Genomic DNA, 57,671 nt, shown 5'->3' on the forward strand with positions numbered 1-57,671 from the left:
AAAATCCTCAATGAACCTTATAAAGCTTACATTGTATTGACCCAAACCTTACATTAAAGGATTCATCAATGTTATTTTACTTGTACTATTAATCAGCTTGGTACCTTACGACATGAAGTTAAAAACCATAACCCTATGCACTTTGTTATCAGCCTCCTTTGCAATTGCGGTTCACGCACAGGAAACGCTTCAGGAACCAAGCGCAACAGAGACTCAATACCAAGCTGATGATCTCCAATCTCAGAAAGAATCTTTTAAGCAATCAGCTGACCTCATTCGCACTACATACGAAACTCAACTTTACACCCTACCCGCCTTCAAAGAAGGTCACTACGGGCTGCGCATGTATCGCCAAACATTAGACGATAAATATTCGGCTGCGGTGTGGAGTGATATGGCACGTGTAGCGAGTAAACTCAGCACCCTATCGAACGACGTTCATACCATGGAGCAAATCGTACTCTACTCAGAGAAGCGCGTTGCTTCTTATGTTGGCGATAACGATGAGCGCAGTGTTCGACGCTACAACATCACCAAACACATGCCAGAATACCTTTATCTTGGCGTTGACCTTCTAGGCTCTATGGCGCGAGCCAATGAATACGGTTTAGAACACAACAATGATGCCGAGCTGCGTGAAATCATTCGTCGTTATGACTTCTCACGATACGTGACCAATGAAGACATGATTAAAGCGTGGGCTGCCCAATTAGCTAATCAGGTCTATTGGCTACGCCAACTAGGAGAGCAAGATGTTGTCGAGCAGTTCATCGATACCTTCAAAAAGGCCTACCCAGATGAGCAAGATAAGAAGCTTTCGACCCAGCAGTACGGCAATAAACTCTATGGCATGACACACGTGATCTTTGGTGACTCAGAGTACTATCAACACCAAGTGAGTGAACAAGAACATCAATGGATCTACGATTACTTCAGAGAGAACATTGATACGATTTTGCTACGTGCTAAAGAAGATGTGATTGCTGAGGTTGGGTTAACTTTCTTATTGGCAGGCTTAGAAAATGATCCCGTTGTTGAGAAAACACGTCTCGCAATACAATCCGCTATCGACAAGCAACGCGGTATGATCCCTTCGATCACTGGTGATTTTGATCTTGAATACGGTGAACACCGCAACGTGCTGGCGATCATGTTACTCGACTGGCAGCAAGTAAACGAAGCGCCAACCCTAAAAGGCAACCCTAAGGTGTTTAGTAATATCCCTTATGGGCTCGTAGAAAACAAACCACTGAGTCAATAACGACTGTTGATGAATTTACGTTTGCTAAATAACATTCGTTAAATTAACGGTAACAGATAAGTTGGTCTAAATAGCCCAAAAAGCCGCACCCTTCTTTAGGTTTGCGGCTTTTGTCTATTTCAGGTGGTTGCTTTGGCTCATATTAAGGTCATCATACGCTTTTGTTCATCACTATCGTGAAATCCCCTTCTGCGTATCCCTCTATTAACGAGACATCATCACAAAGCGTTTTACAGAAACGATATACGCCATCAGGGTGGTAACTCATCAAGGTATTGCGAGATGGATATTGACTTGAATTGAGAAGGTTAAAAATCACAGTCTGATTCGCTAATCCAAACATACGAGTGATCATATTGGTTAGGTAATCTGTATCACGAGAGATGTAGTTCAATGAGCCACTGGCGATAACCATATCGTGTGGCTCGAGGTTCATCTTGCTCATGTCACCCGATAAAAACTCGCAGCGTTGTTCTGTGTAATTTTGCTTGGCCTTATTTAAAAAATCGGTATGTTGATCAACGCCTGTGTATGAGCGAATTCGATAGATGCTATCAAGCAGTTCAAACAACTCTCCATAGCCACAACCTAAATCTAAAACACTCTTTTTCTCAAAGTCTGCCGAACGCGCAATAACTTCAAAGCGACACAGTTGGCTCTCTTCGCTGGTCCATCCCAAAGACTTTGCCTTGTTACCTTTCCAACGATGGGTCTGTTTTCGGTGATAACGAAACACTTTAAAACGATCAAGCCAATGCATTATGAGAAATCCACCCACACTTCACGTCCACCAGCCTGTTCTTGGTTGTGGTATTGCCATTGATATTGTGCCAGAAGCTTTTCAGTTAACTCCAGACCTAGGCCAAAGCCCAAATGATTATCTTCGATTGTGCCATCGGTATTGTGGTTAACGATGGTGACTTTTGAGCCTGATTGAACAATACGCACAGTACCGCTGCCAGTGTGTTGGAATGCATTTCGGATTAAGTTAGTCAGCACAATGCGAGTAAGCCCAACAGGTAACTGGCAGTGCGTGTCGTCGCTTTCAAGGTTTACAACCACAGCTTTTCCATTTAATAGATAGGTTAAGTCGTAGTTTATCTGTCGCAGCAATTCGCCAAGATGTATGTGCTCAACTGGTAGGTCTTTATTTTGCTGTCGGGTTAGCCACAACAAGGTTTCAGTTAAATCTGTCATGGTAAAGCCTGCACGCTTGATTCGGTCTATCACTTCAAGCTGCTTTTCTTGGCTCTTGCCCTTTTTAATCAACTTCTCTAGCAGTTCGCTATTGGTTCTTGTGACTGCAATCGGCGTGCGCAGCTCGTGGCTGGCATAGCCTAAAAACTTCTGCTCTCGTTCTAAACCACTCTGAACTGAACTTAAGCTGTCGCGAATGATATTTGCCAAAGTATTCAACTCACTAAAATGAAAATCTGGTGTAGGTTCGCAGAGGTTATCTTTATCTAACAATTTAGCCCAATTTTTTAGTTGTTCAACGGGCGATGCTACCTTTCGTAGTATCAAAACTAAAATGGCAAAAAACAGAATAATCGCGGCTAACGCCGTCAGAAAAATCGTCACAAAATGAGGCAATGCTTTGTCTTCTAAAAAGTGGTCTTGTCTTTGGTCAAACACAGCCGAAACGTAACGCACTTCGTCTCCCTTCATCACCTTCATGACAAAGTAACCTTCTTTTGGCGGTGCAAATATCGACTTGCCAAGAATCTTTTTCGAGATGACGTTTAACTCAACGTTACTCTGCTCAATATGAGTTCGAATACCTTGCGGTAAATCGCTCCAGCGCGTAGCAACCGTAAACTCTTGATTGGTCATTGGCTCACCTGGCTTAACAGCCTCTTGCTGAGCTTGAGCAATCATAGAGCCACGCATAGCCACATCCATCCCAGAGATAAAGTAATTGATGCTCAACGCCGATAGCACCAGAATGGTCGTCACTCCAGTAACCAAAATCGCCAGCAGGACGTAGATTCTTAAACTTGGCCTAATCTTCATCTTTCAGGTAACTCCTTAATCGCAAACCCTTTGCCAGCAATAGTATGCAGTAATTTATTCTCTTGCTCGCTATCCACTTGTTTGCGCAGATTAAAGATATGTACTTTTAAGCTGTTGCTGTCCGGTTGTTCGTCCCCCCACACCCCTTGCATTATCGTCTCTCGTGAAACTGGGGTAGGACTAGAGCGCATCAAGATCTCTAATATTTTCAATGCGGTCGGTGAAAGCTTTAAAGGAGAATTGGCACGATAAGCTTGATGTTGTTTAAGGTCGATTTCTAAGTCGCAAACGGATAAACGACTTACCTGCCCACTGCGTCGTTTGGCCAAGACTTGCGCTCGAACAATCAGCTCTTCCATCGCAAATGGCTTCACTAAATAATCATCGGCCCCTTTGGAAAAGCCGATCAGCTTGTCGTCTAGGGTATCCCGCGCTGTGAGCATCAATACAGGCGTATCAATACCTTGCGTTCTCAGGTTTTCACAGACTTGCAATCCGTTCATTTTAGGCAGGTTAAGATCGAGGATCACCGCATCATAGCGGTTTGTTTCGATGAGATTGAGCCCAGCTAATCCATTCGCCGCGTGGTCGCATTGAATATCTTCCAAATCTAAGTAATCAATAACCGCAGTAGCCAAATCGAGGTCATCTTCAACCAAAAGCAATTGGAGCTTATCTGTGAGTTTATTGGTGACGGATTCTGCCATCGTGACGACCTCTATTATTGTTTGTAATGTGGCTTGTTATGCGGCGATTTAATATTTTGATCTGTAACGAATCTAGACCGATATTTCTGAGACTAACTCGGCAGCCATCAGCCTAGATATCATCATTAGCTTAGCCTTTATTAAGCCGTTTGCTCGACGCCTTTAACTCGGTGAGTTGCTTTAAGTATCAGCGATTTAATTTCGCATTGAATCAGTAATAGCGCTGGCGTCAAAATCAGCGTAATGAACGTAGCAAACAAAATACCGTAACCTAGCGCAGCGGCCGCAGGAATAAGGAACTGAGCCTGTAAAGACGTTTCACTTAATAGTGGAGTCAAACCTGCGAACGTGGTGACAGATGTAAGTAACACCGCTCTTAGACGACTAGAACACGCTTCCACAATCGCATCGTGAACTGACTTGCCTTTTTCTTTGATTAACTCGTTAAAACGAGACACCAATAGCAGGCTATCATTCACCACCACACCGCTTAACGCTAAAATACCATTTAACGATAGGATACTGATTGTTAAGTCATTCCACCAGTGTCCTAAGATTGCACCGACAATACCAAATGGAATCGCGGTCATGATGATCATTGGCTGTATGTATGAACGCAACGGGATAGCAAGTAAGGTATAAATAGCGATCATCGCGAGCACAAACATACTCATCATGGAACTGGCCGTCTCTTCTTGCTCTTCGGTTTCGCCAGCAAAGTCCACCGTTAGCCCCGGGTATTGCGCTTCTAAATTGGGTACCAAAGTATCTTGCAACTGATGAACCAATTCTGCAGGTGCAACTACATCTTTATCCAATACAGCACTAATATAAACCGCTCGCTGGCTATCAATACGTGTAATCTCTGAAACTTGGTAATCTGAATGCACGTCAGCAACCGAACTTAAAGGCACCACAGTACCATCGTTGGTTCTGACACTAGACTGCTTAATATCAGCAATGGTTTGACGATCGGATTCTGGGTAACGAACTCGAACTTTCACCTCATCTTTACCACGTTGGAACTGCTGAACGATGTCGCCACCAAACGCTTGTAACACTTGTTGTGAAAGACTTGCAGTATCAAACCCTAATGCTCGGCCTTGTTGTGTTAATTCAAAGCGATACTGAGGTTCACCAAGGTCCAAGTTGTGGTCAATGCCACTCACACCGTCGATGGTTTGCAGTTTGGCTAAGAACTCATTGCCCGCAGCCGTTACTGATTCTTCATTCCACGCTTTCAGTTCAACTTTAAAGTTGTCGACCATCTCCATTTTAGACAAGACTTTCAGCTTCTTAACGCCTTCCATTTGGCCAACTGTTTCTTCCCACAAATCTGCAAATTCATTGGATGTGTAAACACTGTCGCTGTCGAGCTCAATTCTTACCTGACCCGAATCATCAGCATCGGCGATAACCTGAAGGCTAAGCAATTCAGATGGTTCACCTTGAGCACCGTATTGAGATCTCAGTGTTTCATCGATTTGTTTTGCTGCCGCTTCAAGCACCAACAAGTTCTGCTGTGTTTGACCAAAGCTGGCATCGTTTTGCATCGACATATCGGCTGTCACTGTGTCACCTGGCATATCTGGGAAGAACGCCACACGAACCGCGCCCGTCATAGGCAACCCGGACACCAAGATAAGCAGTGACAAGAAAACCATCACCACTGCATAACGCAGCTTTAGCGCCCATTCAATCACAGGGCAATAGATGCGCTTGTTAAACCAACCTAGCCCAGTATCGGCAGTATGTTGAACACGAGCCCACATCCCCTTCTTTTCACTTCGCTTAGTATTAATGTGTGCAAGGTGCGAAGGCAGAATGAACTTAGACTCAACCAAAGACAGCAGTAAACAGATCGTCACGACAGTGCCAAATTGAGCATAAATCTGCCCCATTTTGCCTTCAACGCTAGCAAGCGCGAGAAAAGCAACGACTGTCGTCAAAACACCAAATATGGTTGGAGATGCCACCTTCATCGTACCGCGAATAGTACTGTCTATTGAGTCCCCGTCTTCTTTACGTGTCGAGTAAATACTTTCTCCGACCACCACGGCATCATCAACCACAATTCCGAGCGCCATAATAAAGCCAAAGGTGGTCATCTCATTAATGGTTAACCCCATGAAACTATCTGTCATGAAGAACATGGTGCCAAAAAAGACAAACGGTAAGCCCGCAGCTACCCAGAAAGCGACACGCACGTTTAAGAATACCGCTAGTACGATGAATACCAGAGCAATACCCGTTAACGCATTCTTTACCAATAGACTCAAGCGATCTTTGATCATGGTACTTTTGTCGTACCAAGTTTCGATTTCAACATCACTAGGCAGCATGTTGCTGTTTTCCCAGCGCTCTACCACTTGTTGAGCCTGTTCAACAATGCTGACTACGTCTCCGTATTCATCCATCACAATCTCAATAGCCATCGCATTCTGTTGGTTATAACGAGAAAGCACAAAAGTATCATCAGCAAACATGTCTTCAACATGGGCGATGTCACCCAAGGTAATTTGAGTGCCATCGGTAGTCGTCAGTACAGGAATCGCATCAAAATCTTGTAATTCATACGCTTGTTCAGACACCTTCAAACGAACGGTTTTTTCACCATTGCGAAGGCTGGTCGAGATAGCTGCAGAAGATTCCGCATTGATTGCTTCTGACACGTCGGTCAGTGTTAACCCATAAGCTTGAAGCTTGTTTTCATCAACCTCAACCGAGATCATAGGGTCAGCCTTAGCCTTGATTTCCAAATCACTGATTGCAGACTGGCTCAATAAGTCTGACTTCAACTGTTCAGCTAAACTCTGCAGCGTTGCTCTGTCTGCATCACCATAAATCTGTACCCACAAGGCGTGATCTTGCATTCGAGCTTTATCAATCACTGGGTTATCAGCGTCGGCAGGCAGGTTGTTAATCGCATCAACCTTAGTCTTCACGTCAGTCAACAAAGTATCAAGATCATAAGTGCTGTTTTTTTCAATAGAAACATAGCTACCGTTCGCGTCAGAAGTTGACGTTATACGTTTAATGCCCGGCACGGTTTCTAGCGCGTCTTCAATCTTAATCGCAAGGCCTTCTTCCGCTTGAATAGGGTCGCCACTGTCATAGGTGACCGATACCGACACGACATCAGGCTCAAGACTTGGGAACGCTTCTTTACGCAACGTGTTAAGCGATAGCAGACCAGTAATGATCACACCCATTAACAGTAAATTCGCCGCCACAGAATTATTGGCAAACCAGGCAATCGCACCCGCATGTGGCTTGCTCGACGTCTGGTTAGCGCGTGCTTGGTTATCGTTCGACATGATTTAACCCTCCGCCTTAGCCAGAACGATCATACCTACTTTGAAGCTACTTAATGGACGTTTTACCACTTGTACACTGTCACTATTTGATACGTTTGGGTTATTCAACTTAGTTGGATCGACATAAATCAAACCACTTTTTTCAAACTCCACATTCGCGTTTGATTTCGAAAGCTGGCCATTTGCATCGACAAACCACAAGTCGCCCTGCTGAGAAATTGCGGAAGCGGGAAGCTGCCACAATTGAGTGAGTCGTTTACCAGAGATCGTTGCTTTTACAAATGTGCCCGGGTAAAGATCTTTCTGTTGTTCCAAAGGATTATCGACTTTCACGATCAAAGAACGTTGACGTGTGTCTTGCTGTAAATGCTGCTCAACTCGCTCGACATAACCTTGCCATTGGAACTGGCCATCAGAACTTGACAGAGTCACTGGCCATGGTTGCTGTTTCAGTTGCGAATTATCGCTGTTTGGTAAGCTCAACCATTGGCTTTCAGAAAGCGGCACTGATACCTCAACCTCATCAATGCTATAGAGCGTAGCGATCTGAGTACCCGTTTGTGCATAGCTTCCGGGTTGAACATCACGGCTCACGACCAACGAATCAAAAGGGGCAACCAAAGTTGTTTTTTCGAGGTCTTGTTCAGCCTTAGCTAGCTCGAGTTTGGCGTTATCTAGAGCTGCGGTGACTTGTGCTAATTGCGGTTCACGCAATACCAAAGGTGAATCAGGCTCGCCAGATAAACCAGAACGTTTCCATTCAGATTTGGCTTGTTCACCTTCCCTTTGTTCTTCTAATAAATCCAGTTGAGCTTGAGCAACATTCGCTTTTGCTTCTGTCACAGCTTGCTGATAGCTAGTCGAATCAATATTGGCGATCACCTCACCTTTGCCGATTACTTGGCCAGTTTCAAACTGTGAACTGATCGCCTCGACTCGACCACTCACCTCTGTTGAGAACATCAGTTCATAACGTGACTTCGCTTCTCCATAGCCCACAACTTCCGCTAGATAATCGCCTAAAGTTGCAGCTACAACCGACACCTGTTGCTGTTGTGAAACAGGTAAAGTCTTTACTGCAATAGACTTACTTCCAATAGACTTAGTGGTAACAGACTCAGCTTGAGGATCTGAAACTGTCAGTTCATTCGTATTCTGAGGCGAAGGTTGCACTTGAGAACCATTGTAAGCAAGGGCTGCAAAGATGCTTGAACCAGCAACTAGAGTGATTGCAATAGTGACGGTATTTAGTTTCATGAGGATACTCCCAAGCCCAGAGCTAGGCCTAAATCAATTCGGTTTACGAGACGGTTATAAATGGTTTGTGCTAGCTGTGCTTCAAGGTCGTAGGTTTGTTGCTGAACAGAAAGTAGATCAAAAATATCGACCAAACCTTGACGGTATTTCTCTTCATAACTGGCAAAGCTACGTTGTGCGCTTACCAATGCGTTTGCTAGGTGCTGCTGTTGAAGTGTCAGTGAAGATTCTTGCCCCATTGCGTTTTCCACTTCATTCACCGCATTTAACAGTGTTTCTTGGTAAGCCCAGTAGCTTGTTTCTGTAGTCAGGTCTGCAATCTCAGCTTGGGCTTTGAGCTTTCCACCTTGAAACAATGGTGCGGATACTTGGCCAAGCGCACTCCACAAAGGCCCGGTAAGCAACGCTTCACTCGGTGACTCCGCCATATCGGTTAGGCTTGCAGATAAGCTAATAGACGGCAGCATTGCTTTATATGCGGCATCAGCACGCAGAGTTTCCGCTTCGATATTAAAGAAAGCCGCTTGCAGATCGGGACGACCTGCCAGATCTTGCGTCGGCATGTTATCTAATGGATTAATTATGGTTGGAAATGAACCGAGATCAGTGAGAAACGCTTCATCAGACTCCCCACTCCACAGCCCCGTTAACAAAACCAACCCACGTCGACTTTGTGCAAGTTGCTCTTGGTAATCGGCCAAGGTTGCCTGAGTCGATGCGCTGCTCGTTTTCGCGTTATCTAAATCTTCAAGGCTACCCAGCCCTGCGCGGTAACGTTCTAAAACTAGCTCTTCGTTGTTTTCTAGAATCACCAAGCGCTGCGTTTCAATATCGACCAGCTGTTGCTTCAAACTGATATCAAGCCAACCTCTCATCACACTCGCGACCAAAAGATCTTGAGCGCCCTGAAGGTTAGCCTGAGACGTCGCAATGTCTTTTAAAGCTGCATTGTTTGTGTCTGCTAATTTCTGCCATAGGTCCAACTCCCAACCAACGGTGACATCCGTGGTATAAGTTTCAGTGGTGCTTGAACCGTTAGTGCCCTCGTCAGCTTGACCAGAAAAGCTCGCATCGACGGTTGGTAAGCGATCACCTGAAGTTACACCTTGCTGAGCATAGGCTATTTTGAGTGCTGTGATGTTTTGTTGGAGGCTTGGGCTGTTCTTCAGAGCGCGTTCGATATAGAGATCGAGCTCCGGTGCGTTCACTAAATCGGTGAGTTGTAGGTTCTTAGCGTCTAGATCTTGTTGAGTAGACGCTTGATCACTAGAAGCCAGTTGAATCAGCTCTGCGAGTAAGCTTTGTTGTGTCTGATTAGTGCTTTGCTCAGCTAGCGAAACATAGTCAGTCTGACTGGTTGTCGTGCAACCGATCAAACCAATTAGAGCAAGTGAAATAAGGGAATGTTTTAAAGGAAGATTCAATTTCATCTTCTTGTCTCCTGTAAGAATGGAGACAAGATAATGAGTTGGGGGTTAAGAGAGGGTTAAGGCGAGTGTTAACCCCAAAAGAACGTGCAAAGAGTCGTCTGTTTGAACTTATGGTTTAAGCTTCCGGCTTGCTTGAAAAGAACCCACCGATCTTATAACCGATCGCATAGCAAACCACGGCAACTGTGACAAATACCAATGCCGAGAAAAAGTACGCTACCGATGCCGCTACGCCAGTGCCCCATACAACGCTAAACACTAAACCGAGATAAGCCTCTTGCGGCCACTGAGAAATAGGAAACTGAGTACCACCGGCAATAAGATAAACCATCGCAAACAAGCCGATAAAGGCAGTGATAAGACCAATGAGAACGCGCATGTTCATGGGGAGACCTTTGATTTATTGGACTTGGTTGCCATTATTCTTCGTCGAAAACGGATGTGCTTAATCGAAACCGAATGCTATTAATCGAAACAGAATGATATTAATCGCAACCTAATGATATTTAAGTATATAGGATAAGAGAGACTTGCTCTATTACTCTTCCGAGTGAACCTTGTACACTGCAGAGCTATGAAAGTGTTAGTTTGAATCTGAATCAACTTAACGAGCAGGCACAAAAAAACGGACACCCTTCTCACGTTGAATCCGCAAGAAAGATATTCGCTTCAACTGAATCTCGCTTAAAGCAGGATGAAGATACCCGCTAAACACGCACTCATTAGGTTTGCAAGCGTACCAGCAGCTACTGCTTTCAAGCCTAAGTTTGCCACTTCAGCACGACGCTCTGGTGCCATTACACCGATTGAACCCAGCTGAATTGCGATAGAGCCAATGTTAGCAAAGCCACATAGAGCAAACGTCACGATGACTTGGCTGTGTTCAGATAACAGCGCTTTGTTCTCAACGAAATCGATGAAAGCAACAAACTCGTTCATTACAATCTTCTGACCGATGTATGAACCCGCCATCAAAACTTCATCACTCGGGATACCAATGAGCCATGCTAAAGGCGAGAACAGGTAACCGAAGATAGCTTGCAGCGTAATACCCGCAAAACCAAACGTTTCACCCAAGCTTTCTAATCCTGTGTTTACCATCGCAATCACACTCACGAAGGCTATCAACATAGTACCGACAGCGACTGCCACTTTCATACCGTTCATTGCACCACTTGCCAGTGCATCGATCACATTGCTTTGGTCTGCTTTATCTAGCTCAATGTGCTCGTAATCACTTGGCGTACTGCGCTCAGGAACAATGATCTTCGCCATTAAAAGGCTACCAGGAGCCGCCATGAAGCTTGCTGCGATAAGGTATTTAAGCTCAACACCTAATCCGGCATAACCACCTAGCACGCTACCCGCAACCGATGCCATACCACCAGCCATGACGGCAAACAGTTCAGAACGAGTCATAGATTTTAAAAACGGTCGAATAAGAAGAGGAGACTCCCCCTGAGAAAGGAAGATGTTGCCCGTAGCGACCAAAGATTCTGCTTTACTGGTACCAAGCAGTTTCTGCACGGCACCACCAAGAATTTGAATCACTTTTTGCATTACGCCTAAGTAGTAAAGCGCGGAGATCAAAGCACTGAAGAAGATGATAATTGGAAGTACGCGAACTGCGAAAATAAAACCATCAGTGGCTAGATCACCGAAAAGAAAAGCGATACCAGCGTCCGCAAAACCAAGCAGGCTAGAAACACCGTTGCTCATGCTCGTTAGTGCCAATTGTCCCCATGGAAAATACAACACTAGGGCTGCGAAACCGATTTGAAGTAATAGTGCACGAGAGACCGTTTTCCAGTTAATCGCAGAACGACTTTCAGATAACAAGCACGCACAAGCAATCAGTGCAATCACACCGACAAGACCAAATAGAATATTCATAATGTGTCCTAGTAGCCCTTAAAGAGTGAACATGAGCCAAATAAATGACATCAAAGGAATAGGACAAAGAACCGCAAGCAAAACGCTACGCGATGAAGGAGCTAACAAAGTTAGCGAATGTAACAACGAGTTGTTCATGTAAAGATCACCTTATACAAGCAGTGGAACGTAGCTGGTCCGGTCCGTGGGGTCATTCACATATCCATGTGACGGCTTGTATTGGCTAAGCACCGGCTTAAAACCGGAAGAGAAGTATAGACAGTTAAATGAGACTTTCATCACATATTTTGACGCAAACGATCGCGCGGTTAAGGATTGCGCAAAACGGAGTGTTTATCGGTGAGATCGACCGGAGCAGTCAGATATAAGTTAACTAGATCTATTGTTAAAATAAAAAGCCACAGGACGTGGCTTTTCTAGAATATAAAAGAAAATACCAGTAACTAGTTTAGCAAAGCACTTTTTACTTCAACATCTTGAAAGATTTCTTCAAAACGCTGTTTATAGATAAGCTGCATCTCATTGATAATCGCGCCGCCATCCGGAACATCATTCTCACCTTGGAAGTTTTTACTCAGTAACTTCTTACCGGCTTCATCATAAATAATCACATTAACGTTGTACCAAGAGTTATCTGTGAACGCGTGGAAATCATACTTCCATTCATTCAAGACGAACATCATAGATTTATTGTCGAACGCTTTCATCTGCTCAACGACTTTTGTGATGTCTTCGTTTGGTGTCGTCTCGACTGAGTCCACCGTCACTTGCTGCTTCTTTAAGCCTGCAACGAGCCTATCAGTCAAAAACTGAGACATTGGTTGCTGAGTCGCCGTATTATATGAATAAGGTATCCCAAATGAACTGCGAATGATGCCCTCAAACTTTGGTTCTTTATCTTGGTCTAGAACGTATGGACGTTTATCAATGACAGCAATAGTCAGCGCTTTTTCTTGTGGGACCACACTCAATTGCGGAGCACTTTGTTCCGCAGTTAATACAGTTGCACAGCCAGAAAGCCCAAGCGATACTGCAACGAGCAGTAAACTGACGAGTTTTTTCATTATATTTACCTATCTTATTGTTTTGAATAGGATGTTCTAACAAAAACAGACGCAATCAGTAAACATTCATTAAATCAATAATTTACAAAACTACTATCAATGCAGATTTCATCACATATTTACCTGTATTTATTGACCAATTACCTAATAAAAAGCTACCTAACAGTCACTTGTAAACAAGCTTTATGAAATGAGCGCGAGATGTTTATGCCTTGTAGTGAGCAGAGTAATTGTGCAGTTAATTCTGTGTAATTATTACCCCTTTTCTGTGTTGTGCCTCATTTACCGCCACTTCAAGATTCATCTTAAGTTTAGATGCGTATATACTTTGTATTAACTCACCCATTCATTATCTATAAAAATTAGAGCTAATTAGATATAACAGCCATCAAAACGAAGAGAGGACACACGTGAAGAAAATGGAAGCTCCGCACGACATGAACAATGGAGCTAGATTCAAAACAAATAGACACGGCTATGTGACAGTAGTTGAATATTACAATACACATACTGTTATTGTTGCGTTTGAAAATACTGGAAATATTCGCGCTATTAGTGCGGCGAAATTACGTACAGGTCAACTTACCGATCGTTCAGTAGCTCCTGAGTCAATTATGGTTGGTGAACAAGTTGAATCTGTAAAACACGGTATTCTTACTATCACCCAAGTCGAATCTGAAAATATTGTTGTGCTGACGAATGCGAATAATGAAGAAATTCGCATGCTCTTACCCGCAGTACAAAAAATGAAAGACAAGCTTGAAGATATAGATAATGAAAAAATTGAAAATCCAAAACCAACCTCACTTAGCCAATTAACAAAAAGAAGCAAAAAGACCAAAGACGTTAATAGCATGCTCAAGAAAATGCTTACCGATTACGGTCGATACGATTAATTGTCTATTTTCCTCAATAAAGCCGCTCGATGTTCACACCCGCACACCTCAAATAAATAAGCCAATCTCTTTGAATAAAATACATTGCATATTCGAATAAAAAAGTTAAATTTGATCAAAGTCTCACTCTGTATCTTTGCTGAAAATTAACGAGATCTCCATCACAATCTCATTTTGACTTTGTGATGAAGATCTTATTGAATTCGTAATATTTCCATTACTATGCTCTCACACAATAAGAGAACGAAGCTTCTCAACCCTTAAAATCCAATTGAGACAAATATTATGAAAAAGATCCTTGTAGTTTGCGGTAATGGCCTTGGTACTTCACTTATGATGGAAATGGCAGTAAAAGAAGTCGCTAAAAAAATGGGTTTTGAAGCAGAAGTCGATCATGAAGATCTATCATCTGCGGCTTCAAGTAATGCTGATATTTGGGTAGCAGCAACAGATGTTGCAAACCAGTTAAAAGAAGGCGGAAAAGAGAATATCATCAGCCTTAAAAATATTTTTGACAAAGCATCCATCGAAGAACAACTAAAAACTTTCATGTAAGGTCAAATTTATGCAAAACTTTTTCGAGTTCATGCTTGGCTTATTAAAAGAGCCAGCAATCATGGTAGGTTTAATTGCTTTCATTGGCCTTGTTGCACAAAAAGCAGATATTTCCACCATTTTAAAAGGCACAATTAAAACCGTGATGGGTTTCCTAATTTTAGGTTTTGGTGCTGGCGCTCTTGTTGGCGCACTAAATAATTTTTCGGTTGTATTTACTGAAGCTTTCGGCGTAAGTGGTGTTATTCCAAATAACGAAGCAATTGTTGCATTAGCACAAGAAGCATTCGGTTATGAAATGGCTCTAATTATGTTCTTCGCATTCGTTGTGAATATTTTATTGGCTCGTATTACTCCTTTAAAATATATTTTCTTAACGGGTCACCACACAATGTTCATGTCTATGCTAGTAGCCGTAATTTTGTCTACAGCAAACATTGAAGGCACTGCTCTAGTCGCAATCGGCTCGCTCATTGTGGGCACACTGATGGTTGTGATGCCAGCACTAGGCCAAAAGTACACAGAGAAAGTGATGGGTACTGATCAACTGGCTATCGGTCACTTCTCTACCCTTTCTTACATCGTGTCTGGTTTCATTGGTAGCAAGTTTGGTGACACATCGAAAACAACGGAAGATATTCAAGTTCCTAAAAGCCTGATGTTCCTACGTGATACGCCTGTTGCTGTTGCAACAACCATGGCTATATTCTTCATGCTTGCGTCTATTATTGCTGGCGGTGAGTTTGTAGAAACGGTATCAAGTGGTCAGAACTGGGTTGTCTTCACCTTCATGCAATCTCTCATCTTTGCGGGTGGTGTTTACATCGTACTGCAAGGTGTGAAGATGCTAATTGCTGAAATCGTTCCTGCATTTAAAGGTATTTCGGACAAACTAGTACCGGGTGCAAAACCTGCTCTTGATTGCCCTATGGTATTCCCTGTAGCGCCAAACGCGGTACTTATCGGTTTCCTTTGTTCTTTCGCAGCTGGCCTACTAGCAATGGCTGTTCAAGGCGCGCTTGGCTGGACCATCATTGTAGCAGGCGTGGTTCCTCACTTCTTCGTTGGTGGCGCAGCTGGTGTTTACGGTAACGCTACTGGCGGTCTACGTGGTGCAATTCTAGGTTCATTCACGCAAGGTCTATGTATCTCTTTCCTACCGATGCTGCTACTTCCAGTACTGGGTGGCCTTGGTCTTGAAGCAACAACATTTGCTGACTTCGACTTCGGTGTTGTTGGTCTGATTCTAGGATGGATTGTTTCATGAGCCTGTTTGATTTAATTGGTAACCAAGGCGTTATCATCAACTCTGACGAGAACCTAACCGTTGACGCTGCGCTTGATGTGACCTGTTCAAGACTGCTAGCACACAACAAAATCGAGGCAGGCTATGTTGATGCTATTAAACAAAAGCATAAAGACATTGGCGCGTACTATGTGCTAGCACCAAAGATTGCGATGCCTCATGCTCGCCCTGAAGATGGTGTGAACGAAGCATCACTGCAAGTGACCGTGTTCAAGAAAGGGGTTGATTTAGAGTCGGAAGACAACGGTGACGTTTACCTTTCAATTACTCTGGCTGCAATGGATTCAGATAGCCATATCCATATCATTATGGCGCTATCAGAGTTGTTCCAGAATGATGATGACATTGATGCCATCATTGCAGCGGAAACAGAGCAAGAGATCATCGAGATCTTAAAACGATACTAATTTGCTCTATAGATCTTAATCTTTATCTCCTAACAGCCCCCATTAAAAAGCGATAGCCTCGGCCATCGCTTTTCTGTTTTTATTGTCTAGTCATTTATCTTCGAACATGACTTACAAATGCTTTACTGCTTTCAGCATCCACTAACATCAAAACGCATACATTCTTTTATCAGTCGATAATTCAAAGCAATATTGTGCGTGTTTTTCAAGGCACTCAAACACTTCTCGATCCAACTTATAGCTATCAACATAAGCTCTTAAGATAGCGAGAGCCTCTTGTAGTGTCATTCCCTTACGATAAGGTCGAGATTGCGTTAATGCTTGGAAAACATCCACCACAGCAACAATTCGACTCGGTTGGTCCAACTCTTCAGCGGTTTTTCCCATAGGGTAGCCTGATCCATCTAACCTTTCATGATGATTCGATGCCCACTGACAAACCTGAGGTGAGCTAAACAGTTCCTGCAACGCGAATCGAGTGTCCGTGGCGTGCCTCTTAATACAGCAATACTCTTCATCAGTCAGTAAGTCAGGCTTATGGAGAATATCACCTGGCGTTTGCAATTTACCAATGTCGTGAACTAACCCTGCTAAATAGAGTTTGCGTTGAGTGGTGTAGGAGTAACCAAGCTGTTTGGCTAAATATTCTGAAAGTTGCCCAACCTTCAAGGAGTGCTTAAAAGTAAACGAACTTTTGGTATCCACAACATTAGCAATAAATTCAGCAAAGGCAACCGTCTCATCCAATGACATTTGTTGAGAAAAGAAGGGGACTGGCTCAAAATTATCCCTCATATTTTCGATGTAAGGGATCTCCATCGAAAACCAGAAATCATCTAAATCAACTAACTCACACATGTGTTGAACGAGGTTAGTTTCAAACATCTCATCGGCTTGTTCAGTCAAACGTTCAATAATGCTCGCCTTGCCATCTGGTGTCAGGTTTCCGTAACGATCTGAAGAAGTGACACCGTAAAGATAATCTACTCTATCGGCTAGCATCACAATTGCAGCCAACTCTTTTTCCAGCTCGCTGATTGGCATTGTCTTTAACTCAATCCAAGGAGTATGGTGATAAAGTACAGGTTTAGAGAAGATTGAAAGGACGGGGCACTCTTTTAGAATCTGATAGCCCTTTTGACAATGGTGGTAGCTTGAGTCTGGAATAAACACTGAGGTCAAACTGAGTTGTTCGTCAATTTGTGACACACCGCAATCGTGAATTAAGCCTAGAGAAAACGCGAGTTGCGCCTGCTCTTCTTCCCACCCTACACTCAAAGCACACCGATAGGCGATATAGCCCACTCTTTGTCCATGGTTTTTGCTTTCAAAACCGACGTTATCAAGCGCCTTCGCTATACCAAATAGAGCCTTCCTTAGGTCTACGGTTACATTTTGGCAATGTAGATTCATTAATTAAGCCTAGAATTTTTATATTTTTTATATATTTAGGTTGCTAATACTAATGCATAGTTAATGATTATATACACAATTATTGTGAGGATTAATGAGTTTCGTGATTGACCTAACGTATCACGAAAAATTCGTGCCACAATTGGTTGCATATTAAAAATCATCCGACATTATATTCTGCTGGCAAATATTCACTGAGCAAAACAACCAAAAGGAAAGACATGTTTAAGACTATAATAGATAACGAACTATCCATCGCATTGGTTGAAGAGAGTTTCGCCTCTCATTACGCGGAAATCTCACAGAGCCAAAACGAGTACCTAAGCCAATGGCTTGCGTGGCCACCACACTGTAAAACAGCGCAAGACTTTAGAATCTTCATTCAACGCTCGCTACACGATTATGCTGAAGGTAAAAGCATGACATGTGCGATTGTTTATCAAGGCAACGTCGTCGGAAACTGCAGCTTCAATACAATTGACCACAATACCAAGAAGGTAACGGTTGGCTATTGGTTATCAGAGACTAAACAAGGCAAAGGTATTGTCACTCGTGTAGTTCAAAAACTGATTGAGATTGCTTTCGAAGAGTTAGATATGGAAAAGATTGAAATATCAGCCGCGACTGAGAACATGAGCAGCCGTAAAGTTTGTGAGCGCTTACAATTCACGTTAGAAGGTATCATCACTCGTAACGAAAACTTGAATGGCCAAATCATAGACCATGCTATTTATGGCCTACATCGTTCAAAGCGATAAACACATGTCGATTAAAAATAACAAAGCCACAATATTGAACCGTGACTTTGTTATTTTATGAACCAAAGTAGCTCTTAAATCAACCCGTTATGTGCTCTTAGGAATCACAATACTAAATTTAGCGCCACCATAACTACTATCGTTGACTTTGATATCCCAAGTGAGTTTTTTAGCCGCCGACATGGCAATAGCAAGCCCTAACCCCAAGCCACCTGTTGTAGAAGCTCTGCTTGAATCTAGGCGCGCAAACGGAAGAAACACATCATCACGCCTGTCCTCTGGGATTCCTGAACCATTATCTTCAATAACCACCAACCAATTTTCTGAATTCTCATCCAGTGTCATCCACACTTTATCGTGTGTGTAATTACCAGCGTTTTTTAGAATATTATCGAAAACCAAACGTGCCATCGAGCAGTCACACTTAATCTTGCAATCTTGACCTACTTTGGAATCAAAGGTCACGTCATCTAACTGCGAATAACGAGTCCGGTCGAGACAGTACTCATGAAGATCAGAGGTCACTTTAACGAGTTCAAAGAATGAGTTGTCCATGACATTCAATTTTGACAGCATGATGATTTCTGAAGTGAGATCGTTGATATCTTCAATGTAAGTATCAATATCATCGAAAAGCGCTTGATGATGATCAGGCGCGCCTCTTCTCAAAATATCAGTTGCCAATTGAATACGACTCAGCGGAGTTCGCACTTCATGTGGGATAGCTTGAGCAAAGATGTGGCTTTGTTTCACCTTGCTCTCGATCTCTTCCGCCATAAAGTTAAAGCTGCAGGCTAAATCAGACACAGGATGAATGTCGTCGAGGTCAGAGCGAGTACTGAGCTTCCCCTTGCCAAACTGTTTCTGCTTCTCAACCAACAATTCTATTCTTTCTTGAAAACGCCTCACAGGTAAGTAGACACTCGCCCCAATTGAGACAATCACGGCCAACAAAAGCCCAAGCAAAAAATTCCTTTCTGAATCTTCATACCATTCAATTTCAGGAGAGAAGAAATCCCCTACCTCACTAAATGCGAAACTAAATTTAGAATTTGGAAGTTGGAATACCGCCGAATACAGATTGTTATCACTAAGGTATATTGGCACACCGTTTAAAGTAGTAAATAACTCGCATCGTTGGCAAGGAGCCTCTCCCGACCAATTATCTAACAGACGTAAATTGAAAATATAAAATTGTTGGTAGCCTGTTCTGTCGAGTTCTTTATACAGAGAGTTTTCTTGATTATGTTGACGGGTATACTGCTCAACGAAGTAAATACCATCATTCAGGAAGGTTTCGATCTCAGTTCTTCGCATGTGGCCTTCGCCTAGGTTCACAAACAAAAAGATCGTTGCCGACATGCCCACAACAATCCCAAGATACAAGCGGGCAAACATTGAAACAGAGCGAAGTTTCGCCGCTATGAATTTACGCAACTAACATGTATCCCTTATTACGAACCGTACGGATCAACTGCTTATCTTTTGCATGAATACGTAACTTTCGTCGTAAACCAGAGACTCGCATATCAATCGAACGGTCATTGAAGGCGTAATCAATCCCTCTAAACAACTGACAACATTGATCTCGAGTAACGACTTGACTGATGTTATTAACCAGAAGGTTTAAGATTTCAAACTCAGCAGAAGTAAGTTTGAGGTTTTGTCCATACAGAGTAGCACTTTGGGCGGTCGTGTTGATCACGATATCACACTGCTTTTCAGGGGCAGATTCTATAGAAGCAGTAACAGGAGAAGCTCTGCGTAATAACGCTTCAATTCGCGCCAATAACGCATGACCACGAATCGGTTTCGCAACATAATCATCTGCACCAAATTTGAATAAGCTTACTTCGCTCATTTCATCAGCAGAAGCCGTCAAGACCAAGATCATCCCATTGTAAAACTCACGAGCTTGGCGACAAATCTGTGCACCATTCATACCTGGAAGCATTAAATCTAATAAGACCAAATCTGGTTCGATATTTCGGATTGCATCAAGAGCAAAATTACCCTCATGAACAACGCTAACATTGTAGCCTTCAGCTTCAAGATAAAGTGTAGTTAAACGAGCTATCTCTTGGTCATCTTCGACAATGAGCACTTTGGTTTTCAACATTCATATCACCCGTATTAATTAAAAGCAAAGGCAGTATATATACAGATCATATATCATCAATATTGTTATTAGAGTATCGATTTTACCGTACGCAAAACATAATAATCATTTTTGTAAATATACATTTACAAAGCATAGCAATGAGCTATCAGTTCACTCTAATTTACGTAAATTCCGTAGTTTAGAGCGGATACCTCCTCGAGTTTTTAAGTAACTTTACAGCCCTTACATTTGCTTTATTTTCTTACTCACACTTACATTTCAGATCTTTACAACAACCGTTCAAATCAACCATCCATACACCACCTATATACTAGTTAATATCACCATAAAATATGAAATTAAAAGATTATAAATCTTATCAAGAATACCAAAAACGCAATAAAAACGGTTGCGTCATTTCCATTGCAGTATTTTAGATTGTTAGAAAGAAGGCGCCGTCTGTTAAGACATATATTCTTCAAGTAACATCCAATCAAATAACAAATAGAGACAATATTTTGCAATAATGACTTTCCTCACAGGGCCACTTTTCAAATGATTAAATCACTGTCATTACTACTGACTACTGCTACTTTCGTATCAACACCACTCGCTGCTGATACCCATTCGCAAGAAATGGTCAGTAAGATTCAAGATCAAGTTAAGTCTTGGATAGACATTCAAGTCATCTCACAAAGCAGCATTATTCAAAAGATGGTCTTCACCTGTGACTTTTATAATGCAACGCCTTACATCAAATCACCGGACGGCAGTGAAAGTAATTCGGGATCCTACCGCTTTTACTCGTATAACGGTGTGTTGGGGTCTATGACGAACCCTTTACCACTCAGCCTCTACCGGAGTTAACAATGTGCCTAAAAGAAGACTTTACGGCTACCAATAGAGATGAAGCTCAACTGTTGTTCGAAGCCATTGAAACGGTATACCCAAACCATTCTATGTTCGACGATAATTTCACTAAAGAAACCTTAGAGGTCTCTAACGGGTGGCACTTCATCGATGGTGAAATTTTTGATGATAAGAAAGGCTATGCCATCGAAACCAATCCAAACGGTAAAGTCACCAAGATCATCCGATCTCTAAACCTTTAACACGTGTTCTCATTGAAAATATTGCTTTTCCTTTCATAGATTCTTTCATTAACACACGGTTTCGCATTGGCTATTAAACGCCAGAATCCAATTGAATACGCGACCAACTGAATGAATGAGTTCGGTAGGCATCGTGCGACCAAAAAATCAGTATGTAGAGCTCAACATGATGACCAGTTATCAACCTTTCGAACATCTCAAATGTCCAATCTGGATCTATGACATTGATAATAAAAGAATAACTTGGGCAAATACCAGTGCCCTCCCTTTGTGGGAATCGGAGTCTTTATTTGAGCTAACATCTCGCGATTTTAGTGTAGAGATGTCAAAAGCGATAGAGGCAACACTGGAAGAATACCAAAGGCAATTTCTGCGCAATGAAAGCATCAAGACATGGTGGAATTTCACACCTAGATACATTTCTAAACGGGCATTATGTTTGTTTTCTGGGATTCCACTGCCCGATGACCGTACCGGTATGTTAGTTCAAGTCATAGCTGAAGAAGGCAGCCTCAAACATGATCTAGCATGCTCTGACGGTGCGAACCTATCCCTCCTATTTGATAAGTCAGGAAAAGTAGTGAGCGCTAACTCAGCATTTTACCAAAACTATGGTAGCCCATTTACTACCCTCTCTGATTTCGTTTCAAGCGAAGAGATCGCTGCACAATGGTTGTTTTACGCTCGTAAGGGGGGAGAGATTTTAGAAGAAGTCAGTTGTAAAATTGATGAAAAGACTCATCACTTTGATGTTCAAGGCAAATGGCTATTCGATAAAAGTGAATTACTGCTAAACCTGACATGCACAACAAAGCAAAAAGAGCGCCTGATAAAGGCTAAGTACAACGCTGAACACGATTGTCTAACCGAACTGTATAATCGGCGGGGCATTACTAATTTATTGGAAACCAGCATCGCCTACCGTGCGCCATTTGAACTAATGTTCGTCGATCTTGATGGCTTCAAATTAGTCAATGATACGTATGGACACAGTGCCGGTGACCAATTGCTCAAACAAGTTGGTGAGCGTCTTAAACAACTGGTAGATGAAACCTGCATGATCGGCCGATTTGGAGGCGATGAATTCATTGTAATCGCTCATAACTGCCGTAATCATAATATCCCACTACTCTGTTCTCGCATTATTGATGCATTAAACCGGAGCTTTCATATCAGTGGTATTGGAACGCTGTCAGTAGGATGCAGTATTGGTACCGCACATTTTCCAGATAACGCCGTTGATCAAGAATCACTGTTGAAGCAAGCGGGAATGGCGATGCACATAGCCAAAGCGAATGGTCGAAATCGCTTTCAGACATTCACTCCCGACTTAGCACAAACTCTTCACCGCAAAGCTGAAATCCGTCATCGCTTGGCCCAAGCCTTAGAAAATGATGAGCTCAACTTGCACTACCAAGCCATCATGAACACTAACAGTAATAAAGTGAAAGGGTTTGAAGCTCTACTCCGATGGTCTGACAAAGACTTAGGTGACATTGGCCCTGATGAATTCATTACCTTAGCGGAAGAAACTGGGCAAATTGTACCGCTTGGGAGGTGGGTTCTTAATTCTGCGCTAAAACAGCTTTCGATGTGGCATAGAGAGTTTGATAATCAGTTAATGATGAGCATCAATATCTCTAGTATCCAGATGCACACAAGTTTCGCCCAACAACTATCTGCGATGCTCAACTTCTACAACATACAACCTCAGAATATCGCACTTGAGATCACTGAATCGTCAATGATTTTTAAACACGGTGAAGTTAGACAAGCATTAAGCGACATTTCTAAGCTAGGAGTAGAACTTCATCTAGACGACTTTGGCACCGGATACTCATCGCTCTCAATGCTCCATGACTTACCCATTAGTACCGTTAAACTCGACAAAAGCTTTGTCCACGGGTCACACAAAGGGAGTAAGGCTATTGTTCAAGCGACCTATGCTATATGTGAAAAGTTAGGGCTCAAAGTGATTGCAGAAGGAGTCGAGACAGAAACACAGAAGGCTTTCTTAGTAGAGTGTGGTTATCAGTACTTGCAAGGATTCTTGTTTAGCAAGCCTATACCATCTAGTGAAGTAGAAAATCGCTTTCTTAGTGACCACTTGTTACACACATAAGTCACGCTTACAAAGGCTTGCATAAGCAAATACAAGATTACAATGTTTCATAAGCAACTGTTTAATATAGTTAAAAAAACGATAAGAAAACAGCTCAAACATTATACCTACTAACTGTAATTATATAAGTTTTTAGATTACCCTTTGCCTATAATTGTATATTAAGAAGAAATTAAAGAAAATGAGAAAACAACGTGGCTTCACTTTATTGTAAATTATCACCTGTTTATTAATTCTAGGGTTAATTTCCGCCGCTGCGATGGTGAAGTTATTAAATATCCAAGGCAATGCACGTGCTAGAAAAATACAGCCAATACGTATTCTACGTTAAATTTAAAATTATCTACCCTTAAGATCAGCACAATACTCTCCAACCAATGAAACCCCTTCAAATCCATTTTTATAAATTACCCACACAAAATATATTTATATTTAAATCCATACCGTAAAACTAGTATGTTTAAAGTATTAGCTTAAATTTTATACATCCTAATTAGTAATGTAAATATTAATAAATTAATTTTATCCTGAAAATTTCTGATAAATCTCACAGAACAATAAACCTTGATAATAGAAACAACATCTAAATTAGCAAACCCTAAATATCGACATGAAAGCGGCAAAATGTAACGCGAGAAATGGATAAATGCTAAAACAAATGGATAAATCCTCTTTATCCCTTGTAAATCATCGGCTTTTATTTATAAATTCAGGTTTTGGATGAACATCTCCATAACCTTTCATTAAAGTCAGAATTCTGCGATTAATATCAACATCTTGAGAGAGAATGGTGACATTTTAGTTATGTTATTTAGAAAGGACTCTTGGGTTGAATGAAAATCCCAGTCACTACACATCAATCACGAAAATATAACAACGATCGCCTAGGAGTTGAGCTATGCACTGTTCTTTCAATATAAACAACAATAATGAGAGCTTGCAACTTATTTATAATGAAGAAAAGATCTATATAAAAAGAAACAGTAATAAGATATCAGAGGAAAGTCTAAATAGTAAAGAGAGTTTCGTATTTAAATACTTAATTGAAAACTCATCAATATCAAACCCGCAATCCGCGAGAGATGTTGAAGAATCTTTTAAAGCACATTTTGATGAAGAGTTCAGCCTATACGCATTAAAAAACATTATCGCTTCAATAAGAAAGAAGTATCGTAATCTCTGCAAGAAAGCAAAAGTGAATAACGACAATGAACTTATCTCTAATCTTTATAAAGTGGGTTACTTTATTGATCTCGATAAAAGCTCAGCAGACCGCATAACCCCAAAGTACAATATCAACAAATTTAAGCCAAACCACATCGAAATGTTAAAGCTGATGTTCAACACTTACCACCGAGATTTCATCAGAGCTCTGGTCGTTGTATTCACAGTTTCTGCATTTTTCTTGTTCGTTGTTTACCTTTTCCAAATCCTTTACACGACAAAGATTGCAGACGAATACAGTGAAAACACTAAGCTTATAGTAGAAGAGATCATGAATTATGGCTGCGGAAGCGATGGTTCTGTACACGCGATGAGACATTCTCTCAATCTTGATTCGATTGTGATGACGACCCCCTCCGGCTCATGCTACATCTCCACCACACGCTCAAAAAGAGTGGAGCTCGATAAAATTGACGAATTTTACAATAGCTTGGACTTCGCTTATTCACGATTCGTGCTCCGTGAGCAAAATATTGATCTCACCGCTCGTATTGCTAAGCGCGCTATCGAAGCACGCTACAGAAATTCGTTAATCCCACTGCTTATTGATTCAGTAACTATCGAAAAGGATGGTTACTATATTTTGAATCTAGGTGGAAATAGTCAGTCGATTTATCAAGCCTCTTTGCCTACAGGTGCATCCATTACGTTCTACAGCGATGACATTGTCGTATTGTGGATCATACTATCACTGCTGCTAGCAGCACTTCTATATCACTCTTATATTATTGGCTTCGTCGTATACCTGCTTCGTTGGAGGCATATCTCCTGTGAAGAGGAACCCATCATTAACACTGAAGACAACAGCGTTTTATATTATGAGCTGTTGACTCGAGTCCGTAACGTTGGGGTCTTAAGCTTCATCGACACAATGAGACGTACCAATTTACTCACTTTCCATACTATTTTGATCATTGAAACGGTCAGAAATGCCAAGTTACACAATAGCCACGAAATTTATGGCGTTAATGTCTGCCCTAGCTCTTTAGTCGGTGCCAACTTTACAAAGATTAAAGAGCACTTAATGGCGATGGAAGCGAACGAATTTGTTGTCGAAATAACCGAATACTCCAATATCGGCTACGGATGTGAAGTTATAGATAACATCAAAGAGATCAAAAAGTTGGGAATTACGATCGCATTAGATGATTTTGGTACAGGAAACAATAACATCGAAATCATTAGCACTATTGACCCAACCTACTTGAAACTGGACCGTTGTTTTGTCAAAGACATTGAGTCTGGGGATCACCATCAAGGCGTGTTGCTCAACATCTCAGAAATTGGGCGCCTATCAAACATCACCATGATTTACGAAGGTGTCGAAACTCGCAGACAACAATACATCTTGTGTCAACTTGGCTACAACTTGCATCAAGGTTACTTATACAGCAGACCTCAAAGTACAATCTACTGATCGCTTTATCGATCTTAACCACCTGTGAGCTCAATTAAGGCAACTGAAATTAGTCATAAAACGATAACTATTTCAGAGCTCACAGGAAAAGTATTACATAACCTTTCATCGAACCACCAACAGCTACCAAATTAACATCCAAAGATAAACCGAAGCGAAATGACCGCGACTTCAACATCTTTCCCGCGTTCTGTATTTTACCGTTAGCACTTCTATTCGTTTCCCTCTCATACCAATAAAGAGCTTGCCAATTCTAATAAATAGTTTAGTGTTATACATATGTATATCACCATGCAGTTTTAATTATGACCGAATGGAAAGACGACCAACCGATCTTTAGGCAACTTGCCGCAAAGATCAGTGACCAAATTCTTCAAGGTGTTTGGTTAGAGCAACAAGCATTACCCTCTGTGCGTGCGGTTGCTGCCGATCTCAAGATCAACCACCTTACTGTCATGAAAAGCTATCAGTTACTGGTGGATGAAGACTTGGTAGAGAAAAAACGCGGCAAAGGCATGTATGTGGCCGAAGGGGCACTTCAAAAATTGAAAGAGTCTGCACACCAGTCATTCATCAACACACAGATCCCAGCCATCGCTGAGACGCTAGGCATCATTGATATGAGTGTCGAAGAACTCGTGAAACAGCTAGCACAACATATAAAGGACAAGTCATGAGTACTTTACTTTCCGTGAAAAACGTAACCAAAACCTATTCAAATCAAGTGGGTGTCGAGAACATCAGCTTTGAGCTAAAGCCAGGTCAAGTTCTTGGTCTGCTGGGCCACAATGGCGCGGGTAAATCGACTCTGATCAAATCACTGCTTGGTGGTCACAACTATCAAGGCGAAATAGAGGTGAATGGCTACCACCCTATCCACCAGCACGCAGCGCTCATGCAGCACTTATCGTATATTTCAGATGTGAACGTGTTGCCAGAATGGATGACAGTGAAACAACTTCTTAGATATACCCAAGGTGTGCATCCTAGCTTCAACAGGCAAAAAGCAGAGCAGGTATTAAGTAGCACCAACATAAATCTATCTTCTACTATTAAGCAGCTTTCTAAGGGAATGAAGGTACAACTTCACCTTGCGGTCATCATCGCGACCGACACTCAAGTGCTGATCTTAGATGAGCCAACGCTGGGCTTAGATTTGCTGTACCGCGATACTTTTTATCGTCATTTATTAGAGTGGTTTTATGATGGTGAACGCGCCATGATCATTGCAAGCCACGAGGTTTCAGAGATCGAACACCTATTAACTGATGTGTTGATTCTGAAACAAGGTCACTGTGTTTTGCAGAAAAGCATGGAAGACATTGAAAACGATTATTTCATTATTGAAGTCGCAAACAACTATTCAAGCGAGATTCAGAGATTCAACCCACTGACCTCACAATCAGGGCTAGGCACTACTAAGTGGTTATTGGAAGGTCAATACAAAGCGCAGGTTGAGTCACTGGGTAACACCTATAACGTTGGTCTCGCAGATCTATTCCTTGCAACACAGATGGAGAAGGCGTAATGCATCCAAGTTTTTACATGCTAGAAAAAGAACTCATCGAGCACAAAGTTAACACTCGATTGCCTCTGTTTGTCGCGTTATGTGGTTTCTTACTGTTCGTTGGTCTGTTCTTTAATGGCGCAGCGCAACATGAGTTTTTCTTTGAAATGCAAGTGAATGGTGACGTGAGCGACATCCACAGAGAGTTCGCACAAGATCTCAATTCAGTGATCTACTTTGGCGCGGGCCTTATTTCACTGATCCTGTCGACGCTATATATCCCTAAAACACTGCGTAAGGAACGCCAAGAAGGCAGTTCAATGTTTTGGAGAAGTATGCCGGTATCCAATGCAATGACTCACGGCGTGAAGCTAGGCTTCGGTTTAGTGGTTATTCCGGCTATCTGTGCATTGTTAGTGCTGTTCGCAGATTTTCTATTCTGGATATTGAACGTCTCAAGTGAGCAACAACTGGCGCTATTGGTTGAGCAGCAATCTCTGTTTTATGTGATGAGCAACTGGATTGTGTTCTTTGGACGAATGATGTTAGTTGCACTGGTTTTATTGCCATTGGCAACAGTAACTCTGGCAATTTCACAACTGGTAAACTCTCCATTGCTTGTCATTTTTATCTCAAGCTATGCGATTAAGTTCCTCTCTGTCGCTGTATTTGGCTTCTACGGCATCAACGACTTCCTATCTCTCATCGCATCACTGCCAATGAATGTGCTCATAGCAAGTAACCCATTCAGCGTGCTTGCAGAAGCACCTGTTTTATCTTTAAGTATTTACGTACTGATTGGTGTAGGTGGCTATCTTCTGAGCCTTAAATTGAATAGAACCGACGATGTTAGCTTGAAGACGCTATTCCAACGCTAGCTAGCGTCATATCCCAAGCGCGAACTTTTATCAGGCAGTCACATAAGATATCCAAACCAAAGCTTCTGAGAAATCGGGAGCTTTTATTATCAGAGCTTTAACAAGTACAGGGATGCGACCCGGTAGACAGAACCAAGAGATAAACAAGTTTTAGTTTGGGGTAACAGGTTTTACGGAGGAAGATAAACGAATAGAGGTATTAATGAGCTGACATTGGATTGCATTTTTGATGCCTGTCAGCTCTTTGGGGGATGATTTCTTTAGTCGCCGACCAGATGAAGGTCCTTGAGAGTGCTAATGAAATCAGTTTGTTGCGTTTTACATTTGTTTCAGTTTTTAAGTTTTTAAAGCTTTACGATTTAAAGCTTATTTCTTTGATGCTTCTTTTGACGTGTCTTTCCAGTATTGGATACGAACGCGATGAAGCTGTGCTCTTCTCATTTTTTTCATAAGAGATATTTCCTTTTCTATAACTGCTCTTCATGAGCTATTTTTATTACCAACTATTCGAATCTAACGGTGTTTGACGCCTAGTTCAATGATACAAATCACAAAATATATAGAGTTCTGAGTACCATTTACATCAAAGTATGACCTAGATATCAACCATGACTCAATTTAATCTAATGAGCTGCTGTTCGAAATTAAGGTTAGTTCTCGCAGATGACAAATTAATTTCAGTATCAATACAGTTCAATGATACGTATTAAGTAGACCGGACTAACACGAATTTAGTTCCCAAGATTTTCTTACCGTCACCGCCTAAAGTGACAGCGTAACCTGCAGTAAGTTTGGGTTACACGTTTTTATTCACATTAGCCTATACGTTACAAACTCAAAATGGGATTATGTTTGCAACGGATAGAGCTTTTGATAGAAAAAAGCCGTAATTGACAAAATTAAATGGACGTAATAATGAGTAAAACAATTCTACAAGGGCATATTCTAGTGCCAGACAACGATCTCGAAATAGTCATCCAAGCCTTGGTTGTACACAAAGAACTCACGTTGGCAGAACCTGGTTGTATCGTGTTTCGAATTAGTCAAAGTACCCTTCAACCAAATCGCTTTGAAGTTTATGAAGAGTTTACGAATCGAGAAGCATTTGAAGCGCACCAACAGCGAGTAAAAGCTTCTCAATGGGGTGACATATCCAAGAACGTGACACGTCACTACCAAATCACCGATGTTCCGACATCATAATGATTGACCCGCTAGCCAACAGTATCGTCACGTTGATCAAACAAGATCCCTTACGAATGCAGATTTTAGACTGTGTCGCTCAGCTGGGTTTACCGCAGTGCTATGTTGCTGCGGGCTTTGTGAGAAACCTCGTTTGGGATCACCTACATGGTCATGCCTCCCCGACTCCACTCAATGATATTGATGTGATCTACTTTGATACCATTGATACCTCATACGAATCGGATCTTCGATACGAGGCTCTGCTTAAGCAACGGTTACCTGAACTGAATTGGCAAGTTCGCAATCAAGCCTGCATGCACACCAGAAATGGGGATGAACCTTACCAAAGCTCATTAGATGCGATGAGTTACTGGCCAGAGAAAGAGACCGCAGTCGCCTTAAAACAGAGCCTAACTGGAGACATCGAGTGTATTTCGTCTTTTGGTTTAGAGAGTTTGTTTGATTTGCAAATCACACCTAACCCAAAGCGTAACCGAGATATCTTTGATCAAAGAGTACAATCTAAAAACTGGTTAACTCATTGGTCGAAGTTAACGACTAGTCACAGTGAACTAACTTTCGAATTCAAACGCTAAAACCATTGACTAAAAACCGAATCAGATCGAACATGCCCCACTTGTTAGCTTGCTAGCTGAGTAAGTTAGTAACTAACCAAATCATCAACCGCGCGTGGCGACTAGCTGCTACGCTCTCTCGTCATACTGAGTAACGACCATGAACCAACAATACATGCAGCAAGCACTCGAAGCTTCGCGCCAAGCCTTACCTGATTGCCAACCAAACCCGCCTGTAGGCTGTGTTTTGGTTAGGAACGATAAAGTGGTGTCTGTTGGATATACGCAAAAAGTCGGTGGAAACCACGCCGAGGTTGAAGCACTGAATGGCTATGACAGCGAAACGGACGGAGCAATGGAAGGCGTTACCGCTTACGTAACTTTAGAGCCATGTTCATTTGTCGGCAGAACTCCCGCTTGCGCCAATACATTAGTTAAAGCCGGTGTGAAACACGTAGTGGTGGCGATGCTAGACCCAGACCCTCGTAATAATGGTCGTGGTGTTGCGATCCTTGAATCGCACGGCGTGAAGGTGGATGTGGGGTTATGCCAAACACAAGTGAGCGCCTTTTTATCCCCTTACCTTGGTAGGTCCTAGATCTTAAACAACCAGTATTAGTTCAATTTCACTCGGTAAAGCGGGTTGACTGGCTTATCGACAAAATACGACCAGATATGATCGTAGACAGCATGTTGGTTGGGGAATGGCGCTAACGCTTTTGCCTCTTCTAAATTGCACCAACGGTACTCCGTATGCTCGTCATTCAGTTCAATCGCTTGGTTGGGTGGGCATAGCACCGCAAACACAGGGATGAGCTGAATCACATTAACGTGAGCCTCGTAAAACTGCTCCAGAAACTGCGCGTTATACAAGGCTTCCACTTTAATTTGGGTCTCTTCTTCAAACTCGCGCACGATAGCCTGCCAGCCTGTTTCACCTGCTTCAATCGAGCCTGCGACATGGCACCAAAACTCGCCCTTCACACGCTTCATAAGTAGCATTTTCATTTGTCCGTCGATCTCTGAAATAGCGACACCAGATACAATCGAAGTATTGAGTGGAATCATAACGTTACCTTAGGTTGAACAAGAAGGCGGCAAGGCTACCACCCTTCGTTTGTTAAATTGTTTTCTATGATTAAAAACGAGAAGTTACTCATCAATTAATGAAGTTCAAGCCATAGCTCATGGGTTCAATGTTAACCATCTCGCTTAGCTATCCAGTAATAGAACCATTTCTTATTTGAGGCGCTTTTCGATAAAGAGTAGAATCGCCGCCTTGTACTGTGTTTAAAGCCTTTAAACATACACAGTAGACTCACAACCATTTATCACCAAGATATAAGTAGTAAGACGACAATATGCACTCATCCAAACCAACGCACGACTCAGAAAACAGCCACACACCTGAGCATTGCTTCACTCGCTTTCAACAGCCGATCGAGTCATATTCGTTGCCTGAGCGTTTCACCTTCCCGTTCTATTATGAACCACACGCACTGTGTGAAATCGCTTCTCATCAGCTTCAACAATATCTAGAAACTCAAACCGACTGGCAGCATGACTTCGGACTGGATTCTGACGCTGGTCGCGGCAAAATGTTTGGTGTGTTGTTAGTAAGAAGTCCAGAAGGTGAATTGGGTTACTTCTCTGCTTTCTCTGGTAAAATCGCTGATCAAAACTTATTACCTCACTTTGTACCGCCAGTCTTCGACATGCTCAGCAGCGACAGTTTTTTCCATCAAGACACGGCCGACATGATGGCTGTTAATGCGAAATTTAAAGCGCTGCAAGCAAACGCTGATTACGTTGAACTGTGTGAACAATTAGCACAACAGAAAGCAAAGGCAGAGCAAGAGATTGAAGCCCAGCGTCTATTGATTATAGAAGGCCGAAAAATACGTAAAGAACAACGTGAAAAAGGCAAAGAAAACCTTGATGAGCAAGCTTTCGAAGAGCTAAATGACGAACTAAACAAAGCCAGTGTTGCCGACAAGAATCAGCAGAAGTACCTTAAACTCAACTGGGAACAAACTCTGAATGAGCTTCAAGATAAAGTTGACGTATTTACGACTCAAATAGCGGAACTCAAAGAGCAAAGAGCAAGCATCTCTCATCAGCTCCAACACAAGTTGTTTTCACAATACGCTTTCCAAAATGCGGAAGGCAATGTCGAAGACCTTAACCAGATCTTTGAAAATACACCAAACAAGATTCCACCAGCCGGTTCTGGTGAATGCGCGGCGCCAAAACTTCTGCAATATGCGTATTTGAACGGATATACACCGCTGGCACTGGCTGAGTTTTGGTGGGGCCGTTCACCGAAATCTGAAATTCGCAAACACAAGAAATACTACGCCTCTTGCCAAAGCAAATGTGTACCGATTTTAGGCCACATGATGAAAGGTCTGGAAGTCGACCCCAACCCATTGCTAGATAACCCAGCAGAAGGAAAAGACCTCGATATCCTGTTCCAAGATGAACACATCGTTGTAGTACACAAACCAGCAGGTTTTCTGTCCGTACCGGGTAAAAACATTAAAGATTCCGCCTACACACGCGTTCAAGAAATGCATCCCGATGTTGAAGGGCCATTTGTTATCCACCGCTTGGACATGGCGACCTCTGGCATTCTGATATTTGCTTTAACACGACGTGCGAACAAAAGCTTACAGAAGCAGTTCATTACTCGTGAAGTTGAGAAGCGATATGTCGCAATGATTGAAGGTGTGCTAGGCCAAGATGAAGGCTATATTCGACTGCCATTGCGTGGTGACTTGTATGACCGTCCTCGTCAGATTGTATGCTTCGAACACGGCAAGCCAGCTGAAACTAAGTGGGAAGTGATTGAGCGAAACCAAGACACCACTATGGTTTATCTGCACCCGAAAACTGGCCGCACACACCAATTACGTGTTCACTGTTCACACCAAGAAGGGCTTAACATGCCTATCGTGGGTGATGGCCTATATGGCAATAAAGCTGACCGACTGCACCTACACGCAGAAAGACTTGCGCTACACCACCCAGTCACCAAAGAGTGGATGGAGTTCCAGTTCGACGCTGAGTTTTAAACCTCTCATTAGTACCGAGCTTTAAAACATGAGTCACACCGCTTGTGGCTCCTACCTCTTTTGGGTATATCTCCACGCTTATTGCACTACATCAAGGTTCACTTTGTTGTGAAGAGTAGCATGCCCACCTTCTTCTCTCCTTGAGGCCTTTGATATGTCATCAGCTGCTTTGAATTTGCACCACAACACACAAACTTCTTCTTTGATAACTGCGCAAGCACCAAGCTTGAAACCACTAGCAACCAAAAAGCCTAATCTAAATTTGGCAATGCTAAGCTTAATTGAAGAAGTTAAAAACGAACTCCCACTTTACGAATCGGAGACGTTTATCTGTGGGCCAAAAGGAAACTGCTCGGGTTGCTCTAAGAAACTACTAGAGATGGTCGACAGTGAGTTAATGTATTGGGAGCACAGTATTTCCATTGGCCAAGGCCCCAACTTCGAGGAACTGCGCCGCTTTGGTAAGCTTTGCAGCAGCGTTCGACGTGGTTTAGAGCGTAACGGTTTAGTCGAAAAACGCCCAAAGGAAAGATAACAAGCCAAGTCGATAATCATTACAATGTGTCGTTGGCGATCACAAGCCACCCTGCTACTAACTGATTGAACTCGTTAGCTATAAAAGTAATAATGTTTTGTAATACAATTCAGTTCGCAGACCGACTTCGTAGATTCGAACTCATAGAAATAAGTTCATCGATACTTTCACCATATTCTTGAACGACTCTATCCTTCTTGTCTGACGTGCCTTAGCCTTCTGTATATCAATATCACATCAATTAGAAACCTACCTTGGACAACGGAGAGCCACCTTGAAGAGACCACAACCAGTACTGGGAAAGACCGGTATGCTATTTTTTCTCGTCATAATAAGTGCTTTCCCTCCATTGACTATCGACCTTTACTTACCTGCGCTTCCGCAGATGGTCGAGGTGTTTAATACTGATCGATCCATGGTCAACCTAACCCTGAGCAGCTACTTCGTTACTTACGCCATCGGTCTTTTATTCTGGGGGCCGCTCAGCGAAAAATTTGGCCGTAAGCCGATCCTATTGATTGGATTAGCGGGCTATATGGTCGCGAGCATATTATGTGCCATGACCAACAACATCGAGCAGTTGATTGGGGCTCGTATATTCCAAGCCTTTGCGGGCAGTGCCATCACAGTTATCGCAACCGCCATCGTGAAAGACCTCTATGACGGACGAGAACGCGAAAAGATCATGGCGACGATCATGTCTCTAGTGATCATCGCGCCAATGGTCGCGCCTGTATTTGGTGCCTTCTTACTGAAAATCGCATCTTGGCGAATGATGTTCGTTACCCTAGCCGTTTTTGGTGCGTTCGCGTCAGTGTTGGCGCTTTGCTACCGAGAGACGCTTGAAAGCAAATACCAAGGCTCTATTTTCCGGTCATGGGGAAGACTGACCGTGGTCATGAAAAACCGCTCGTTCGTCAAGCTGCTGGTCATTTTCTCTATCATACCGATGGCGTTGATGGGCTTTCTTGCGGCGGGTTCTTATATCTACATCGATCACTTTGGATTGACCGAACAACAGTTTAGTTACGCTTTCGCATTCAACGCATTGTGCGCCTCATTTGGGCCAACGCTTTATATGAAGTTGTCCTACCGTGTGTCGGTTCAAAAAGTGATTTCAGCATGTTTTGCTCTACTGGCGATTGCCGGAATCTTTACGCTGACAGTCGGTGGTTTATCACCTTGGTTCTTTATGTTTATCGCAGCACCAGCGACGCTGATGGCTATCATTATGCGAGTACCGGGTACCAACTTGATGTTGAATCAACAAGATCATGACACGGGTTCTGCCGTTGCCCTGATTCAGTTCTTCAGCATGATTTGTGGCTCACTTGGCATGGTGTTGGTTTCAATACGCCCAGAGTCACTGATTGAAAATCTAGGCTTTATTCAATTATCCGTCGGTACGCTAGGCGGCCTGATGTGGCTGATGGTCAGAAACAAAGAGTATGTGACTAATAATCTGAATTAAGTCCTTCCAAGATAGTCACTGACAGTATGATTCGATAAGCCTGAGGAATGGTAACTAATTAAAATCATTCCTCAGAGAGAAATCTAGAACGAAATCTTGATGGTGTTAAGCCAATGATTTTCATAAAGACCTTACGGAAGCTATTTACGTCCTCATAACCAACTAGGTAGCTGATCTGCTCAACCGGTTTATGAGAGCTTTCCAATAACTCGCATGCACTTTGAATACGTACGTGTTGGATATAGTTAATCGGCGTAAAACTGGTCGCCTTGGTAAATTGACGAATAAAGGTTCTTCGAGTCATAAACGCTTCTTCAGCCAATTGATCAAGAGACAACGAAAGGTGATGGTTCATTTGAATAAAACGCTGCACCGACACAATTTTTTCATTGCCGTGAGCATAGTTCGGCACAAAGCTCTGATAGTAACGTTGCTCTCTCACCCCCGTATCAAGCACCAAATATTTACCTAGATTACGAGTGTTGGTCGGTGTCGTGTATTTGGTCAGGATAAACAAAGCGAGATCCATCCACGACATCAAACCACCAGCGGTCATCACATCCGCATCATCAATCAAGATTTTGTCGATATCGACTGCGATATGTGGGTAAAGCTCCGTAAACTTCTGCTGCGCTTGCCAGTGCGTGGTCACGGTTCGCCCTTCTAACAAACCTGTTTTTGCCAAAATGAACACGCCTGCACAAGCTGAGCAAAGGATCGCCCCCCTTAGGTGAGACTCAATCAGGTACTCAAGCAAGGCGTCACTCGGCTCTAGATAGTAACAACCATCTAAATTCGGTGGGAGTATGATGATATCGGCGTTCGATACGCTAACACTGTCATGCGCTTGGATCTGAACGTTGAATTGAGTCTTCTCAGCCGAAGGTTCAAGAGAATTTGCCATCTGAAGAAACTCTTTCACCCCGAACACTGCACTCTGAAGAGAACCTGGATAGTCGATGATTTCGACCATCACTGATTTTGTCACTATTGCCATATAGTCTGTCATTTTTGACGTGCGATAAAAAATACAGAGTATTCATAATATTCCTACACCGCAATACACTAAATACAAAGGTATGGACTATGACGAACACTGCACTACTACTTATCGACATTCAAAATGACTACTTCCCTTCATACGAGGGAGCGAAATGGGCGCTGTCTGAGACAGAAAAAGCAGCCCAAAAAGGCTCTCAACTACTCACTGTATTTAGAAAGAAACAGCTTCCTATTGTTCATGTTCGTCATGAGTTCCCAACCAATGAGGCGCCCTTCTTCCTACCGGGCTCAAACGGTGCTCAAATCCACAACAGTGTCGCACCTCAAGAAGGTGAACCTGTGATTGTAAAACATCAGATCAACAGCTTTAGAGAAACAGAGCTGAACGAAGTACTGAAGGCAAAAGGAATTGAAAAACTGATCATTGTCGGCGCAATGAGCCACATGTGTATTGATGCTGTAACTCGCGCAGCTACCGATTTAGGCTATGAGTGCCATGTAGCGCACGACGCTTGCACAACGTTAGATATGGAATTCAACGGTATTACCGTGCCAGCAGCGCATGTCCACGCTGCATTTATGGCTGCTCTTAGCTTTGGCTATGCCAATGTCGCATCCGCGAATGAACTTGAGAACCTGCTTTAACTAAATTCAAAACCGCCTTCATTCACAGGCGGTTTTCTTTAACCTCAAATCAAGCCTTAATTGTCTGCCCATTCGGAACAGGCACAAAAAAGGCTCCTTGCGGAGCCTTCTATCGAAATCAATGATGACTAAGCTTGATAAGTTGGTACTAAGCGTTAGCTACTTGGCGCGCTGGATGCTTGATAAACACAGCTACCACAGCCACGATCGCAAGAGCAAAACAGTAGTAAGAGTTAGCCACAATATCCAAGGGAGACAAGTTAAATACTGAACCTAATAGCAACACCTGCGCACCATAAGGCAGTACGCCTTGAATCACACAAGAGAAGATATCCAATAAGCTGGCAGAGCGACGTGGAGACACGTTATTTTCTTCAGCTAATTGGCGAGCCACGCTGCCAGATACAATAATCGCTACCGTATTGTTTGCCGTACATAGGTTCACCATTGATACCAAGCCAGCAATACCGAGCTCACTCGCACGGCCATTGGCTTGCTTAGAGTGTGAAGAACCAAACGCACGAATCAAACCGCTCACTAAGTTAGTCAGAAACGCCAATCCACCTTGGCGACGCATTAGCTCACTCAAACCACCAATCAGCATCGACAGTAAGAAGATCTCCTGCATGTTGCCGAAGCCTGCGTAGATATCTTGAGCGTAATCCGTCATACCGTAGTTCTCAACAGAACCTAGGCTCACGCCACCCGCCAGCAAGATACCAATCGTCAGCACAACGAATACATTCATACCCGATACAGCAAGAATCAAAATAGTGATGTACGGAAGGACTTTCAGCCACTCGATTGGGCCCGTTTCAGGCACTTGAGTTGCCGTGCTGTTGAAAGCAAAGATAACAATCGCGATAAGAGCAGCAGGCAGTGCAATGCGGATGTTCTCTTTAAACTTGTCTCTCATCTCACAGCCTTGCGAGCGTGTCGCGGCAATCGTGGTATCAGAGATGATAGAAAGGTTGTCACCAAACATCGCGCCACTTAAAACAACACCAGCCGTCAGTGGAATGCTCATGCCTGCTGAATCTGCAATGCCTAGTGCCACAGGGGCAACCGCAGCGATAGTGCCCATTGAGGTGCCCATTGCTGTCGCGATGAAAGCTGAAATTAGGAAGATACCCGGTAGGATCATGCTTGTTGGAATCGCCGATAACCCTAGATTTACGGTCGCGTCAACGCCACCAGACGCTTTAGCCACAGCCGCAAAAGCACCCGCCAACAGGTAGATCATACACATTGCAATAATGTCTTTGTGACCGACTCCACTCAGGAATTGCTCGATAGCACGGTTCAATTTATCTTTGCTTAGTAACAGCGCCAACATCACCGCAGGCAAAGCCGCAATCGGAGCTGGAAGCTGATAGAACGCAAAGTCGACGCCTTGCAACGACAAGTACGTACCTACGCCAATAAACAGCGAAAGGAAAACAATCAGAGGGATAAGTGCAACTGCAGAAGGTGCAATTACAGCATTAGAATTTTTCGAATTAGACATGGAACGACAACGCAATAGAACAGGGAGAAGAGAGACTAATGTCACACTTAGAACTTGTCAACGTCTAGACGTCTAAACGCCCAATTTAATGCAAAGTGATAGGTACACTATTGAACATCACATAATAGAAAAGGCTATTTACTCACCAGTAAATAGCCTTTTGAGAACAGAAAGCTTTTCGAGAACAAATAGCTTTTACACAGAAGCTAGCTTTTGCCTGCTTAGTGCTGTTGCTCATTTAGCTTTTTTCTTACTTAGTTTTTTTGTTGGAACGTCACTTGGTATTCACCAATGCCTTCGTAGTGGAAGGTCGTTGGCTTATCGAAGCCCATCTCCACGATACCGCAGTAAGAACCCGTGATGATTGCTTCACCCGCTTGGAAATCAACACCACGACGAGTCATGTAGTTAATCAGCCAGTAGATAGGGCTTGGTGGCAGTGTATTCGGATGCTTACCGTCGAATGCTTGAACTTGCTCGCCTTGAGTTACTTCAATACTGATCTCAGCAGAAGTGAACGCTTTTTCGCGATCAATCTCAGGGCCTATGAACAAGCCTTGGTTTACTAGGCCGTCAGCAAGTCTTTCATAGAACTCGGCACCGCTGTCATCAGCAAAGCGAGATTGCATTAACTCAAGAGCCATATGGCAAGAACCAATCGCTTCATTGATTTGCTCTTCGCTGTAACCTTCTTGGCTTGCAGGCAGGCTCTTAGCAAGCGTAAATGCAATTTCAGGCTCAACGCGCACTACGTCGTTGTCTGCAAACAGTTCGCAAACTTCGCCTTGTTGAACGCTACCCGAAAAGATAGGTGCAACAACAAACTTGTCTTCAGCCAGAGGAAGTAAACACTTCCAACCACCGACCTTGTCGCTCTTGAGATCGATCATTGATGATTGGATCTTCAGGGCATCTTCCAAGTTGTTCGGACGGTACTGTTCGTCTAATCTTGGTGCTTTAGTTCCCGCAACGCGGCGACTTAGCAATTCTTCAGCTGCTTGCTTAAATACATTTGTCATATAATACCACCTTTAATTTTATGACCAGTATAATATCGGATTTATTGAAGCTTGAATAGACAATTCAACAACGAAGCAACGCCGAAAATTAAGCCATCAATTTTCGCATATTCTAGACGCAAACAACTGAAATCATTTTGATTTAAATACCATAAAAGCCAGTAAGTTGGTTACTGGCTTTTCGATGTATTACTGATGATTAGGCTTTACTGCCCTTTCAACGTCTTCTTCAGATTCTGCATGAAGTTTCTGAAATGAGGCATGATATCAACAAACAGAGGGTGCTTTCTATCTTGCATCATCATTGGGCCGAGTAATCGAATGCTCACCCCTAGTCGCGTTGCTGATTGCTCGTCTAAGCCGCTGTCTTGTTTGATCTTCTCAACAATCGCGAACATGTTTTCTCTGTCTTCAATTTCAAACTGCATGGTTTGCAGTTCACGATCTTCTTTGATGTTCACTTCTTCGATAGTGATACGGTAGTTATTGTGTTTGCCTGTGAATGCTGTCATGTGGATCTCCTACAATGCTTAAAAAGTATTTTGGCTAGCTCTTCATGAATCGTTCGAGCTTAGGTTTAACCGTCATCGACATCACGACCATGATCGTAAGGCCAATAGGAAGCGCAGCAATAAATCCATTAAACCATCCACTGGTAAACGCCGATGGATCCGAAAATCCAATATTATTTGCCGCTGTTACAAATGCCATGATGGACTCCATGATAAAAGCCATAATCAATCCCACGATTAGGTTGCGAGCTTTCTCGCCGTAATTGGGCAACGCCTTAGCAGTGACTTTAGTCACCAAAGTCATCATCACCATGCCGATTGGCATCATAATCACGACAGCAAGCGCTAACGATGATAGCCAATTGCTGATGAATTCCTCTCCAAACCCGACATTCATGTAAGTCATAACCGCTGTTAAACTGCCGCCAATCGTCAGCATTAAACTCATCATTACCAAAGCTTTGTGCAATACAGGCGTGGCTTTTTGCTCAGGAAGAGTTGGCGTTAATGTTGCTTGAATCGTCATATCTATATTCCTGTCTTGAATTTACGAACAATTAAGTTGATAATGTCAACCATAAATAAAGTGGTTGATATTGTCAACTATATTTCTAAGGATCGTTTATGTCTGATAACACATCGCTAGAATCCATCTTTCGTTTGGTACACTCTTTGAAACGTCAAATGAGTGAACAGATTGAGAGTTTGGACTCTGACATCGCGCCAATGAATATTCGTGTAATGAAGATCATTACCAAGAAGTCTCCATGTACTTCTATTGATATTGCACACTTCCTAAACCGCGATAAGGCGCAAGTCACTAGGCTCGTTAACGCGTTGATCAGTCAGGAACTTGTGAAGAAATCGCCTAATCCCGAAGACAAGCGCAGCCAGTTATTGGTTCTGACCGATAAGGGTCAAGAGATCATGAATAAGGTCGCGAATATTGATCGTGAAATGCTGCAGAGAATGACCAAAGGCATGGCCGACGATGAATTAGAACAGTTTCGAAAGATCGCGAGCAAGATGGCTCACAATCTAGAAAACTGATCTAGAGAATGAGTGATTAGAAATAGATCGGCTCTTTGAAACAAAGCCGATCTTTAGAAAGATGAAAAAAACGCCACCGAATCGTACGATCGGTGGCGTTTTTTGTATGAGCTGATTTGATATAGATTAGCGGTATGGCTACCTCTAACTTAGATGACCGTTTTAATTAGATGCCAGTTCTAATTAGGTAACAGCTCTAATTCGATGCTAGTTTCCACCACGCTTGAACGGGCACTGGCTCTGTGATCACTAGGCGCTCACCCATCACAGGGCTCACCATTTGCACGTCTCGCTCTTTGCTTATCGTCAGTGCTTGCTCCATTGGGTCTTGCCAATCGTGCATAGAAAGGTCAAACGTGCTGTTGTGGATTGGCATCATCACCTTACCCTGAAGGTCAATGTGCGCTTGAACGCTTTGCTCTGGGAACATATGAATATCCGCCCAAAGTGAATTATACGCGCCCGTTTCAACCATGGTTAAATCAAACGGTCCGAAACGCTCACCAATCTCTTTAAAGCCATTGAAGTAACCAGAGTCACCACTAAAGAAGACTTTCTTATCTGAAGCGTTAATGACCCAACTCCCCCACAATGTTTGGTCACGATCAAGTAAGCCACGCCCAGAAAAATGTTGTGTCGGCGTCAAAGTGAACTCGATATCAGCAACGGTTGCTGACTCCCACCAGTTCAACTCAATGATCTTTTCTTTATTCACGCCCCACTTTTCAAGTAGCGCTCCGACTCTAAGTGGGACCAAGAATGTCCCTACTTTGTCGGCTAATACTTTAACCGCACCTTTATCTAAATGGTCGTAGTGATCATGGCTGATGATTACCACATCAATATCAGGTAATTCTTGCAGTGTGATCGGTGTCGGATGAAAACGTTTTGGCCCCATCCATTGCACGGGTGATGCACGATCACTGAATACAGGGTCAGTCATCACTAGCTTCCCATCCAGTTTCATCATCACACTGGAGTGACCTAAGCGGTAAGCAACGTCGTCTTGTTCTTCGATCAATTGCTCAGCTGTCATCGGTATCAGAGGCAATGCAGCTCGTGGCACCGGCTCATTTCTTTCCACAGTCACGTAAGCTTTCAAGATTGAAAAAATATCAGACATACCCGATTTGTATTCCAACTCACTGTTAACAAACTTCTTCGGAAGCTTATCTAGATTGTCGTTTGATTGTGAACCTGTGCTTACGATAGCGACCACGGCAAGTACTCCTAAAATCGGTAATAGATATTTTTTCATTGATATCTCTTTAATCATTGGGTCTATCCCAACGCAAAACTACACTGATTAGTTTACATAGTAAAACTAAAAAGTAAACCGGTTAGTGTAACTTATATTTTGGCTATATGTTGACCTGCCGAGATCGGCTAGAAAAGAATAGTGAATCTATTTAGTTAGAAATATTAATCCGCAGACCATACATTCTTGAAATCTGGCCAACCCCAGTTCGTGATGGCTACATTCTTCAGAATACCTTGGAAACGCACGGTTTGTAGGTGATGGAACATAGGCACTAACCAATAATCCGAGATCAGCGTCGATGCAACGGGCTCCAACTCTGCCAAGTAATTCGGCAGTTCAACCGACGCTTTGTGATGGTCTAAACGCTGCTTGAGCCAGTCGCTGTTCATCTCTCCTAAAGCAGAGTGCAAAACAGGATCATTCATCATCCACGAAAACAGCGAAGACGGAGCATTATCATCGAGATTCAAGTTACACAGCACCAAGTCTTCTTTTAAATCGCCACTCTGAGAGAGCAGCGCCAGTTCGCGAAAGCTGTAGGTGTTCACCTCAACTTCCACGCCATATCGCTTCAATATGTCTGAAACGCAGAGGGCACATCGATACAACGCATAATAGTCGTAAACCGCAATACTCATCTTTTTCGGCAGTTGTGCCTCTTTCGAAGGCGTTCGATACAATTTCTGCCAACTTGGCAGTATATTTTGAGCCAAAGAGACACTAAACAGACCTTTGTTATGTTCCAACTGAGACAAGATCGCTTGTGGGTTGGTCAGTTCTGAAAGGTATTTACGCTGCTCATTATTAAGCGGAGTTGCCCCAGAGTTTTGATTGAACAGGATAAATAAGCACCCATCCTCGACTCGGCTACGAAGGCCGTCTGTGTCTGCAGAAACAAGTTCCGCATCGCTTTTCCCTAACTGATGAAAGCAAGAAGAATCTTCATAAGGCGATACGTGCATTTGGCTGTCATCAAAACGAGCACTGCCCGACATTGATTCTTCAAATTGCCAAATGGTGACCTCATCCGTTAAAGAACGACAGCCATAATAATGTTCAAATGCCGCGAGTTTGATACGTTCATTATTGGTCTCAACCACTTTGAAGGGCCCTGTTCCAATAACAGCATGAGATACCGAATTGAATGGCGATGGCTCACGGGTCACTTGCGCAGCAGGTTGAATTGAATACTTAACGCCAGCAAGCAAGCCAGCAAAACCAGTATCGGCCTTGGTCAGTTGGAAGCTTATTCTTAACGGCTGCTCACTGTAAACTGAAGCGACATGGGCAAGTTCTGTCTGATAGAAAGGTAAGGTTTGCAACGCAGAAAACATCGAAACTAATTGCTTAGCATCCACAGGCTGTCCGTCATGGAAAGTAAGCCCTGGGCGCAGATAGAAAGTCCAAACGAGCTTTTCAGAATCATATTGCCAGTGATGCGCCAACTCAGGCTTCAACTCCCCTTTGCCATTACAAGTCACTAAACAACTGAACACTTGCCTGATCAAAAATCGCTCACTACTGCGGTGAATATGATGCGGGAATAGGTCTTCAAACTTACGTTTATAGGTTAATTGCACGTGCAGCAGCCCTTCACGCATTGTCGCGCCAGAGGTTTCTTGGAGGAGAGAGCCAAATACAGCGCGGTCATTGTCTAGAATTGAGAGTGCTTTTTCGTACTTGCCCTGCTCTATCAATTTACTGGCAACATGTTGATTTAATTCTTGATTGCTAAAGCGCAAGGTCAGATTAGAACGTTGATTCCTACCGACTTTTGGTTCCCACACCACCCACTCAGCCTGATGCATCTTACCTAACAAGGTGCGAGCATGGCGCAAGCTGGTGAACAGCTTGTCTGCGACCTCAGTTAAGGTAACCGAGTGTGAGAGGTTAGGCTCAAACGAATCTAGCCTTGTGTAGTAACGCATCATGTTTAGATCAGACAAATAATGAACCTTTTTAGAAACAACCCTTCCTGATTAAGCTCATTATAAAACACATCAGCTCAAAAGTAGCGATAAAAGACAAAAACAGGAACAACTTAGTAAAAATCCATCTGTTTATTACTTCCTATTAAGTGACCATAATTAATGGGTCAACAAGGAACGACGAGTTCCTACCAAAGCCTAATACAAGAGAAGTAATCATCATGAGAAAATACTATCTTAATAAGCTAAAAAGCACTTGTAGCAAGCTCGAAAGAGAAGCACTACGAACACTTATAGAGCTATGTAACTGGCGTTATTAGTACACTTTTAAGCACCGAGTTAACGCGAGTTGAGTACAACCTAATAGGCTCCTACCCCCAATATGAGTTAGGTCTCAACTCGCTTTTCCATTCCAAACTCCCTCTCAACCTAGTTGTACCAATCGCTCACACATTCGATAAATTTCCGTTGTCGACTCGACAAATTTAATTCGTTTTCTTAGTTAAACGAAAAGCCTTAAGGTTCGCCCCGAAGCAAGCAAAGAGCCTCAGAAAAACTGAAAGCTCAGCTAACAACTCATTTATTTGCAGTTACCAATCAGGTATTAACTAAGGAAACGCCATGCGTATCGCAATTCTTTCTCGCAACGAAAATCTATACTCTACTTCTCGCTTAAAAGCGGCTGGAGAAGCACGTGGTCACCAGGTCGATGTTATCGACACGCTGCACTGTGATATAGATATCGCGAGTAACAATCCGAAGATTCGCTACATGGGTGAAGAGCTACCTCAATACGATGCTGTTATTCCACGTATTGGCGCTTCCATTACCTTTTATGGCACTGCGGTTGTTCGCCAATTCGAAATGATGGGCACTTTTTGTATCAATGAGTCAGTAGCAATCAGTCGTTCTCGCGACAAACTGCGCTCACTACAATTGTTGTCTCGCAAAGGTATTGGCTTACCAAAAACAGGTTTCGCTAGCCGCCCAGACAAGATTCAAGACTTGATCAAAAACGTAGGTGGCGCGCCACTGGTTATCAAGCTTCTTGAAGGTACTCAAGGTATCGGTGTGGTTCTAGCAGAAACAAACAAAGCAGCTGAAAGCGTTATCGAAGCATTCATGGGCCTAAAAGCGAACATATTGGTTCAAGAGTTCATTGAAGAAGCTAATGGCGCAGACATCCGTTGTTTTGTTGTGGGTAACAAGGTTATTGCAGCAATGAAGCGCCAAGCTGGTGAGGGTGAATTCCGCTCTAACCTGCACCGTGGCGGTACAGCTCAACTGGTTAAACTAACCAAAGAAGAGCGCGCAACAGCGATCAATGCAGCTAAAATCATGGGGTTAAACCTATGTGGTGTCGATATTCTACAATCTAAGAATGGCCCTGTTGTAATGGAAGTGAACTCTTCTCCAGGCTTAGAAGGTATCGAGAAAGCGACAGGCAAAGATGTAGCAGATATGATTTTCGGATTCATCGAGAAAAATGCAAAACCAAACGCTAACCGTACTCGTGGCAAAGGCTGATTAAACGCCGTTTACTCATGATTGGAAAAAACATGAACAATAAAATGATCATAGGGAATACAGAAGCACTTTGCTTACCAGAGTTAGGGATAACTGGACTACATACGCGTGTTGATACAGGGGCTCAAACCTCTTCTCTGCACGTAGACAATCTACTATGTGTAAAAACAGACGGTGAAAACTTCGTTGAGTTCGATCTTCACCCAGACGTTTACCACTTAGAAGAAACAGTGCGCTGCAAGGCGAAGCTGAAAACAAGTAAAAGAATCAAATCATCTAACGGCGAAGTTGAACACCGTTGTGTGATTGAAACCATGCTAAAAATCGGTGGTCAAGAATGGCCTATCGATATCACGCTAAGCAACCGTCAGGATATGACTTATATGATGCTGCTTGGTCGTCAAGGCATGAGTGACAAAGTGATTGTTGACCCAGCAGGTGAGTTTCTAATTTCTCACTAATTGAACTGCTCCACAGCTCAAATAGTGAGTCAACAACACACACTAATAAAGGCCAGTCTTTGAGACTGGCCTTTATTATTTGTGGCGATTTTTTTTATTGTTAAACCCAAATCGCCAAACAGATTTAACCAAACCTTTGAGTTTAATTTTAGTCACTCGCCAATGTGTCACGGGCCTTCTTGGCGCACTCAGCAACAAATGTTCAAATGCTTGCTCACTCAAATTCACTTGTCCCCCATGCGCCACCAGCAAGGTGTCGACCTGCATGTCATAGATACGAGACACCGACGCTCGATACTTATTGGGATGAAAAATTGGGAAAGGCGGAATCAGCTTCTTTTTGACCTCAACCATTAAGTCCGCCACATAGGCAATACTGTGTGATGGGCAATAGACGGAAAGATCTCTGTCAGTGTGACCCGGTGTTTCTAGAACTAACCAGTCATCAAACCCCGGAATGCTATCACCATCCGACAACTTGAAGTCGGGCTTTAACTTTCTTGAATACCACAAATTTGCTTTTGGCTTGCCCAATCGGTTCGCCATCCATCGTGCCAATGCCAGATCGGTCAGATGCATCAAAATGCCATCAATGCCGTAATACCAATCCTTGTCTCGGTTTGCTGCAACTAAATGACAATTGGTAAGCTTTCTGAGCTTGTGCGCTGCTCCTGCGTGGTCTGGATGCATGTGCGTAACCACAACCGTATGTAGATCAGCAAAATCACGCACAAGCTCAGTTTCGATGAAATCCTTCAAATGCGGGATGTCGGCTCGACACGCACCATCAAGCAAGAGCAACCTGTCAGGGTACTCTACGAGATACATGTCTTGGATATAGCCTTTAATGGTATGCAGCTGCAAACCCACTCCTTGTGATAAAACAACTGGTCAGACCTTTATATTAGCAAATCCAACTTTAATTGTGATCATTTTGTTAAAAACAATAATCTAAAACCGGATAGATAGCTCGCATCAAGATTTCCACTGGTATCCATTCAATTACTCAATTACTCAATTACTCAATTACTCAAAACCAATGTTACTCAAATCCAATTCAACTCAGAAGAATGGGAAAAAATTCCAAAGATGAACATCAATTTCATCCGATATTTTTCAGCATTATTGAATGCTCACATTACCGAAAACCTTGCTCAACAAGCCTTACGCTTTAAGCGCTCAGCACCATTTATCGTGACGACAAAACATGTGATTTGTTGACCTGAGTTATTAGGACTATATATGCGCCTCTAATTTATTGTCTGAGTGCTATACATGAACCAATTAATCGATGCTCTTTCTACCCAAGGTTATTTCGTTTGGGACGACTTCTTAACTCACGAAGAAGTGGTGGCATTGAGGGATTGCATTCCAGAGAACTGGAAAAAGGCTAGGATCGGCCGTAACGATGATGTAGCACGAGAAGCAACGATTCGTAGTGACAAAATTCAGTGGGTACGCCGTGATATGGGTCAGCCAGCATCTCTGTTTTTAGACAAGATGGAACAAATTCGTTTAGCGGCAAACCAAGCGTTCTTTTTGGGTCTGTTCGAGTACGAAGCGCACTTTGCTAAATACGAAAAAGGCGACTTCTACCAGAAGCACTTAGATTGTTTCAAGGGCAATGAAAACCGCCGCCTGACTACTGTGTTCTACATGAATGATGAGTGGACAGAAGAAGACGCTGGTGAGCTCGTGGTTTACGATCTAAAAGACAACCACATCGCGACCATTCCACCAAAGTCAGGCCGCTTATTTGTGTTCTTGTCTGAACAGTTCCCACACGAGGTACTGCCGACAAACACAGAGCGATTCAGTATTGCCGGTTGGTTCCGTATTAACGGTGTGAAAGACAACCAATTGGACATCGCGCACTAAAACTGTATCCACATCGAACCTTCTTCTAAGCCTCTCCATCGAGAGGCTTTTTTATTGAACAACAGTTGTTCAATAAAACGTCTTAAAAACCGAACATGTTCAACATCAAAACCATCAATAACTTTACTCTTAAATAAAATCGAAACGAATCTTTCATATCACTGAAACGGTTTAGCCACGTAAGTGAAATATGGCCTGTTCAAGATAGCTTCAAACGACACCCCTACCGTCTCGTTAATACTCTAATTCAATACCTCTACATCGATTTCATCCAAAAGGAAAAGAAGATGAATAAGCTAATTTTGGCAGGCGTTCTTTCCGCAACAGCGGCAATGCCAGCGTTCGCAACGACTCAAGTCACTTGGTGGCACGCAATGGGCGGCCAACTTGGAGAAACCGTCAATAAGATTGCGACTGACTTTAATGCGTCACAAGATGATTACAAGATCACGCCAATCTATAAAGGTTCATACACAGAGACCTTAACAGCGGGTATCGCGGCATATCGAGCAGGCGAAGCTCCTAACATTCTACAAGTATTCGATGCCGGTGCTGCAACCATCATGAACGCTAAAGGTGTCGCCAAACCCGTACAAGATATTCTGGTTGAGTCTGGCTACAACTTTAATTCGAACGACTACCTAGCGGGCGTTCGTAACTTCTATGCAGACAGCCAAGGCAAGATGATTGGTATGCCTTTCAACAGTTCGACCCCAGTTCTTTACTACAACAAAGACCTTCTTGCGGAAGTAGGTGCAGAGGCACCTAAAACTTATGAAGAACTAGAAGTTGTTGCTAAAAAGCTGAAGGAAGACGGACACATCGCGTTTTCTCAATCTCTAACGCCATGGATCATGTTCGAGAACTTCAAGTCTCGCCATAACCTGCCAGTCTCTGACCAGAACAACGGCTACGACGGCCTATCCACTAAGATCATGTTCAACACCAAAGACATGATGATGCACGTTAGCAAGATGAAAGAGTGGTCAGATCTAGGTTATTACAAGTATTACGGCAGCGATTGGGATGCAAACCAAACGCCTTTCGAGCGCCAAGAAGTGGCAATGTGGATGGGCTCTTCAGGTTCATTCGGTGGTTTACGTAACCGCGTACCTTTCGAGTTAGGCACAACTTACCTTCCATACTGGAAATCGGTTAACCCGGATGCTGGCTTAACCTTCATTGGTGGTGCCGCTCTGTTTGCACTCAATGGTCATGACCAACAACAAGACAAAGGTGTGGCTGCATTCTTTGACTACCTGACTAAGCCTGAAACACAGGTTTACTGGCACAAAACCACGGGCTATGTACCTGTAACAACCGCTGCATATGAACTAGCGAAAGAGTCTGGTTACTACAAAGAACAACCAGACGCAGAAGTGGGTGTTAAGCAGCTAAGCCTTAAATCGGGCGAATGGACTAAGGGCTACCGCTTAGGTTATTACCCGCAGATCCGTGAAGTGATGCACCGTGAGTTCGACAATATCTTCGCTGACCGCTCTAGCGTTGAGTACAGCCTAGACAAAGTCGAAGATGAAAGCAGCAAGCTACTAAAACGCTTCGCTCGCACGATGAATTAGGTCGGCTCGTTAGCTAAAGCTGCTTTATTAACTCAGAAGTTTCTGTTTAGAAGCTTAACTAACCAAAGCAGTAAATTACTCCTCACGTCTTGTCAGCACCCTCGAATAAATAGAGTCATGACGAGGCGCGAGGAGATTATTCATTAGCGCCATTTCTTGCTCCAACAACGATAACTCAACTGGATGCATTCCTTGATATCGCGCTAGTGATAACTGTCACTAGCTAGTGGTCAACTTTTAATAACTTTTTGGGATTACCCTGTGGAACGACGTCAACAATTCTTTCACTCTCCGCTGCCTTACCTATTTTTAGCACCTCAGATACTCATCATTGCGGTTTTCTTTATCTACCCAGCGGCAAAGGCAGTTTATCTCTCCTTTATGCTGGAAGATCCTTGGGGCACATCTTCTCTATTCGTTTGGTTCGAAAACTATCAAATGCTATTCGAATCGAGCGAGTATCTCAGCTCAATTGGCTTTACCCTGATGTTCGCGATTGTGGTTTCTTTCCTATCGCTTGCCTTGGCTTTGCTGCTCGCCGCAAAAGCCGACAATATCATTCACGGACAAGGGGCTTACAAGGTCACTCTCACTTGGGTGTACGCCGTTGCTCCTGCGATCGCAGGCGTAATCGGTGCTTTCTTGTTTAACCCACACATTGGCGTGTTTACCGAGTTATTTGCAGTTATTGGTTGGGACTTTAGCTTTCAGACCGATCCTATAGATGCCACGTTTGCTCTGATTTTAGTGTCGGTTTGGAAACAGGTTTCGGTGAATTTCATCTACTTTCTGGCGGGACTTCAATCGATCTCTTACGCGGTAAAAGAAGCAGCGATGCTGGATTGTACCAGTGACTCGAAACGTTTCTGGACCATCACTTTCCCACTACTGGCCCCTACTGGCTTCTTTCTGTTGGTCATCAACCTCACCTACTCCTTCTTTGAAACCTTTGGCGTGATCGACACCATGACCAATGGCGGTCCTGGTGGCGGTACAACTTCGTTAGTTTACAAGGTGTATCGAGACGGCTTTGTTGGTGCCGATTTGGGCGGTAGTTCAGCGCAATCTGTAGTGCTTTTAGTACTGGTACTCACTCTGACTTTTATCCAGTTCCGCGTTGTAGAAAAGCGTGTTCACTATTAACCCTTCAATCGCGCTACTTATCGGCAATAGAGAGCAACCACCAGTGAAAGCCAAGCGTGCAATGAATTACGCGACAGGAGTTATTTATGAAAAGTAATAAGGTCTCTGACCACCTAATTTTAATTGCTGGGATGCTGTTTATGTTGGTCCCTATCTGGCTAATCTTCGCCAGTTCGACGCATAACCCAAACACCATTGTCAGCGATGGCCTGCAATGGCTCCCAGGCGATAACTTTACCGCCATTTATAGCGAAGCTTGGAACAAGAGTATGGGCTTTAGTGGCGAAGTCACCGCCAGTAAAATGATCGCCAACTCGATGATCATGGGGCTCGGTTTTGCGATCGGTAAGATCTTAATTTCGATGATGGCCGCGTTTGCTTTGGTCTACTTTAGACTCCCTTACGCCACGGCGTGGTTTTGGCTGATCTTCGTGACGCTGTTACTGCCATTAGAGGTTCGTATTATCCCTTCCTATGAAGTTGTTGCAGGGCTCGGGCTTCTTAATAGCTACACAGGTTTAATTCTGCCTTTGATCGCGTCAGCCACCGCGACGTTCTTTTTTAGGCAGTTCTTCAAAACCATCCCCGACGAATTGCTAGAAGCCGCACAATTAGATAACGCAGGTCCATTTAGGTTTTTGATCGACATCTTACTGCCACTGTCTAAAACCATGATCGCCGCAATCTTCATCATCATGTTTGTGGTGGGTTGGAACCAATATCTGTGGCCAATCATGATGACCACCGACGAAGGCTACAACACCATCGTGATGGGTATCAAACAAGTACTCAACAACATCAATGAAACCAGTTTACCACGCTACGACTATGTTTTCGCCATGGTCATTTTAGCCATGTTACCGCCCGTTTTAGTGGTGGTTGTATTTCAGCGTTGGTTTGTAAAAGGGCTAGTAGAAAGTGAAAAATAATAACGACACAACTCAAATGAAAGATAACCATATTCAATCGCTAGATGAGTACAAAGCTTCTCAACAAACTATCCACAAAAATACAGAGGACTCGCAAATGACGACTCGTCATCAAATACTTGGTCACCACCAAACAAACAACGGACAGACGCGTAAGACACCAATCATGTTGAGTATCAAGAACTTGGTCAAGACTTACGAAAATGGTCACCGTGCCGTTAAAGGAGTATCTCTTGATATCGAAAAAGGTGAATTTCTCGTGTTAGTTGGCCCTTCAGGCTGTGGTAAATCTTCTATTTTGCGCTCCATTGCTGGGTTAGAAAGCATCTCTGGCGGTGAGATTCACTTAGCCGGTCGTCGAGTCGATACCGAGAAGCCAGCAAAGCGCGATATCGCAATGGTTTTTCAGAATTATGCGCTCTACCCACACATGACAGTGTATAAAAATCTGGCTTATGGGTTAAAAAACCGAGGTGTCAGCCAACACACAATTGAAGAGAAAATTGAGAAAGTCGCCAAGACACTCAAAATCGAAGAATATCTCAATCGCAAACCCGCTAAATTGTCAGGCGGTCAACGTCAACGTGTTGCCATGGGACGAGCGATCGTACGCGACCCTCAACTGTTCTTGTTTGATGAACCTTTATCTAACCTAGATGCCTCACTGCGTGCTCACATGAGGTTAGAAATCAAAAAGCTGCAACGCGAGCTTGGCGTGACCAGTGTTTACGTCACTCATGATCAAGTTGAAGCCATGACACTAGCTGACAGAATTGTGGTACTCAACAACGGTCAAATAGAGCAAGTCGGTACACCAAGAGAGGTCTACCACCAGCCAGCCAGTACCTTTGTGGCAAGCTTCATTGGCAGCCCTGCGATGAATTTCTTACCAGCAACACTCGACGACGGCTACCTTGAAATTGGCGACCAGCAAATGTACTTGCCCGAATACGCCCACGTAAAAAACACATCCATCACACTTGGTATTCGGCCAGAACACTCTGAGGTTTGTGCCGATTTAGTCATGAACGCGCTGCCGCTTGAATTACGCATCAGCGTGGTTGAGCCTTTAGGGCCAAATCAATTGGTTCATGGCCTTGTGAACGAACAACCCTTTATCGCTGTGACACCCGAAACGGCGCTGTGCCAAGCCGTCCCTCTCGGACTAAGCATCGATAAATCCAACCTGCATATTTTTGACAATCATGGCAAACGCATTCACCCAAATAACTTCACATCACAGGAGTCACACGAAGATACGACAAGCTTAACGACGGCTCTAGCTTAATCGAGTACACTGATAATTAATGCGTTTTTACGGTGCGTCTTTAAGAAGGATTAATTATGTCGTCTATCATCGTAGGTCATCGAGGTGTAGCAGGTACTCACCCAGAAAATACCAAAGCAAGCATTGAACAAGCCGCAAAACTCGGTTTGAAATGGGTGGAAGTTGATATTCAACCTACACAGGATGATCAACTTGTGGTTTGTCACGATCACACACTAGAACGTTGTAGTGATGGTAAAGGGCGTGTCGATGAGCACACGCTCGCAGAGCTGCGCCAACTTGATTTCGGAAACTGGAAATCTGAAGAGTTCTCTGGAGAAAAAATACTGACGCTCTTAGAGCTACTTGGCCTAGTTGAACAACACGGTCTTAGCGTTAACCTAGAGATCAAGGTCGATAGCAGACATCAAGCCCCGCATGTGGTTGATCTGTTGCACTCAGAATTGATCCGTTCAAATCTGGATACAGATAAGATTTTATTATCTAGCTTCAGCCATCAAGTGATCGTTGAAATCGCTCACCATTTACCGAGATACCGCGTTGGCGTGATTACCGAACAACTGACTCAAGCCGATCTGATGCTCATTGATAAGGTCAAAGCGTTCAGCTGCCATATGAATTATGAACACGTGAATCAGAGCGATCTTGATACGCTTAACGAAGCAAAAATTCAAACATGGTGCTATACCGTGAATGACCCCTCTCGCTTCAAATTCCTTTCAAAAGTGGACGCGGTATTCACTGATTTTCCAGATAAATTCAGCGCTATAAATTGACCTGGTAAATACCAGAAAATAACCTTTAACGTCTTTAAAATTAACCCCGAGAAACCTGCAAATTAAGTAGTAAACACAAGTGAGTAGGAGTACATTCCGCTACTCACTTGGTTTCATTAGCTCGCTTTTCTTAAGCAGCTTCATTGGTTACTTCATTTATGGATCTCATTTTTAGTCCAACTTTCCCAATTTTGGGTGCAATCTTCATTTTCGCTGCCATAGTTCGTGGCTTCTCAGGTTTCGGTTTCACCCTAGTGGCATTGCCATTAAGTGCGTTATTCGTGCCTGTTATCGAACTCGTTCCCGTTTTCATGCTGATCGACCTGTTAGGCAATATCCAATTATTACCGAAGGTTAAACATCACGTAAATTGGCGCTGGGTTTCGAAGGTGTTTATTCCTTGCTTAGCCTTCACCCCTGTCGGCTTAATCCTGCTCAAATCCGTGAACCAAGATGCGATAATCTTGATCATAAGTGCATTTATCTTCGCCTCTGCACTTATGATCTACAAAGGGTTCCAGTATCAAAGTGAGCCTAGATTTGCTCCTTATCTTCTGGGAAGCCTTGCTGGCGTAATGAATGGTGCAGCATCAATGTCAGGGCCTCCTGTTGGCACACATGCATTAGCTAGCCCAGTAGAGCCTCACATTGCAAGAGCGGGTTTAATCGCTTTCTTTGTTTTGGCCGATTCGAGTGCATTTGTTTCTGCTTCGATAGCAGGCTTAGTAAACCGAGATGTGATCTGGCATACCGCAGTTCTTTTACCAAGCAGTATGTTGGGTGGCTATGTGGGTTCTAAGTTGTTTGAGAGATTTGGCGGAGAGAAATTCAAGCCCGTCACTATTGCACTGCTCATTGTAATTGCTATCTTCAGTGCAGGTCGAGTCTTACTGTAACTGGCTCTAGCGCTGATTTCGGCAATTGTTTTTGAGAGTTGTTCAGGGAAATTGGGTGCCGATATCCTACCATTCAATATGGATAGGGGTACCCATTCCAACTAATTCGATAAACTGATCCATATCTTGATTGGTCAATGCAATACAGCCATCAGTCCAATCGAAGCTTTGGATAAAACTAGGTGAACGCCATTCACCATTTTTAATACCGTGGACTTTGATATTGCCACCTGGGTCGACCTTGTTTTTTTTGGCCCATTGCTTATCGGAAGAACGCGGGTAATTAATGTGCACCGAACGATAGAAATCAGAGTCTTCCATGATGTAATCCAGTTGATACTGACCTTCTGGCGTGCGGTTATCCCCTTCAAAACGTTTATGCCCTTTTGGTTCCTTGCCCAACGCTATTCGAAACTCCTGAATGACCTCATTCCCTTTCAGCAGATACATTCGACGTTTAGATTTATCAACCTTCACCAAAGTCACAACTTGTAACAACGGATCGATTGAAGAATCGGTATTTTGTTTTGTGTAAATTCGGCGGGATGTCCCTTGAGATAGTTGGGCGAACTGCTCGCTATTAGTATTTTGAATAACGCCATTTTTATGCGAGTCTTGGTTAAGGATAGGCTTTGGAGGCACTGATACTGATGACGTTGGAGTGCGACTAGATTGAGAAGGTGCGGACTCAAACACAATAGTTTCAATAGCTGTTGCATCTGAAACGATTTTTTCTACGACTAACTTGTTACCATAGACGGGGACATCCACGATTGGAGATGTTTCAGCATAAACAATCTGCATCGACACAACTAAATAAGCGAATAAAGGAGCAAACAGACGCACGCTTAAATCTCCTCAAATCGCATAGACATGGTTCGTGATTGCGTCTCCATACCCAAGGATTCATAAAAACTCTGAGCTTGTTGGTTGAATTCCATCACTTCCAAACGGAGTTCAATGGCTCCTCTCGCTTGAGCCCACTGATTAAATGACTTCATTAATGACTTACCAACACCTTGGCTCTGAACTTCATCGTTAACTACAATCGTATTCACTCTCGCGATCTTGTGAGGTTGGATAAAACTCACCCCGCGATTCTGCGTAACTTTCCCAGCCAAAAATCCGATAACTTGACCACCCTTAACAGCGACTAAGAAAGCACCAATGGGATCGAGCATCAGCCCCAACCAGTACTCTTCACTATCTGAAAAAGATTGAGACGCGGGAGCAAACACCATTGGAGCGCCATGATGATGTTGGCGATTTATCTGGTCAGAAAGCTCTAAGATCGAGCGAATATCAGTTACCTTGGCTGTCCGAACTTGCATATCATTACCTTATTTAAATTCCATAATACTTTAGCAAAAATGCCTTCGTTATGCACCGTTGTAACTGAATCCCAACGTGTCCCATGATTCCGTATTTTTGATATAAGGCAACATTTGGGAACTAATTGTTCCTCAATTCTCAGACACATTCGATGACGTGGAATGCTACTATCTCTGCAGAATCAATACACTAACGACTGGATACCTATATGATTAAGTTTGCTGTAATTGGAACCAATTGGATCACTCAGAAGTTTGTTCAAGCTGCCCACGAAACTCAATCGATGAAACTTGCTGCAGTTTATTCAAGAAACATAGAGAGCGCCTCTCAATTCGCTCAAGAGTTCAATGTTAATACAACCTACGACTCGCTTGATGCTTTGGCGAGTGATAGCACTATCGAAGCGGTCTACATTGCTTCACCAAATTCATTGCACTGCACACAATCCATCTTAATGATGAAACATGGCAAGCATGTCATATGTGAAAAGCCTGTCGCATCCAATATCGATGAAGCAACTCAAATGTTTGAAGTCGCAGAGCAAAACGGTGTGGTGCTTTTTGAAGCATATAAATCTCAATTTCTGCCAAACTTTAAACAAGTGCAACTCGGATTAGAAAAAATCGGCAAGGTACATAAGGCACACATCAATTACTGCCAATATTCATCGCGTTATCAGAAATATCTAAACGGAGATAATCCTAATACCTTCAATCCAGCCTTCTCTAACGGCTCTTTGGTCGATATCGGCTTTTACTGCGTAGCCGCAACAGTTGCTCTGTTTGGCAAGCCAGAAAGTGCACATGCTTCAGCAAAACTGCTTGATTCTGGCGTTGATGCGCATGGCTGTGCGGTCTTCCAATACCCAGAGTTTGACGTAACCCTTGCGCACTCCAAAGTCAGTGACTCTTACGCACCAAGTGAGATCCAAGGTGAGTGCGGCGCGATCATCATCGATCACATCGCCGAATGTACCGATGTTAAGATCCGATACCGAGATGGCCGCATTGAAAATCTCACTCAAACACAGAGCGAGAACTCAATGAGTTACGAAGCGCAAGCTTTTGCAAACTGTATCGGTGGGGATAAAACAACACAAGCTGAAGCGGAAAAACGCGCTTTAACAGTTGCTAAGTTAATTACAGAGATGCGTCAGCAAGTTGGTGTCGTTTATCCTGCGGACAAATAAACTCGCTTAGTCAGTTAACAATATGATTTTTAAGATATCTTAATTTATACATAATCAAATTTAATCTTTACGACAAATAACCGGATTAGTCGATTAACGTACCATCTGTTTAAATCCGCGTTCGATATCTATCGTATTAATTTAATTTATTGAAGGTGTGTAAAGTGTTTTCAGTTGATGATCGTGTTGTTGCAACAAAAGGTGTTGAGCTTGGTGAGATGGTAGTTACAGGCCTAAGTGCTGGTGGTTACTACGTTCACGTTAAAACTG

General features: G+C 43.1%; 53 protein-coding genes and 1 pseudogene (1 of these 54 only partly in view). 31 read left to right on the forward strand and 23 right to left on the reverse strand.

Annotated features, from left to right (window positions below; translation table 11 throughout):
* The first annotated feature begins 112 nt into the window (after window positions 1-112).
* The gene (locus SJY39_RS13425; RefSeq protein WP_010428558.1) at window positions 113-1,261 is read left to right on the forward strand and encodes a DUF3541 domain-containing protein; all 1,149 of its coding nucleotides are present in this window, start codon (window positions 113-115) and stop codon (window positions 1,259-1,261) included.
* Window positions 1,262-1,412: 151 nt separating this feature from the next.
* Here the strand turns inward: SJY39_RS13425 and SJY39_RS13430 are convergent, their stop codons facing one another.
* The 9 genes from SJY39_RS13430 to SJY39_RS13470 all read right to left on the reverse strand — a co-directional run bounded on the left by SJY39_RS13430 (window position 1,413) and on the right by SJY39_RS13470 (window position 12,942).
* Complete coding sequence (locus tag SJY39_RS13430) at window positions 1,413-2,021, reverse strand: class I SAM-dependent methyltransferase (protein WP_016789409.1); 609 nt, start codon at window positions 2,019-2,021, stop codon at window positions 1,413-1,415.
* Entirely contained in the window at window positions 2,021-3,274 is a 1,254-nt protein-coding gene (locus tag SJY39_RS13435) for a HAMP domain-containing sensor histidine kinase (protein ID WP_016794937.1), read from the reverse strand. The genes SJY39_RS13430 and SJY39_RS13435 overlap by 1 nt, the downstream gene beginning before the upstream one ends.
* A complete protein-coding gene (locus tag SJY39_RS13440; protein WP_010428552.1) occupies window positions 3,271-3,981 on the reverse strand; it encodes a response regulator transcription factor in 711 nt (236 codons plus the stop codon). Before SJY39_RS13440 ends, SJY39_RS13435 begins: the two co-directional genes overlap by 4 nt.
* Before the next feature lie 140 nt (window positions 3,982-4,121).
* On the reverse strand, window positions 4,122-7,298 hold the full coding sequence (locus SJY39_RS13445) for an efflux RND transporter permease subunit (protein ID WP_016784178.1): 3,177 nt from the start codon (window positions 7,296-7,298) through the stop codon (window positions 4,122-4,124).
* 3 nt (window positions 7,299-7,301) lie between these two features.
* Window positions 7,302-8,555 carry an efflux RND transporter periplasmic adaptor subunit gene (locus tag SJY39_RS13450; protein WP_016793584.1) on the reverse strand — a complete coding sequence of 418 codons (1,254 nt, stop codon included), beginning with the start codon at window positions 8,553-8,555 and terminating at the stop codon, window positions 7,302-7,304.
* Window positions 8,552-9,985, reverse strand: coding sequence for a TolC family protein (locus SJY39_RS13455; RefSeq protein WP_016784176.1), 1,434 nt, complete (start codon window positions 9,983-9,985; stop codon window positions 8,552-8,554). The genes SJY39_RS13450 and SJY39_RS13455 overlap by 4 nt, the downstream gene beginning before the upstream one ends.
* 115 nt (window positions 9,986-10,100) lie before the next feature.
* A complete protein-coding gene (locus SJY39_RS13460; RefSeq protein WP_016784175.1) occupies window positions 10,101-10,370 on the reverse strand; it encodes a hypothetical protein in 270 nt (89 codons plus the stop codon).
* Window positions 10,371-10,669: 299 nt separating this feature from the next.
* Window positions 10,670-11,878 (reverse strand): NupC/NupG family nucleoside CNT transporter, encoded by a 1,209-nt coding sequence (locus SJY39_RS13465; RefSeq protein ID WP_010428547.1) that lies wholly within the window; start codon window positions 11,876-11,878, stop codon window positions 10,670-10,672.
* A gap of 443 nt (window positions 11,879-12,321) precedes the next feature.
* Window positions 12,322-12,942 (reverse strand): hypothetical protein, encoded by a 621-nt coding sequence (locus SJY39_RS13470; protein ID WP_010428546.1) that lies wholly within the window; start codon window positions 12,940-12,942, stop codon window positions 12,322-12,324.
* A 419-nt stretch (window positions 12,943-13,361) separates the two neighbouring features.
* On the opposite strand from SJY39_RS13470, the gene SJY39_RS13475 reads away from it, so the two are divergent.
* The 4 genes from SJY39_RS13475 (at window position 13,362) to SJY39_RS13490 (ending at window position 16,106) form a co-directional block, all read left to right on the forward strand.
* On the forward strand, window positions 13,362-13,838 hold the full coding sequence (locus tag SJY39_RS13475; RefSeq protein WP_010428544.1) for a hypothetical protein: 477 nt from the start codon (window positions 13,362-13,364) through the stop codon (window positions 13,836-13,838).
* Window positions 13,839-14,123: 285 nt separating this feature from the next.
* Window positions 14,124-14,393: a PTS sugar transporter subunit IIB gene (locus SJY39_RS13480; RefSeq protein WP_010428543.1), complete on the forward strand. Its 270-nt coding sequence runs from the start codon at window positions 14,124-14,126 to the stop codon at window positions 14,391-14,393.
* Window positions 14,394-14,403: 10 nt separating this feature from the next.
* The gene (locus SJY39_RS13485; protein WP_010428541.1) at window positions 14,404-15,660 is read left to right on the forward strand and encodes a PTS ascorbate transporter subunit IIC; all 1,257 of its coding nucleotides are present in this window, start codon (window positions 14,404-14,406) and stop codon (window positions 15,658-15,660) included.
* Window positions 15,657-16,106, forward strand: a complete 450-nt coding sequence (locus SJY39_RS13490) for a PTS sugar transporter subunit IIA (RefSeq protein ID WP_016784172.1) — start codon at window positions 15,657-15,659, stop codon at window positions 16,104-16,106. Before SJY39_RS13485 ends, SJY39_RS13490 begins: the two co-directional genes overlap by 4 nt.
* A gap of 147 nt (window positions 16,107-16,253) precedes the next feature.
* On the opposite strand, the gene SJY39_RS13495 is transcribed toward SJY39_RS13490, so the two are convergent.
* Window positions 16,254-17,519, reverse strand: coding sequence for an HD-GYP domain-containing protein (locus SJY39_RS13495; RefSeq protein WP_010428535.1), 1,266 nt, complete (start codon window positions 17,517-17,519; stop codon window positions 16,254-16,256).
* Between the two features lie 221 nt (window positions 17,520-17,740).
* Here SJY39_RS13495 and SJY39_RS13500 point away from each other — a divergent pair, with 221 nt between their 5' ends.
* Window positions 17,741-18,277, forward strand: coding sequence for a GNAT family N-acetyltransferase (locus tag SJY39_RS13500; protein WP_016784171.1), 537 nt, complete (start codon window positions 17,741-17,743; stop codon window positions 18,275-18,277).
* Window positions 18,278-18,364: 87 nt separating this feature from the next.
* Here SJY39_RS13500 and SJY39_RS13505 read toward each other — a convergent pair whose 3' ends face one another.
* Together SJY39_RS13505 and SJY39_RS13510 are read right to left on the reverse strand one after the other, a co-directional pair.
* The gene (locus SJY39_RS13505; protein WP_016793583.1) at window positions 18,365-19,714 is read right to left on the reverse strand and encodes a HAMP domain-containing sensor histidine kinase; all 1,350 of its coding nucleotides are present in this window, start codon (window positions 19,712-19,714) and stop codon (window positions 18,365-18,367) included.
* The gene (locus SJY39_RS13510; RefSeq protein ID WP_010428531.1) at window positions 19,707-20,396 is read right to left on the reverse strand and encodes a response regulator transcription factor; all 690 of its coding nucleotides are present in this window, start codon (window positions 20,394-20,396) and stop codon (window positions 19,707-19,709) included. The genes SJY39_RS13505 and SJY39_RS13510 overlap by 8 nt, the downstream gene beginning before the upstream one ends.
* Window positions 20,397-20,933: 537 nt before the next feature.
* On the opposite strand from SJY39_RS13510, the pseudogene SJY39_RS13515 reads away from it, so the two are divergent.
* From SJY39_RS13515 to SJY39_RS13555, 9 genes and pseudogenes are all read left to right on the forward strand, one after another.
* Window positions 20,934-21,490 (forward strand): annotated as a pseudogene (locus SJY39_RS13515) (hypothetical protein).
* 115 nt (window positions 21,491-21,605) lie between these two features.
* Complete coding sequence (locus tag SJY39_RS13520) at window positions 21,606-23,612, forward strand: bifunctional diguanylate cyclase/phosphodiesterase (protein WP_016793581.1); 2,007 nt, start codon at window positions 21,606-21,608, stop codon at window positions 23,610-23,612.
* A gap of 898 nt (window positions 23,613-24,510) precedes the next feature.
* Complete coding sequence (locus SJY39_RS13525) at window positions 24,511-26,253, forward strand: EAL domain-containing protein (RefSeq protein ID WP_371977490.1); 1,743 nt, start codon at window positions 24,511-24,513, stop codon at window positions 26,251-26,253.
* Window positions 26,254-26,558: 305 nt separating this feature from the next.
* The gene (locus SJY39_RS13530) at window positions 26,559-26,930 is read left to right on the forward strand and encodes a GntR family transcriptional regulator (protein ID WP_016769105.1); all 372 of its coding nucleotides are present in this window, start codon (window positions 26,559-26,561) and stop codon (window positions 26,928-26,930) included.
* Window positions 26,927-27,781, forward strand: coding sequence for an ABC transporter ATP-binding protein (locus SJY39_RS13535; RefSeq protein ID WP_010428515.1), 855 nt, complete (start codon window positions 26,927-26,929; stop codon window positions 27,779-27,781). Before SJY39_RS13530 ends, SJY39_RS13535 begins: the two co-directional genes overlap by 4 nt.
* Entirely contained in the window at window positions 27,781-28,638 is an 858-nt protein-coding gene (locus SJY39_RS13540) for a hypothetical protein (protein ID WP_010428513.1), read from the forward strand. The genes SJY39_RS13535 and SJY39_RS13540 overlap by 1 nt, the downstream gene beginning before the upstream one ends.
* A 915-nt stretch (window positions 28,639-29,553) precedes the next feature.
* Window positions 29,554-29,841: a putative quinol monooxygenase gene (locus SJY39_RS13545; protein ID WP_010428510.1), complete on the forward strand. Its 288-nt coding sequence runs from the start codon at window positions 29,554-29,556 to the stop codon at window positions 29,839-29,841.
* Window positions 29,841-30,419, forward strand: coding sequence for a nucleotidyltransferase family protein (locus SJY39_RS13550; RefSeq protein WP_010428507.1), 579 nt, complete (start codon window positions 29,841-29,843; stop codon window positions 30,417-30,419). Before SJY39_RS13545 ends, SJY39_RS13550 begins: the two co-directional genes overlap by 1 nt.
* A gap of 139 nt (window positions 30,420-30,558) precedes the next feature.
* On the forward strand, window positions 30,559-30,996 hold the full coding sequence (locus SJY39_RS13555; protein ID WP_010428504.1) for a bifunctional diaminohydroxyphosphoribosylaminopyrimidine deaminase/5-amino-6-(5-phosphoribosylamino)uracil reductase RibD: 438 nt from the start codon (window positions 30,559-30,561) through the stop codon (window positions 30,994-30,996).
* 17 nt (window positions 30,997-31,013) lie between these two features.
* On the opposite strand, the gene SJY39_RS13560 is transcribed toward SJY39_RS13555, so the two are convergent.
* Complete coding sequence (locus SJY39_RS13560; RefSeq protein WP_016769103.1) at window positions 31,014-31,466, reverse strand: NUDIX pyrophosphatase; 453 nt, start codon at window positions 31,464-31,466, stop codon at window positions 31,014-31,016.
* Between the two features lie 293 nt (window positions 31,467-31,759).
* Between SJY39_RS13560 and SJY39_RS13565 the strand changes: the two genes are divergently transcribed.
* The 3 genes from SJY39_RS13565 to SJY39_RS13575 all read left to right on the forward strand — a co-directional run bounded on the left by SJY39_RS13565 (window position 31,760) and on the right by SJY39_RS13575 (window position 35,478).
* Complete coding sequence (locus SJY39_RS13565; RefSeq protein ID WP_016793579.1) at window positions 31,760-33,472, forward strand: RluA family pseudouridine synthase; 1,713 nt, start codon at window positions 31,760-31,762, stop codon at window positions 33,470-33,472.
* Window positions 33,473-33,626: 154 nt separating this feature from the next.
* Window positions 33,627-34,007 carry a hypothetical protein gene (locus SJY39_RS13570; protein WP_016769101.1) on the forward strand — a complete coding sequence of 127 codons (381 nt, stop codon included), beginning with the start codon at window positions 33,627-33,629 and terminating at the stop codon, window positions 34,005-34,007.
* Between the two features lie 310 nt (window positions 34,008-34,317).
* Window positions 34,318-35,478, forward strand: coding sequence for a multidrug effflux MFS transporter (locus SJY39_RS13575; protein ID WP_016793578.1), 1,161 nt, complete (start codon window positions 34,318-34,320; stop codon window positions 35,476-35,478).
* Between the two features lie 64 nt (window positions 35,479-35,542).
* Here SJY39_RS13575 and SJY39_RS13580 read toward each other — a convergent pair whose 3' ends face one another.
* Window positions 35,543-36,475 carry a GlxA family transcriptional regulator gene (locus tag SJY39_RS13580; RefSeq protein ID WP_016793577.1) on the reverse strand — a complete coding sequence of 311 codons (933 nt, stop codon included), beginning with the start codon at window positions 36,473-36,475 and terminating at the stop codon, window positions 35,543-35,545.
* Window positions 36,476-36,564: 89 nt separating this feature from the next.
* On the opposite strand from SJY39_RS13580, the gene SJY39_RS13585 reads away from it, so the two are divergent.
* A complete protein-coding gene (locus SJY39_RS13585) occupies window positions 36,565-37,125 on the forward strand; it encodes a cysteine hydrolase family protein (RefSeq protein ID WP_010428481.1) in 561 nt (186 codons plus the stop codon).
* A gap of 148 nt (window positions 37,126-37,273) precedes the next feature.
* Here the strand turns inward: SJY39_RS13585 and SJY39_RS13590 are convergent, their stop codons facing one another.
* The 4 genes from SJY39_RS13590 to SJY39_RS13605 form a co-directional block, all read right to left on the reverse strand.
* Window positions 37,274-38,632, reverse strand: coding sequence for a Na+/H+ antiporter NhaC family protein (locus SJY39_RS13590; RefSeq protein ID WP_016793576.1), 1,359 nt, complete (start codon window positions 38,630-38,632; stop codon window positions 37,274-37,276).
* A gap of 254 nt (window positions 38,633-38,886) precedes the next feature.
* Window positions 38,887-39,651, reverse strand: a complete 765-nt coding sequence (locus tag SJY39_RS13595; RefSeq protein WP_010428477.1) for a hydratase — start codon at window positions 39,649-39,651, stop codon at window positions 38,887-38,889.
* Window positions 39,652-39,857: 206 nt separating this feature from the next.
* Window positions 39,858-40,163, reverse strand: a complete 306-nt coding sequence (locus SJY39_RS13600) for a DUF3861 domain-containing protein (protein WP_016793575.1) — start codon at window positions 40,161-40,163, stop codon at window positions 39,858-39,860.
* A 34-nt stretch (window positions 40,164-40,197) separates the two neighbouring features.
* Complete coding sequence (locus tag SJY39_RS13605; protein ID WP_016788874.1) at window positions 40,198-40,689, reverse strand: DUF2798 domain-containing protein; 492 nt, start codon at window positions 40,687-40,689, stop codon at window positions 40,198-40,200.
* A 98-nt stretch (window positions 40,690-40,787) separates the two neighbouring features.
* Between SJY39_RS13605 and SJY39_RS13610 the strand changes: the two genes are divergently transcribed.
* A complete protein-coding gene (locus tag SJY39_RS13610) occupies window positions 40,788-41,213 on the forward strand; it encodes a MarR family winged helix-turn-helix transcriptional regulator (protein ID WP_016784163.1) in 426 nt (141 codons plus the stop codon).
* A 196-nt stretch (window positions 41,214-41,409) separates the two neighbouring features.
* Here the strand turns inward: SJY39_RS13610 and SJY39_RS13615 are convergent, their stop codons facing one another.
* Both SJY39_RS13615 and SJY39_RS13620 read right to left on the reverse strand, forming a co-directional pair.
* A complete protein-coding gene (locus SJY39_RS13615; RefSeq protein WP_016793574.1) occupies window positions 41,410-42,471 on the reverse strand; it encodes an MBL fold metallo-hydrolase in 1,062 nt (353 codons plus the stop codon).
* Window positions 42,472-42,635: 164 nt separating this feature from the next.
* Window positions 42,636-44,420 (reverse strand): SgrR family transcriptional regulator, encoded by a 1,785-nt coding sequence (locus SJY39_RS13620; RefSeq protein ID WP_016793573.1) that lies wholly within the window; start codon window positions 44,418-44,420, stop codon window positions 42,636-42,638.
* Between the two features lie 603 nt (window positions 44,421-45,023).
* On the opposite strand from SJY39_RS13620, the gene rimK reads away from it, so the two are divergent.
* Both rimK and SJY39_RS13630 read left to right on the forward strand, forming a co-directional pair.
* Window positions 45,024-45,929 (forward strand): 30S ribosomal protein S6--L-glutamate ligase, encoded by a 906-nt coding sequence (gene rimK, locus SJY39_RS13625; RefSeq protein ID WP_010428457.1) that lies wholly within the window; start codon window positions 45,024-45,026, stop codon window positions 45,927-45,929.
* 32 nt (window positions 45,930-45,961) lie between these two features.
* Window positions 45,962-46,390, forward strand: a complete 429-nt coding sequence (locus tag SJY39_RS13630; protein WP_004733090.1) for a RimK/LysX family protein — start codon at window positions 45,962-45,964, stop codon at window positions 46,388-46,390.
* Between the two features lie 75 nt (window positions 46,391-46,465).
* Here the strand turns inward: SJY39_RS13630 and SJY39_RS13635 are convergent, their stop codons facing one another.
* Complete coding sequence (locus SJY39_RS13635; RefSeq protein ID WP_016784160.1) at window positions 46,466-47,254, reverse strand: MBL fold metallo-hydrolase; 789 nt, start codon at window positions 47,252-47,254, stop codon at window positions 46,466-46,468.
* Window positions 47,255-47,665: 411 nt separating this feature from the next.
* On the opposite strand from SJY39_RS13635, the gene SJY39_RS13640 reads away from it, so the two are divergent.
* From SJY39_RS13640 to SJY39_RS13670, 7 genes are all read left to right on the forward strand, one after another.
* Entirely contained in the window at window positions 47,666-48,268 is a 603-nt protein-coding gene (locus SJY39_RS13640; protein WP_016788870.1) for a 2OG-Fe(II) oxygenase, read from the forward strand.
* A gap of 287 nt (window positions 48,269-48,555) precedes the next feature.
* Window positions 48,556-49,848 carry an extracellular solute-binding protein gene (locus SJY39_RS13645; protein WP_372264141.1) on the forward strand — a complete coding sequence of 431 codons (1,293 nt, stop codon included), beginning with the start codon at window positions 48,556-48,558 and terminating at the stop codon, window positions 49,846-49,848.
* Window positions 49,849-50,109: 261 nt separating this feature from the next.
* Complete coding sequence (locus tag SJY39_RS13650) at window positions 50,110-50,991, forward strand: ABC transporter permease subunit (protein ID WP_010428443.1); 882 nt, start codon at window positions 50,110-50,112, stop codon at window positions 50,989-50,991.
* Window positions 50,992-51,077: 86 nt separating this feature from the next.
* The gene (gene ugpE / locus SJY39_RS13655) at window positions 51,078-51,920 is read left to right on the forward strand and encodes a sn-glycerol-3-phosphate ABC transporter permease UgpE (RefSeq protein ID WP_010428440.1); all 843 of its coding nucleotides are present in this window, start codon (window positions 51,078-51,080) and stop codon (window positions 51,918-51,920) included.
* Complete coding sequence (gene ugpC / locus SJY39_RS13660) at window positions 51,910-53,208, forward strand: sn-glycerol-3-phosphate ABC transporter ATP-binding protein UgpC (protein WP_010428437.1); 1,299 nt, start codon at window positions 51,910-51,912, stop codon at window positions 53,206-53,208. Before ugpE ends, ugpC begins: the two co-directional genes overlap by 11 nt.
* Before the next feature lie 56 nt (window positions 53,209-53,264).
* Window positions 53,265-53,984: a glycerophosphodiester phosphodiesterase family protein gene (locus SJY39_RS13665; RefSeq protein ID WP_010428434.1), complete on the forward strand. Its 720-nt coding sequence runs from the start codon at window positions 53,265-53,267 to the stop codon at window positions 53,982-53,984.
* Window positions 53,985-54,142: 158 nt separating this feature from the next.
* On the forward strand, window positions 54,143-54,880 hold the full coding sequence (locus SJY39_RS13670) for a sulfite exporter TauE/SafE family protein (protein WP_010428431.1): 738 nt from the start codon (window positions 54,143-54,145) through the stop codon (window positions 54,878-54,880).
* A 66-nt stretch (window positions 54,881-54,946) separates the two neighbouring features.
* On the opposite strand, the gene SJY39_RS13675 is transcribed toward SJY39_RS13670, so the two are convergent.
* Window positions 54,947-55,726 (reverse strand): murein L,D-transpeptidase family protein, encoded by a 780-nt coding sequence (locus SJY39_RS13675; protein ID WP_010428428.1) that lies wholly within the window; start codon window positions 55,724-55,726, stop codon window positions 54,947-54,949.
* A gap of 2 nt (window positions 55,727-55,728) precedes the next feature.
* Window positions 55,729-56,211, reverse strand: coding sequence for a GNAT family N-acetyltransferase (locus SJY39_RS13680; protein ID WP_010428424.1), 483 nt, complete (start codon window positions 56,209-56,211; stop codon window positions 55,729-55,731).
* A gap of 209 nt (window positions 56,212-56,420) precedes the next feature.
* Here SJY39_RS13680 and SJY39_RS13685 point away from each other — a divergent pair, with 209 nt between their 5' ends.
* Together SJY39_RS13685 and SJY39_RS13690 are read left to right on the forward strand one after the other, a co-directional pair.
* Window positions 56,421-57,401, forward strand: coding sequence for a Gfo/Idh/MocA family protein (locus tag SJY39_RS13685; RefSeq protein WP_010428421.1), 981 nt, complete (start codon window positions 56,421-56,423; stop codon window positions 57,399-57,401).
* Window positions 57,402-57,565: 164 nt separating this feature from the next.
* Window positions 57,566-57,671: the 5' portion of a hypothetical protein gene (locus tag SJY39_RS13690; protein WP_010428418.1), read on the forward strand. The gene runs 53 nt beyond the window's last position; only the first 106 of its 159 coding nucleotides appear in the window; its start codon is at window positions 57,566-57,568; its stop codon lies beyond the right edge, outside the window.

This window comes from Vibrio sp. R78045, assembly GCF_042466085.1.
GTDB classification, from domain to species: Bacteria; Pseudomonadota; Gammaproteobacteria; order Enterobacterales; family Vibrionaceae; genus Vibrio; species Vibrio cyclitrophicus.

Coding starts and splice junctions, on each gene's coding strand:
- SJY39_RS13525 (WP_371977490.1), top strand. CDS start 24,511: ATGCACTGTTCTTTCAATATAAACAACAATAATGAGAGCTTGCAACTT.
- SJY39_RS13585 (WP_010428481.1), top strand. CDS start 36,565: ATGACGAACACTGCACTACTACTTATCGACATTCAAAATGACTACTTC.
- SJY39_RS13665 (WP_010428434.1), top strand. CDS start 53,265: ATGTCGTCTATCATCGTAGGTCATCGAGGTGTAGCAGGTACTCACCCA.
- SJY39_RS13615 (WP_016793574.1), bottom strand. CDS start 42,471: ATGAAAAAATATCTATTACCGATTTTAGGAGTACTTGCCGTGGTCGCT.
- SJY39_RS13455 (WP_016784176.1), bottom strand. CDS start 9,985: ATGAAATTGAATCTTCCTTTAAAACATTCCCTTATTTCACTTGCTCTA.
- SJY39_RS13530 (WP_016769105.1), top strand. CDS start 26,559: ATGACCGAATGGAAAGACGACCAACCGATCTTTAGGCAACTTGCCGCA.
- SJY39_RS13450 (WP_016793584.1), bottom strand. CDS start 8,555: ATGAAACTAAATACCGTCACTATTGCAATCACTCTAGTTGCTGGTTCA.
- SJY39_RS13535 (WP_010428515.1), top strand. CDS start 26,927: ATGAGTACTTTACTTTCCGTGAAAAACGTAACCAAAACCTATTCAAAT.
- SJY39_RS13590 (WP_016793576.1), bottom strand. CDS start 38,632: ATGTCTAATTCGAAAAATTCTAATGCTGTAATTGCACCTTCTGCAGTT.
- SJY39_RS13545 (WP_010428510.1), top strand. CDS start 29,554: ATGAGTAAAACAATTCTACAAGGGCATATTCTAGTGCCAGACAACGAT.
- SJY39_RS13520 (WP_016793581.1), top strand. CDS start 21,606: ATGAGTTCGGTAGGCATCGTGCGACCAAAAAATCAGTATGTAGAGCTC.
- SJY39_RS13465 (WP_010428547.1), bottom strand. CDS start 11,878: ATGAATATTCTATTTGGTCTTGTCGGTGTGATTGCACTGATTGCTTGT.
- SJY39_RS13460 (WP_016784175.1), bottom strand. CDS start 10,370: ATGAACATGCGCGTTCTCATTGGTCTTATCACTGCCTTTATCGGCTTG.
- SJY39_RS13425 (WP_010428558.1), top strand. CDS start 113: ATGAAGTTAAAAACCATAACCCTATGCACTTTGTTATCAGCCTCCTTT.
- ugpE (WP_010428440.1), top strand. CDS start 51,078: ATGAAAAGTAATAAGGTCTCTGACCACCTAATTTTAATTGCTGGGATG.
- SJY39_RS13600 (WP_016793575.1), bottom strand. CDS start 40,163: ATGACAGCATTCACAGGCAAACACAATAACTACCGTATCACTATCGAA.
- SJY39_RS13495 (WP_010428535.1), bottom strand. CDS start 17,519: ATGAATCTACATTGCCAAAATGTAACCGTAGACCTAAGGAAGGCTCTA.
- SJY39_RS13435 (WP_016794937.1), bottom strand. CDS start 3,274: ATGAAGATTAGGCCAAGTTTAAGAATCTACGTCCTGCTGGCGATTTTG.
- SJY39_RS13645 (WP_372264141.1), top strand. CDS start 48,556: ATGAATAAGCTAATTTTGGCAGGCGTTCTTTCCGCAACAGCGGCAATG.
- SJY39_RS13510 (WP_010428531.1), bottom strand. CDS start 20,396: ATGTTGAAAACCAAAGTGCTCATTGTCGAAGATGACCAAGAGATAGCT.
- SJY39_RS13680 (WP_010428424.1), bottom strand. CDS start 56,211: ATGCAAGTTCGGACAGCCAAGGTAACTGATATTCGCTCGATCTTAGAG.
- SJY39_RS13475 (WP_010428544.1), top strand. CDS start 13,362: ATGGAAGCTCCGCACGACATGAACAATGGAGCTAGATTCAAAACAAAT.
- SJY39_RS13610 (WP_016784163.1), top strand. CDS start 40,788: ATGTCTGATAACACATCGCTAGAATCCATCTTTCGTTTGGTACACTCT.
- SJY39_RS13485 (WP_010428541.1), top strand. CDS start 14,404: ATGCAAAACTTTTTCGAGTTCATGCTTGGCTTATTAAAAGAGCCAGCA.
- SJY39_RS13490 (WP_016784172.1), top strand. CDS start 15,657: ATGAGCCTGTTTGATTTAATTGGTAACCAAGGCGTTATCATCAACTCT.
- SJY39_RS13595 (WP_010428477.1), bottom strand. CDS start 39,651: ATGACAAATGTATTTAAGCAAGCAGCTGAAGAATTGCTAAGTCGCCGC.
- rimK (WP_010428457.1), top strand. CDS start 45,024: ATGCGTATCGCAATTCTTTCTCGCAACGAAAATCTATACTCTACTTCT.
- SJY39_RS13480 (WP_010428543.1), top strand. CDS start 14,124: ATGAAAAAGATCCTTGTAGTTTGCGGTAATGGCCTTGGTACTTCACTT.
- SJY39_RS13550 (WP_010428507.1), top strand. CDS start 29,841: ATGATTGACCCGCTAGCCAACAGTATCGTCACGTTGATCAAACAAGAT.
- SJY39_RS13445 (WP_016784178.1), bottom strand. CDS start 7,298: ATGTCGAACGATAACCAAGCACGCGCTAACCAGACGTCGAGCAAGCCA.
- SJY39_RS13575 (WP_016793578.1), top strand. CDS start 34,318: ATGCTATTTTTTCTCGTCATAATAAGTGCTTTCCCTCCATTGACTATC.
- SJY39_RS13540 (WP_010428513.1), top strand. CDS start 27,781: ATGCATCCAAGTTTTTACATGCTAGAAAAAGAACTCATCGAGCACAAA.
- SJY39_RS13430 (WP_016789409.1), bottom strand. CDS start 2,021: ATGCATTGGCTTGATCGTTTTAAAGTGTTTCGTTATCACCGAAAACAG.
- SJY39_RS13500 (WP_016784171.1), top strand. CDS start 17,741: ATGTTTAAGACTATAATAGATAACGAACTATCCATCGCATTGGTTGAA.
- SJY39_RS13685 (WP_010428421.1), top strand. CDS start 56,421: ATGATTAAGTTTGCTGTAATTGGAACCAATTGGATCACTCAGAAGTTT.
- SJY39_RS13630 (WP_004733090.1), top strand. CDS start 45,962: ATGAACAATAAAATGATCATAGGGAATACAGAAGCACTTTGCTTACCA.
- SJY39_RS13470 (WP_010428546.1), bottom strand. CDS start 12,942: ATGAAAAAACTCGTCAGTTTACTGCTCGTTGCAGTATCGCTTGGGCTT.
- SJY39_RS13605 (WP_016788874.1), bottom strand. CDS start 40,689: ATGACGATTCAAGCAACATTAACGCCAACTCTTCCTGAGCAAAAAGCC.
- SJY39_RS13565 (WP_016793579.1), top strand. CDS start 31,760: ATGCACTCATCCAAACCAACGCACGACTCAGAAAACAGCCACACACCT.
- SJY39_RS13440 (WP_010428552.1), bottom strand. CDS start 3,981: ATGGCAGAATCCGTCACCAATAAACTCACAGATAAGCTCCAATTGCTT.
- SJY39_RS13580 (WP_016793577.1), bottom strand. CDS start 36,475: ATGGCAATAGTGACAAAATCAGTGATGGTCGAAATCATCGACTATCCA.
- SJY39_RS13640 (WP_016788870.1), top strand. CDS start 47,666: ATGAACCAATTAATCGATGCTCTTTCTACCCAAGGTTATTTCGTTTGG.
- SJY39_RS13555 (WP_010428504.1), top strand. CDS start 30,559: ATGAACCAACAATACATGCAGCAAGCACTCGAAGCTTCGCGCCAAGCC.
- SJY39_RS13560 (WP_016769103.1), bottom strand. CDS start 31,466: ATGATTCCACTCAATACTTCGATTGTATCTGGTGTCGCTATTTCAGAG.
- SJY39_RS13570 (WP_016769101.1), top strand. CDS start 33,627: ATGTCATCAGCTGCTTTGAATTTGCACCACAACACACAAACTTCTTCT.
- SJY39_RS13670 (WP_010428431.1), top strand. CDS start 54,143: ATGGATCTCATTTTTAGTCCAACTTTCCCAATTTTGGGTGCAATCTTC.